This window comes from Aquabacterium lacunae (assembly GCF_004310865.1).
In the GTDB taxonomy this organism is placed as follows: Bacteria; Pseudomonadota; Gammaproteobacteria; order Burkholderiales; family Burkholderiaceae_C; genus Aquabacterium; species Aquabacterium lacunae.
Genome location: NZ_SIXI01000007.1, coordinates 113,772 through 169,718 on the forward strand (window position 1 = coordinate 113,772; position 55,947 = coordinate 169,718).

General features: G+C 64.6%; 53 protein-coding genes (2 of these 53 running past the window's edge). 23 read left to right on the forward strand and 30 right to left on the reverse strand.

The window, feature by feature from the left end; all coding sequences use genetic code 11:
- Both EYS42_RS15230 and EYS42_RS15235 read left to right on the forward strand, forming a co-directional pair.
- Nucleotides 1-545, forward strand: the 3' portion of a protein-coding gene (locus tag EYS42_RS15230) for a hypothetical protein (protein WP_130969054.1). The gene continues 421 nt to the left of window position 1, outside the view; only the last 545 of its 966 coding nucleotides appear in the window; its start codon lies beyond the left edge, outside the window; the stop codon is at nt 543-545.
- A gap of 46 nt (nt 546-591) precedes the next feature.
- Nucleotides 592-2,469 carry a hypothetical protein gene (locus EYS42_RS15235; RefSeq protein ID WP_130969055.1) on the forward strand — a complete coding sequence of 626 codons (1,878 nt, stop codon included), beginning with the start codon at nt 592-594 and terminating at the stop codon, nt 2,467-2,469.
- Here the strand turns inward: EYS42_RS15235 and EYS42_RS15240 are convergent.
- Nucleotides 2,456-2,902 carry a YchJ family protein gene (locus tag EYS42_RS15240; protein ID WP_130969056.1) on the reverse strand — a complete coding sequence of 149 codons (447 nt, stop codon included), beginning with the start codon at nt 2,900-2,902 and terminating at the stop codon, nt 2,456-2,458. The two genes, EYS42_RS15235 and EYS42_RS15240, sit on opposite strands and share 14 nt — an antisense overlap.
- A 98-nt stretch (nt 2,903-3,000) precedes the next feature.
- On the opposite strand from EYS42_RS15240, the gene EYS42_RS15245 reads away from it, so the two are divergent.
- The gene (locus EYS42_RS15245) at nt 3,001-4,605 is read left to right on the forward strand and encodes a hypothetical protein (RefSeq protein ID WP_130969057.1); all 1,605 of its coding nucleotides are present in this window, start codon (nt 3,001-3,003) and stop codon (nt 4,603-4,605) included.
- A 14-nt stretch (nt 4,606-4,619) separates the two neighbouring features.
- Here the strand turns inward: EYS42_RS15245 and EYS42_RS15250 are convergent, their stop codons facing one another.
- A complete protein-coding gene (locus EYS42_RS15250; RefSeq protein ID WP_130969058.1) occupies nt 4,620-5,621 on the reverse strand; it encodes a hypothetical protein in 1,002 nt (333 codons plus the stop codon).
- 236 nt (nt 5,622-5,857) lie between these two features.
- Here EYS42_RS15250 and rbp point away from each other — a divergent pair, with 236 nt between their 5' ends.
- Both rbp and EYS42_RS15260 read left to right on the forward strand, forming a co-directional pair.
- Nucleotides 5,858-6,295, forward strand: coding sequence for an RNA-binding regulator (gene rbp, locus EYS42_RS15255; protein ID WP_130969059.1), 438 nt, complete (start codon nt 5,858-5,860; stop codon nt 6,293-6,295).
- A gap of 144 nt (nt 6,296-6,439) precedes the next feature.
- Entirely contained in the window at nt 6,440-6,925 is a 486-nt protein-coding gene (locus tag EYS42_RS15260) for a hypothetical protein (RefSeq protein WP_130969060.1), read from the forward strand.
- Here the strand turns inward: EYS42_RS15260 and EYS42_RS15265 are convergent.
- Genes EYS42_RS15265 through EYS42_RS15280 form a run of 4 tightly spaced genes read right to left on the reverse strand, consistent with a single transcriptional unit; the run spans nt 6,919 to nt 9,952 of the window.
- Nucleotides 6,919-7,713 (reverse strand): SDR family oxidoreductase, encoded by a 795-nt coding sequence (locus EYS42_RS15265; RefSeq protein WP_130969061.1) that lies wholly within the window; start codon nt 7,711-7,713, stop codon nt 6,919-6,921. The genes EYS42_RS15260 and EYS42_RS15265 overlap by 7 nt on opposite strands.
- Nucleotides 7,710-8,360: an LPS export ABC transporter periplasmic protein LptC gene (gene lptC / locus EYS42_RS15270; RefSeq protein WP_130969062.1), complete on the reverse strand. Its 651-nt coding sequence runs from the start codon at nt 8,358-8,360 to the stop codon at nt 7,710-7,712. Before lptC ends, EYS42_RS15265 begins: the two co-directional genes overlap by 4 nt.
- On the reverse strand, nt 8,357-8,947 hold the full coding sequence (locus EYS42_RS15275) for a KdsC family phosphatase (protein ID WP_130969063.1): 591 nt from the start codon (nt 8,945-8,947) through the stop codon (nt 8,357-8,359). The genes lptC and EYS42_RS15275 overlap by 4 nt, the downstream gene beginning before the upstream one ends.
- A gap of 3 nt (nt 8,948-8,950) precedes the next feature.
- Nucleotides 8,951-9,952, reverse strand: coding sequence for a KpsF/GutQ family sugar-phosphate isomerase (locus tag EYS42_RS15280; protein ID WP_130969064.1), 1,002 nt, complete (start codon nt 9,950-9,952; stop codon nt 8,951-8,953).
- A 44-nt stretch (nt 9,953-9,996) separates the two neighbouring features.
- Here EYS42_RS15280 and EYS42_RS15285 point away from each other — a divergent pair, with 44 nt between their 5' ends.
- Nucleotides 9,997-12,021 (forward strand): monovalent cation:proton antiporter family protein, encoded by a 2,025-nt coding sequence (locus tag EYS42_RS15285; RefSeq protein ID WP_130969065.1) that lies wholly within the window; start codon nt 9,997-9,999, stop codon nt 12,019-12,021.
- 74 nt (nt 12,022-12,095) lie between these two features.
- On the forward strand, nt 12,096-16,094 hold the full coding sequence (locus EYS42_RS15290; RefSeq protein WP_130969066.1) for a response regulator: 3,999 nt from the start codon (nt 12,096-12,098) through the stop codon (nt 16,092-16,094).
- A gap of 21 nt (nt 16,095-16,115) precedes the next feature.
- On the opposite strand, the gene EYS42_RS15295 is transcribed toward EYS42_RS15290, so the two are convergent.
- From EYS42_RS15295 to EYS42_RS15310, 4 genes are all read right to left on the reverse strand, one after another.
- Nucleotides 16,116-17,171 (reverse strand): HD-GYP domain-containing protein, encoded by a 1,056-nt coding sequence (locus EYS42_RS15295; protein ID WP_130969067.1) that lies wholly within the window; start codon nt 17,169-17,171, stop codon nt 16,116-16,118.
- A 58-nt stretch (nt 17,172-17,229) separates the two neighbouring features.
- Nucleotides 17,230-17,697, reverse strand: a complete 468-nt coding sequence (locus tag EYS42_RS15300; RefSeq protein ID WP_130969068.1) for a cyclic nucleotide-binding domain-containing protein — start codon at nt 17,695-17,697, stop codon at nt 17,230-17,232.
- 95 nt (nt 17,698-17,792) lie between these two features.
- Nucleotides 17,793-19,244 (reverse strand): tRNA uridine-5-carboxymethylaminomethyl(34) synthesis GTPase MnmE, encoded by a 1,452-nt coding sequence (gene mnmE / locus EYS42_RS15305; RefSeq protein WP_130969069.1) that lies wholly within the window; start codon nt 19,242-19,244, stop codon nt 17,793-17,795.
- Entirely contained in the window at nt 19,231-20,166 is a 936-nt protein-coding gene (locus EYS42_RS15310) for a LysR substrate-binding domain-containing protein (protein ID WP_130969070.1), read from the reverse strand. Before EYS42_RS15310 ends, mnmE begins: the two co-directional genes overlap by 14 nt.
- Before the next feature lie 180 nt (nt 20,167-20,346).
- Here EYS42_RS15310 and EYS42_RS15315 point away from each other — a divergent pair, with 180 nt between their 5' ends.
- Together EYS42_RS15315 and EYS42_RS15320 are read left to right on the forward strand one after the other, a co-directional pair.
- Nucleotides 20,347-21,237 (forward strand): metal-dependent hydrolase, encoded by an 891-nt coding sequence (locus EYS42_RS15315; protein WP_130969071.1) that lies wholly within the window; start codon nt 20,347-20,349, stop codon nt 21,235-21,237.
- A gap of 20 nt (nt 21,238-21,257) precedes the next feature.
- The gene (locus EYS42_RS15320; protein ID WP_130969072.1) at nt 21,258-22,412 is read left to right on the forward strand and encodes an AraC family transcriptional regulator; all 1,155 of its coding nucleotides are present in this window, start codon (nt 21,258-21,260) and stop codon (nt 22,410-22,412) included.
- On the opposite strand, the gene EYS42_RS15325 is transcribed toward EYS42_RS15320, so the two are convergent.
- The 8 genes from EYS42_RS15325 to EYS42_RS15360 all read right to left on the reverse strand — a co-directional run bounded on the left by EYS42_RS15325 (nt 22,325) and on the right by EYS42_RS15360 (nt 30,542).
- Entirely contained in the window at nt 22,325-23,281 is a 957-nt protein-coding gene (locus tag EYS42_RS15325; RefSeq protein ID WP_130969073.1) for a sterol desaturase family protein, read from the reverse strand. The two genes, EYS42_RS15320 and EYS42_RS15325, sit on opposite strands and share 88 nt — an antisense overlap.
- Nucleotides 23,282-23,521: 240 nt before the next feature.
- Nucleotides 23,522-24,232 (reverse strand): aspartate/glutamate racemase family protein, encoded by a 711-nt coding sequence (locus tag EYS42_RS15330; RefSeq protein ID WP_130969074.1) that lies wholly within the window; start codon nt 24,230-24,232, stop codon nt 23,522-23,524.
- A gap of 16 nt (nt 24,233-24,248) precedes the next feature.
- Nucleotides 24,249-25,136 (reverse strand): GntR family transcriptional regulator, encoded by an 888-nt coding sequence (locus EYS42_RS15335; RefSeq protein WP_130969075.1) that lies wholly within the window; start codon nt 25,134-25,136, stop codon nt 24,249-24,251.
- A 51-nt stretch (nt 25,137-25,187) separates the two neighbouring features.
- Entirely contained in the window at nt 25,188-26,069 is an 882-nt protein-coding gene (locus EYS42_RS15340) for an ABC transporter permease (protein WP_130969076.1), read from the reverse strand.
- Nucleotides 26,070-26,082: 13 nt separating this feature from the next.
- Nucleotides 26,083-26,970, reverse strand: coding sequence for an ABC transporter permease (locus EYS42_RS15345; protein ID WP_130969077.1), 888 nt, complete (start codon nt 26,968-26,970; stop codon nt 26,083-26,085).
- Between the two features lie 45 nt (nt 26,971-27,015).
- Nucleotides 27,016-28,062: a porin gene (locus tag EYS42_RS15350; protein ID WP_165456820.1), complete on the reverse strand. Its 1,047-nt coding sequence runs from the start codon at nt 28,060-28,062 to the stop codon at nt 27,016-27,018.
- 67 nt (nt 28,063-28,129) lie between these two features.
- Nucleotides 28,130-29,431 (reverse strand): ABC transporter substrate-binding protein, encoded by a 1,302-nt coding sequence (locus EYS42_RS15355; protein WP_130969079.1) that lies wholly within the window; start codon nt 29,429-29,431, stop codon nt 28,130-28,132.
- A 64-nt stretch (nt 29,432-29,495) separates the two neighbouring features.
- Nucleotides 29,496-30,542 carry an ABC transporter ATP-binding protein gene (locus EYS42_RS15360; RefSeq protein ID WP_245503664.1) on the reverse strand — a complete coding sequence of 349 codons (1,047 nt, stop codon included), beginning with the start codon at nt 30,540-30,542 and terminating at the stop codon, nt 29,496-29,498.
- A gap of 384 nt (nt 30,543-30,926) precedes the next feature.
- On the opposite strand from EYS42_RS15360, the gene EYS42_RS15365 reads away from it, so the two are divergent.
- Nucleotides 30,927-31,601 carry a DVUA0089 family protein gene (locus tag EYS42_RS15365; RefSeq protein WP_165456821.1) on the forward strand — a complete coding sequence of 225 codons (675 nt, stop codon included), beginning with the start codon at nt 30,927-30,929 and terminating at the stop codon, nt 31,599-31,601.
- Between the two features lie 57 nt (nt 31,602-31,658).
- Here EYS42_RS15365 and EYS42_RS17190 read toward each other — a convergent pair whose 3' ends face one another.
- The 5 genes from EYS42_RS17190 to rpmH form a co-directional block, all read right to left on the reverse strand.
- The gene (locus EYS42_RS17190; protein ID WP_207301171.1) at nt 31,659-32,819 is read right to left on the reverse strand and encodes a PEP-CTERM sorting domain-containing protein; all 1,161 of its coding nucleotides are present in this window, start codon (nt 32,817-32,819) and stop codon (nt 31,659-31,661) included.
- A 49-nt stretch (nt 32,820-32,868) separates the two neighbouring features.
- Entirely contained in the window at nt 32,869-34,548 is a 1,680-nt protein-coding gene (yidC, locus tag EYS42_RS15375; protein WP_130969081.1) for a membrane protein insertase YidC, read from the reverse strand.
- Complete coding sequence (gene yidD, locus EYS42_RS15380; RefSeq protein ID WP_245503665.1) at nt 34,545-34,850, reverse strand: membrane protein insertion efficiency factor YidD; 306 nt, start codon at nt 34,848-34,850, stop codon at nt 34,545-34,547. The genes yidC and yidD overlap by 4 nt, the downstream gene beginning before the upstream one ends.
- Entirely contained in the window at nt 34,847-35,377 is a 531-nt protein-coding gene (locus EYS42_RS15385; protein ID WP_165456822.1) for a ribonuclease P protein component, read from the reverse strand. The genes yidD and EYS42_RS15385 overlap by 4 nt, the downstream gene beginning before the upstream one ends.
- A gap of 164 nt (nt 35,378-35,541) precedes the next feature.
- The gene (gene rpmH / locus EYS42_RS15390; RefSeq protein ID WP_058086564.1) at nt 35,542-35,676 is read right to left on the reverse strand and encodes a 50S ribosomal protein L34; all 135 of its coding nucleotides are present in this window, start codon (nt 35,674-35,676) and stop codon (nt 35,542-35,544) included.
- Between the two features lie 278 nt (nt 35,677-35,954).
- Here rpmH and dnaA point away from each other — a divergent pair, with 278 nt between their 5' ends.
- From dnaA to EYS42_RS15430, 8 genes are all read left to right on the forward strand, one after another.
- Nucleotides 35,955-37,658 carry a chromosomal replication initiator protein DnaA gene (dnaA, locus tag EYS42_RS15395; RefSeq protein WP_130969083.1) on the forward strand — a complete coding sequence of 568 codons (1,704 nt, stop codon included), beginning with the start codon at nt 35,955-35,957 and terminating at the stop codon, nt 37,656-37,658.
- 303 nt (nt 37,659-37,961) lie between these two features.
- Nucleotides 37,962-39,083 carry a DNA polymerase III subunit beta gene (dnaN, locus tag EYS42_RS15400; RefSeq protein ID WP_130969084.1) on the forward strand — a complete coding sequence of 374 codons (1,122 nt, stop codon included), beginning with the start codon at nt 37,962-37,964 and terminating at the stop codon, nt 39,081-39,083.
- A 399-nt stretch (nt 39,084-39,482) separates the two neighbouring features.
- On the forward strand, nt 39,483-40,184 hold the full coding sequence (locus tag EYS42_RS15405) for a PEP-CTERM sorting domain-containing protein (RefSeq protein ID WP_165456823.1): 702 nt from the start codon (nt 39,483-39,485) through the stop codon (nt 40,182-40,184).
- Between the two features lie 123 nt (nt 40,185-40,307).
- Nucleotides 40,308-41,204, forward strand: a complete 897-nt coding sequence (locus EYS42_RS15410) for a hypothetical protein (RefSeq protein WP_130969086.1) — start codon at nt 40,308-40,310, stop codon at nt 41,202-41,204.
- 121 nt (nt 41,205-41,325) lie between these two features.
- The gene (gene gyrB / locus EYS42_RS15415) at nt 41,326-43,845 is read left to right on the forward strand and encodes a DNA topoisomerase (ATP-hydrolyzing) subunit B (RefSeq protein WP_130969087.1); all 2,520 of its coding nucleotides are present in this window, start codon (nt 41,326-41,328) and stop codon (nt 43,843-43,845) included.
- A 547-nt stretch (nt 43,846-44,392) separates the two neighbouring features.
- Nucleotides 44,393-45,607, forward strand: coding sequence for a hypothetical protein (locus EYS42_RS15420; RefSeq protein WP_130969088.1), 1,215 nt, complete (start codon nt 44,393-44,395; stop codon nt 45,605-45,607).
- Nucleotides 45,604-46,053, forward strand: coding sequence for a three component ABC system middle component (locus tag EYS42_RS15425; protein ID WP_130969089.1), 450 nt, complete (start codon nt 45,604-45,606; stop codon nt 46,051-46,053). The genes EYS42_RS15420 and EYS42_RS15425 overlap by 4 nt, the downstream gene beginning before the upstream one ends.
- Nucleotides 46,050-47,903 carry a DUF3732 domain-containing protein gene (locus tag EYS42_RS15430; protein ID WP_130969090.1) on the forward strand — a complete coding sequence of 618 codons (1,854 nt, stop codon included), beginning with the start codon at nt 46,050-46,052 and terminating at the stop codon, nt 47,901-47,903. The genes EYS42_RS15425 and EYS42_RS15430 overlap by 4 nt, the downstream gene beginning before the upstream one ends.
- Before the next feature lie 139 nt (nt 47,904-48,042).
- Here EYS42_RS15430 and EYS42_RS15435 read toward each other — a convergent pair whose 3' ends face one another.
- Nucleotides 48,043-48,417 (reverse strand): lecithin retinol acyltransferase family protein, encoded by a 375-nt coding sequence (locus tag EYS42_RS15435; RefSeq protein ID WP_130969091.1) that lies wholly within the window; start codon nt 48,415-48,417, stop codon nt 48,043-48,045.
- A gap of 6 nt (nt 48,418-48,423) precedes the next feature.
- Nucleotides 48,424-48,690, reverse strand: a complete 267-nt coding sequence (locus EYS42_RS15440) for a helix-turn-helix domain-containing protein (RefSeq protein ID WP_130969092.1) — start codon at nt 48,688-48,690, stop codon at nt 48,424-48,426.
- Nucleotides 48,691-48,853: 163 nt separating this feature from the next.
- On the opposite strand from EYS42_RS15440, the gene EYS42_RS15445 reads away from it, so the two are divergent.
- Entirely contained in the window at nt 48,854-49,084 is a 231-nt protein-coding gene (locus tag EYS42_RS15445; RefSeq protein ID WP_130969093.1) for a type II toxin-antitoxin system Phd/YefM family antitoxin, read from the forward strand.
- Nucleotides 49,085-49,171: 87 nt separating this feature from the next.
- On the opposite strand, the gene EYS42_RS15450 is transcribed toward EYS42_RS15445, so the two are convergent.
- Complete coding sequence (locus tag EYS42_RS15450; protein WP_130969094.1) at nt 49,172-49,519, reverse strand: cupin domain-containing protein; 348 nt, start codon at nt 49,517-49,519, stop codon at nt 49,172-49,174.
- Between the two features lie 111 nt (nt 49,520-49,630).
- Here EYS42_RS15450 and EYS42_RS15455 point away from each other — a divergent pair, with 111 nt between their 5' ends.
- The gene (locus tag EYS42_RS15455; RefSeq protein ID WP_130969095.1) at nt 49,631-50,032 is read left to right on the forward strand and encodes a VOC family protein; all 402 of its coding nucleotides are present in this window, start codon (nt 49,631-49,633) and stop codon (nt 50,030-50,032) included.
- A gap of 43 nt (nt 50,033-50,075) precedes the next feature.
- Here EYS42_RS15455 and EYS42_RS15460 read toward each other — a convergent pair whose 3' ends face one another.
- From EYS42_RS15460 to EYS42_RS15475, 4 genes are all read right to left on the reverse strand, one after another.
- On the reverse strand, nt 50,076-50,492 hold the full coding sequence (locus EYS42_RS15460) for a YidB family protein (RefSeq protein WP_130969096.1): 417 nt from the start codon (nt 50,490-50,492) through the stop codon (nt 50,076-50,078).
- 96 nt (nt 50,493-50,588) lie between these two features.
- Nucleotides 50,589-51,425: an N-acetylmuramidase domain-containing protein gene (locus EYS42_RS15465; RefSeq protein WP_245503666.1), complete on the reverse strand. Its 837-nt coding sequence runs from the start codon at nt 51,423-51,425 to the stop codon at nt 50,589-50,591.
- Nucleotides 51,426-51,530: 105 nt separating this feature from the next.
- On the reverse strand, nt 51,531-53,192 hold the full coding sequence (locus tag EYS42_RS15470) for a GMC oxidoreductase (RefSeq protein WP_130969097.1): 1,662 nt from the start codon (nt 53,190-53,192) through the stop codon (nt 51,531-51,533).
- 121 nt (nt 53,193-53,313) lie between these two features.
- Nucleotides 53,314-53,742, reverse strand: a complete 429-nt coding sequence (locus EYS42_RS15475) for an Lrp/AsnC family transcriptional regulator (RefSeq protein ID WP_130969098.1) — start codon at nt 53,740-53,742, stop codon at nt 53,314-53,316.
- Nucleotides 53,743-53,902: 160 nt separating this feature from the next.
- On the opposite strand from EYS42_RS15475, the gene ocd reads away from it, so the two are divergent.
- The 3 genes in view from ocd to EYS42_RS15490 are tightly spaced (at most 3 nt apart) and all read left to right on the forward strand, a layout consistent with a single transcriptional unit that may run on beyond the window.
- Nucleotides 53,903-54,976: an ornithine cyclodeaminase gene (gene ocd / locus EYS42_RS15480; RefSeq protein WP_130969099.1), complete on the forward strand. Its 1,074-nt coding sequence runs from the start codon at nt 53,903-53,905 to the stop codon at nt 54,974-54,976.
- Nucleotides 54,973-55,914: an arginase gene (gene rocF / locus EYS42_RS15485; protein WP_130969100.1), complete on the forward strand. Its 942-nt coding sequence runs from the start codon at nt 54,973-54,975 to the stop codon at nt 55,912-55,914. The genes ocd and rocF overlap by 4 nt, the downstream gene beginning before the upstream one ends.
- Nucleotides 55,915-55,917: 3 nt before the next feature.
- On the forward strand, nt 55,918-55,947 hold the start of the coding sequence (locus tag EYS42_RS15490) for a MarC family protein (protein WP_130969101.1). Its footprint extends 591 nt past the window's final position; the window shows 30 of its 621 coding nt (coding positions 1-30); it begins with the start codon at nt 55,918-55,920; its stop codon lies beyond the right edge, outside the window.

Sequence of the window (55,947 nt, forward strand, 5' to 3'; positions counted from 1 at the left end):
ATGTCATCGTGAACACCAGCACGGTGCAGGACACCTGCTCAAGCTCGCCGCAAGTGCCCACCGTGCTCAACATCTCGGTGGCATTGAACGACGCCATCGTGGCCCGCAAGCTGAGCTCGGCCGTGCGCTCCACCGGCGCCGACCCCGCCACCGGCAGCCTCAGCCAGGACGAGACCATCTCCACGCTGGATGCGGCCACCAGCACACAGGTGACCTATCGGGTACGCCGCAGCGTGTCGGCCACCGGTGTCATCAGCCACCAGATCGACAACAACGCCCCTGTGGTGTGGACCAACTGGATCACCGCCCTGCAAGCCAGCAACGGCACCCGCGGTTACTACTCCGAAGTCTGGGACACGTTCACGGGCACCAGCAGCAGCGCGGCCAACGCGTCAGGCACGCCCGCCAACCCGCGGATCTCGGTCGAACTGGCCCACCCCACGCTGCGCCTGTGGCCCGGCAGCGGCAACGCCTTCGTGATGCTCCAGCGCGACACCGCGTCACAGGCCAACGGCCAGGCATTCATGGTCTCGCTGCCCCAGTGACCGAGCGCCCTCGAACCACGGACTGAACTTCCACAGGCCAACGCCCATGCCCCACACCCACCACGCCCACCACGCCCACTCGGCCCACCCTCGCCGCACCCCTTTGGCCCTTGCCACGGCCAGTTTCCTGGGCACCCTGCTGCTGGCCGCCTGCGGCGGCGGCAGTGGCAACGACACGCCTGCCAGCAGTGGCGACACCGTCTCGGCACGCGAAAGCCGCGCCACCGCCAGCGCAGGCTATTTCGTGCCTGACAACCAATCCCAACTGGTCGTCAACCTGAGCAACTGCACCCAGTCCACCCGAACCAACAGTGCCACCACGCCAGTGTCATCGGCCACCCTGACCATCACCGCGACGGGCAATGTGGTGTTCCGTGGGGCCGTGGGTTCTGCCACCAGTGCCACCGACCTGGCGCAGGTCAGCAGCGCAGAACCCGGAGAGCGCCTGCTCAGCTTCGAGGCCAGCAACCGAGCCAACAACGCGGGTGTGGACGTGCGCTACGACATGGGCGTATCCAATGAAAACGGCGTGCAGATCGACGCCTACACCACCACCAGCGCAGCAGGCGAGCTGCAGGTCACGGCGGGTTCGCTGTTCTACGAATGCGCCATCCAAGCCAACGCCTTCAGCCTGCCCGCCAGCCTCACCGCCACCCGCCTCGCACTGTTCACCGCTGGCGCGACGAATGCGGTGGCAGACAACCTGACCAGCGAGGTCAGCCTGATCGCCACCAGCACCTCGGCCACCTGGGATGGATCGTTTGGAACGCCCTGGGACGCGCTGGACGGCAATGACATCCAGTACGCCAGCAACCGACATGCGCGGCTGGACTGGTCAGGCAGCACGGCCACCCTGGCCACCAGCGACCGCCGCAACGGCAGCTTCACCCCCCGCGCCCTGCCGCCCAGCACACCGGACGCGCGTGAGTACACCGCCAGCTACCAGGAGGTCTACAGCAACGGAGGCCGCTACGCAGGCAACCCGTTCAGCACCCTCAGCGCCCAGGTTCTGTACCCGACCGACGCAGCAGCGTCCTACAACCTGCGTGTGCGTCGAATCGGCAATGTGATCTACCCGCAAAGGGTGCTTGGCTCGGTCAACTTCACGTACACCAGCGTGCGCAGCCGGTTGGGCGGCGGTGACCTCAACGGACTGCCCAACGCCTTTTACGCCAGCAGCAACACACCCATCACCCTGAGCACTTGTCAGCGGGGCATTCAATCGGTGCAGCGCCGCATCGCGTTCTTGCCGGACCAGCGCATCATCTGGCTGGACGGCCAGAACAACGAGCTGGCGCGCTTCACGCCCGATGACAACACGCATCAGCGCCGCGAGTTCTCTCTGCTGGGCGGCAACAACACCACGCTGCGAGCCACGTTCAAGGTGTACGCCGACGGTGTGGCGGCGGTGCAAGACATGCCCAGCCAACGCCTGGAGATCGGCGCCACACAGGGTCTGATCGAGGTCACGTACCCGGAGGGCAATGTCACGGTCACCGACGTGTGCACGGCGCCGGCCCTGCTGCCCCAACCTGAACTGACGCTCAACAGCCGCATCACCTCGGTGCTGGACTTTGGCGGCAATGCCAACCTCACCACCAACACCAGCGGCTACACCTGCCCGAACGACAGCGCCAACACCAGCTGGCGCCACCGCATCGGCACCGACGGGCAGTTTGCGACGGACACCACGTTGCCGGGCAATGCCGCGTCGGGCTTCGTCGGCTGGTCGGGCGGCACCAACTGGATCGGCCAGAGCAATGCGCGTTACGAGGAAAGCTACGACGCGCAACCGGGCGCAAGCTCCGGAAGCGCGGGGATGGCCCACCCGGCCACCACCGTGCGCGCCAACTGCGCCAGCGTGCTGCAGATTCAGGGTAGCGCCAACGCGCCGAGCGGCATGACCCTCGTCAGCGCCCCTTGATCGCCCTTGACGGGCTGATGTCACCCGCGCCGGTGTCGGTGCCGGTGAGGGCCGCCGCGTATAGCCAGCGCCCCGCTTCGCGCACGAAGCGGCTGCGCTCGGCAATGCGCTGCGCGCGCCCGCCCACCTTGCACCGCGCCACGAACTCCACCCACCCTTCATCGGGCCCCAGCAGCCCATGCCCCTTGACCGTCAGGCCCAGCCACTTCAAACCGGGCTCGGGCGGCTCGATCTGCGCCGGTCGGTGGGGCTCGGCCCAAGTCGCCAGCAGGTAATCGCGGCGATCCAGCACAAAGGCCGTGTAACGCGAGCGCATGAGCGCTTCGGGTGTGGGTGCGGCCAGGTGTTCGGGGCCCGTGTGGTAGCGGCCACAACAGGCTTGCAGGGTGGCGCCAGAGCCGCAAGGGCAGGCGCGGGTGTCCAGGTCGGTCATGTGGGCAAGACAGGGCGCAAGGCCCCCGGAAACAGCCCCCTATTCTGACGCCTGCACCGGGCGCCAGCGCAGTGCACGGGCCCCTACACTGCAGGCCCATGATCCGTCCCACCCTGCCCCGCCGTCCGGCTGCCGCCCCCCTGAGCTGGGGCTGGCTGATGCTGCTCGGGCTGGGCGGCTTGCTGGTGGCGGTGGTGGTGCTGACCTCGGCCCTGGCCCTGGCACCCCGGCCTGACTGGGTGTGGGTGGCCGGCCAGGGGCCCCATGTCGAGACACCGAACGGCCGGCTGCGCATCGCAGCACTGGACGTCGGCGGCAAGCGCCACCCCACGCACGCCGGATGGCACCCCCCTTCCCTGGACACGCAGCGCACGCCACAGGCCCGGCAGCTGTCGGTCGAGGTGGAGCAGCTGCTCGCCCGCGTGGAAGGCCGCCCGGACCTGGCCTTCATCGACGACGACGGCGCCCGCTGGCCTTTGCGATGGGAAGCCCAGGGCCTGCCCGGGCTGCCGTGGCAAATGGGACTGATGCTGCTGACCGCCCTGATGGTCTGGCAGGTGGCCGTGCGGCACTGGCAGGCCCGCGCTGAGCACCCCCAACACCGCCTACACGGGCTGATCGGCCTGGCTCTGTCGCTGGACCTGATCGTGCGGGCCTGGCCCCTGGCACGCCCATGGGCCTGGCCGTCCGGCGGGCTGGAGCTGTCGCTGCTGGCCAGCCAGGCCTTCACCACGGCCTACCTGGGCGGCACCCTGCTGTGGTTCATGCGCTGGTTGAACCCCCGCGTGCCAGGTTGGGCGACCGTGGCATTGCTGGGCGTGGTCGGTGTGCTCGGGCTCTCTGTCATGCTGCAGCTCAGCCCCAGCTACCACTGGTGGATCTTGACCATGCCACTGGGCACCGTGGGCCTGCTGGTGGGCATCGGCACACTGATGGCCTGGGCACGTGCCTCCGAAGACAGCTCCATGCGACAAGGGCTGCGCTGGTTCTTTGCCAGCCTGGCGCTGGCGGCCATCGTGCCTGGCACCATCCTGGCCCTGCAGCCCGCCGAACTGGCCGGGGCGGGCTTCGACAACCTGATCCGCTGCGCCGTCGCACTGCCCTATGTGGGCATGATGGCCCTGCTCGACACCCAGCGTTTGCGCCACCTCGAAGTGCTGTCATGGCGCGCCTGGACGTGGCTGCTGGCGCTGCTGGGCTCGTTCTGCTTCGTGGTCAGCCTGTTGTGGCTGGGGGGGCCCTGGAGCAGCCCGGTGCTGGTGGCCAGCAGCCTGTCCTTGCCATGGTTCTACCTGCTGGCGCGCAGCTGGCTGATGCCGACAGAACAGCGCGACCCGGGCGAACGCCTGGAATCATTGCTGCCTGGCCTGCTCGACCTGGGCAAGCTGGGTCGCGGGCCCGACGGGCAGGAGCGGTGGTTGATGGCCCTGGACCGCGCCTTTCACCCCCGCCACCTGATCGTCGAAGGCCGCGACGAAGGGCCCGAGCGACGTGTGCAGATGGAGCGAGGCGGACGCACCTTGCGCGTGCCAGCGCTGGGCCAAGGCTGGGTGAGGCTGGAAGGCGCCCAAGGCGGCAGCCGGCTGTTCAACGACCACGACAAGCTGTTGGCCCAGACCCTGTGGCAGCTGGCCAGTCAAAGCGCCGATTTCGGCAGCGGACGCATGGGGCTGACCGACAGCGAGGGCCGCTTCGTGCCCTGAGGCCCACTGAAGCGTCAGGCCCCCGAACGGCCATGGCGCTGCTCATTGCGCAGCAGTGTGAGGTACACCTCGCACACACCTCGCAAATACACCGCAGTGGGCAGCACCAGGGCCACAGCAAACACCACCCCGCCACCAATGGCCGCGGCCGCGGTGTGGGCCACGGCCTCCTTGGGCACAGCCGCCGCGTTGATGGACTGCAGACCGCCGCCAAACAACCCCACCATGAGCACCTCGGGAGGCAGGTCGATGCCCAGCATCCACACCGACGCCTCAGCCATGACCCGGCCGCCCAGCATGACGACCAAGCTGGTGCCCGCACCCACCAGACCCGTGAGGCCACTGAGCGCCACGGCCATCACCGCGGCCTGCAGCAACTGATGACGGATCAAGCCCAGCAACGTGCGAAAACTCTGCCAGGAGGACGCGCCCAGCCACACACTGGGCCCGGTCAGCGGGCCTGCAACAGCCGCACCGGCCACCGCCACCACGCCCACCACGCCCACCGTGAGCGGAACCACCCCAGCGAACAGCCAGGGCCCCAGCTTGGGCAGACCCGACAGCCACAACAGACCCAACAGCCCCCCGGCCAGCGCAGCCGCCACCAGCACCATGCCGGCCAAAGCCACGAGCACCCGGTGGGCAATGCCCAGGGCGTCTTCCAGGGCGTCGAACACATCACGCGGTGGGCGGCCGAGTGCCCGGTCCATCATCAGCAGACCCGCGGCGTTGCTGCCGTAGAAGGCGATGAACAGCCCGACTGCGGCCTGAAACACCGCCCAACTGGTCTCACCTCGCGCCAGCGAAGCACGGGCCGTGGCCAACGCCAGCCCGCCGCCTGACAGAGCGCTCAGCAGCACATACAGGGCCCGCCCCTCCCGCACGGCATCGATGCTGGACAACACCCTCGCCAGAGCCTGCCACCAGTCGAAACCGCCCCCGTGCCGCACCATGGCGGCACCGCCTTCAGGTGGAAACGGCGGCGAAACGACCGGCGAAAAACGGGATTCGGACATGGCGGCAATTATTGGTGCTCACCCTAATCAAAATTGAGGAAAGATCACAACACCGCGGCTGGGCACTTGACTTTCTGAAACAAAGGGCGGTTGACAGACGCAAAATCCTCTGGCCCAAAGCGAATCAAACACCTATGATGGCTGCACTGTGTCTGGAAGCGGCGCCGTCGATGGAATGGGTCCCGATAGGTTGGAAGCTCCACATGGATTTTTGATTGAGATAGGAGCTCCCCTCCATGAGCAACAACAAGCTTTACGTGGGCAACCTGGCCTACAGCGTGCGTGATCAGGATCTGCAGGACGCCTTCGGCGCCCACGGCCTGGTTCAATCGGCCAAGGTCATGATGGACCGTGAGACGGGTCGCTCCAAGGGTTTCGGTTTCGTGGAAATGGGCAGCGATGCCGAGGCACAAGCCGCCATCAACGCCCTGAACGGTCAGCCCCTGTCGGGCCGCTCGATCGTGGTGAACGTCGCCCGCCCGCGCGAAGAGCGTCCGGCCGGCTTCCGCAGCCCCTACGGCGGTGGCCGTGAAGGTGGCGGCGGCGGTGGTGGCTTCGGTGGCGGCCGTCGCGAAGGCGGCGGTGGCGGCTACGGTGGCGGCCGTCGCGAAGGCGGCGGCGGTGGCTACGGTGGTGGCCGCCGCGAAGGCGGCGGTGGCTACGGCAACTACTGATCAGCCCACGCTGTGAATCAAAAGCACCCCGCGGGGTGCTTTTTTCATGGCCGAAGCAAACTCTTACAGGCCTCGGTGTCGACGCAGGCAAGCTGGCAGGCGTTGAACACACAGCCGCCTCCCGGTGGCGCAAGAGGAGTCAAGATGAATGCAAGCACCCTGGCCCGCCGCCTGCTGGCCACCCTGGCCATCGCCAGCCCCCTGTGGCTGGCCGCCCCGGCGCACGCCACCAATGTCGGCGTGTCGGTGTCGGTGAACCAGCCCGGCGTCTACGGCCGCATCGAGATCGGCCAGCAGCAGCCCCCGGTCGTCTACCAGCAGCCGGTGGTGATCCAGCAGCCGGTGTATGGCGCGGTGCAACGCCCCATCTACCTGCGCGTGCCCCCCGGCCACCACAAGCACTGGGCCAAGTACTGCAGTCGCTGGCGCGCCTGCAACCAGCCGGTGTACTTTGTGCCAGAAGGCTGGGGCGCCAAGGCCCGAGCCTACGACAAGGGTTACCGCGACGGCCGCCGCGACGAGCGCCGTGACGACTGGCGAGAAGAACGCCGCGAAGAGTGGCGCGAACACCGCCGCGACCACCGGCATGACCACCACGACGACCACGGCCACGGCCGCGGTCGTCACTGAGCGGCAGGGCGGCGCCGCTTCTTGCGGTGCTGCTGCGCGCCGACCACGCGGTCGAACAGCGCCACCGGCATGGCCTTGAGCAGCCGGTACACCACCCCCATGGGCCAGGGGATCACCACAAATCGGCGCCGGGCCTCGATGGCCCGCACCGCCTTGGCGGCAAAGGCCTCAGGCTGCATCAGGAAGGGCATGGGGTAATCGTTCTCGGCCGTCAGTGGTGTGGCCACGTAGCCTGGCGTGAGAGTGAGCACTTGCACACCTTTGCCTTGCAGCTCGCCCCGCAAGGTTTCGCACATGGCCACCACGGCCGCCTTGCTGCCGCAATAGCCGGCATGCCCGGGCAGGCCGCGGGCGGCCGCCACGCTGGCCACGCCCACCAGCACCCCGCTGCCGCGGAGCACCATGGGCGTGATGAAGGGCTGGAAGGTGGCGGCCACGGCCAGCACATTGGTCTCGTACAGATCCCGCAGCACAGGCAGGTCTTCGGCGAGCGACAGGTCCACCCCGATGCTGATGCCGGCATTGGCCACCACCACATCGGGCAGGCCCTGCCGGTCGATGCAGGCCTGGGCCGCGGCCAGCAACTGCGCGGTGTCGCGCACGTCGGCCTCGTACACCTGGGCCTGCTCGGTGGTCCAGCCCTGCGCCAGCACCCACTGGCGCAGCACCTCGCCACGCCGGGCCACCAGGGCCACGCGCCAACCTTGACCGCGCCACTGCCGTGCCAGAGCCTGGCCGATGCCACTCGAAGCGCCTGTGATGAAGACCAGCGGGGTCACCCCGCTCATGGCGACACCCCGGCCTTGAACTGACCGCTCACACGGCCACCCACCTCGGTGATGCCCGCCCGGGCTTCGTGCCGGAAGCTGCTGCCCCGGACCACGCCCTGGGCGTTGCGCAAGACCACCGGCTGGTCGCTGGTGACGATGCGCTGGCGGGTGTCGACATCGATGGCTTCGCTGTGGAAAGTGGACGGGCCACGCCCGGCTGAGCGCCCCTGCGGCGCCAGGGCCAGCAGTTCGACCTGGGCGTTGCCGCGCAAGTGCACGGCTTCTGTGTCGCCAAAGTAGTCGCCCCGGTCGGCCGTGGCCTGCAGGCGCTGCCCCTTGGGGTCGAGCGCAAAAAACTCGGGCGCCACGACGGTGAGTTGGTCCCGCTCGGGCACATGGCTCATGGTGTGGCCGCGCAACACGCTCTGGCGCACACCCGCCGCATCCAGGCGCTCGACCTCGGCGCCGCGCATCACGTAGTCGGGCACCGTGCTGCCCGCGGCACGCCGGGCCCCGTCATCGCCCTTGGGCGTGGCCTGCACCAGCCACCAGGTGTAAGCGGCCAGCGCAGCCACCACCACCAGCGGCAAGGCCCGCTGTGCCGTGCCGTACAGCCGCTGGAACAGGGCCCGAGGGCTGAGCGAAGCACCCAAGGAGGCACTCACCGGCGGGCTCCGTCGGCGTTGGTGTCCAGCGTGGTCAGGTGCCCGTTGAGCAGGCGAGCGTACGCACCCGTGGCCTGCAGCAGCAGGTCACAGGCCTCACGCGCGGCGCCCTGGCCGCCCTGGGCCTCGGTGGTGTGGTGGGCCACGGCGCGCACTTCGGCGTGCGCATTGCGCGGGGCCAGCGCACAACCCGCACGCAGCAGCAGCGGCAGGTCGGGCCAGTCGTCGCCCATGGCAGCCACCTGGTGCCACTGCAGGCCCAGCTCGGCCAGCAACGGCTCGGCCACGGCCAGCTTGTCGTGGGCACCGAACACGGCATGCTGCAGGCCCAGGTCTTTCAGGCGACGGCGCACGGCCGGAGAATCGCGTCCCGTGATCACGATGGGCGTGATGCCGCCCTGGGCCAGCAGCTTCAGGCCATGCCCATCCAGGGCGTTGAAAGCCTTGAGCGTTTCACCGGCTTCGCTGATGTAGATGGTGGCATCGGTCAGCACCCCATCGACGTCGAAGATGCAGGCGCGGATGCCTTGGGCGGCCTTCAGGCTGGTCTCGGCAAAGCGCAAGGCGGGGGTCAGGGTGGTGGCCATGGTTCAGATCACCTTCGCGCGCATCAGGTCGTTGGTGTTCAGGGCGCCCACCAGCACGCCCTGGGCATCGACCACCAGCACGGTGGTGATGCGGCGCGCTTCCATCAGGGCCACGGCCTCGGCGGCCAGCAGCTGGTCACCGATGGTGGCGGGCGAAGGGGTCATCACGGCCTCGGCCGTGAGCGCGCGCAAGTCGATGCCCGCCTCGATCTTGCGGCGCAGATCGCCGTCGGTGAAGATGCCCAGCACGCGACGTTGCGCATCGACGATGGCGGCAGCGCCCAGGCCCTTGGCGCTCATTTCGCGCATCAGGTCGCTGAACGACGTGGCCGGGCCCACGGCAGGCACGGCATCGCCCGAGCGCATCACGTCGCGCACATGGGTCAGCAGGCGGCGGCCCAGCGAACCGCCGGGGTGCGAACGGGCGAAGTCTTCCGGCTTGAAGCCACGGGCTTCCAGCAACACCACGGCCAGGGCATCGCCCAAGGCCAACTGCGCGGTGGTGGACGCCGTGGGCGCCAGGTTCAGCGGGCAGGCTTCCACGGCCACGGCGCTGTCGAGCACCACGTCGGCGTGGCGTCCCAGGCTGGAATCGGCCTTGCCCGTGATGGCCAGCAGGGGCACGCCCTGGCGCTTGAGCACGGCCAGCAGGCCGGTCAGCTCTTCGCTTTCGCCCGAATTCGACAAGGCCAGCACCACGTCTTGCGGCGTGACCATGCCCAGGTCGCCGTGGTGGGCCTCGGCGGGGTGCACGAACATGGCGGGCGTGCCGGTGGACGCCAACGTGGCCGCCAGCTTGCGGCCCACGTGGCCGCTCTTGCCCATGCCCATGACCACCACGCGGCCCGTGCAGGCCAGGATCACGTGCACGGCACGCGCGAACGACTGGCCCGAGGGGCCACTGAGCCGCTCGCGCATGTCCAGCAGGGCCTGGGCCTCGATCTGCAATGCCTGCCGCGCTTGCGACAGCAGGATGTCCGTGCCGGGCACGTCGAATGTCGCCATGAAGAAGGGTCCACCTTGTACGATCGGGGAATTCTAGGGACAACATGGCATCCACGCTCGATCTCACCCTCCTTTACCTGCTTGCCGCCGTCTTCGGCGTGGTCATTTGCCGCTTCCTGAAACTGCCGCCCATGCTGGGCTACCTGGGGGTGGGCGTGCTGATCGGGCCCAACGCGCTGGCCCTGGCCAAAGATTCGGCCGGCGTGAACCACCTGGCCGAGTTCGGGGTGGTGTTCCTGATGTTCGTGATCGGGCTGGAGTTCAACCTGCCCAAGCTCAAGAGCATGAAGTCGCTGGTGTTCGGCCTGGGCTCCAGCCAGGTGCTGCTGACCATGGTGGCCACCGTGGGCGGCTTCTTCGCGCTGGCCGCCGGCATGGACTGGCTGGGCATGGGCGCCGACCACCCGAACGGCCTGCTGGGCTGGGGCCTGAGCTGGCAAAGCGCGCTGGCACTGGGCGGGGCGCTGGCCATGAGCTCGACAGCCATCGTCGTGAAAATGATGGCCGAGCGGCTGGAACTCGACAGCGAGCATGGCCGCCGGGTGATGGGCATCCTGCTGTTCCAGGACCTGGCCGTGGTGCCGCTGCTGGTGCTGATCCCCACGCTGGGCCAGAGCGCCGGTGACCTGACCGAAGCGCTGCTGTGGGCCACGCTCAAGGCCACGGTGCTGCTGGGCCTGCTGCTGGCCGGCGGCCAGAAGGTGATGCACTTCTGGCTGACGCTGGTGGCCCGGCGCAAGAGCGAAGAGCTGTTCATGCTCAACCTGCTGCTGGTCACGCTGGGCCTGGCCTGGCTGACCGAGCACTTCGGCCTGTCGCTGGCCCTGGGCGCCTTCGTGGCCGGCATGCTGGTGGCCGAGACCGAATACAAGCACCAGGTGGAAACCGACATCCGCCCCTTCCACGACGTGCTGCTGGGGCTGTTCTTCATCACCATCGGCATGAAGCTGAACTGGCACAGCGTGGTCGACCAGTGGAAGCTGGTGCTGGTGCTGACCACCCTGCCCGTGCTGTTCAAGCTGGCGCTGGTGACCGGCCTGGCCAAGGCTTTTGGCGCCAGCTCGGGCGTGGCCCTGCGCACCGGCCTGTACCTGGCCCAGGCGGGCGAATTCGGCTTCGTGCTGCTGAGCCTGGCGGTGGACCACCAGCTGCTGGCGCACAAGGTGCACAGCCCGCTGCTGGCCTCAATGGTGATCTCGATGATGGTCACGCCCTTGATGATCCAGCAGAGCAACCGCATCGTGAACCGCCTGGTGGCCACCGACTGGCTGATGCAGTCGCTGGCCATGACCAAGATCGCCAGCAAGGCCATCAACACCGAACACCATGTGCTGATCTGCGGCTATGGCCGTTCGGGCCAGAACCTGGCGCGCCTGCTGGAGGTCGAAGGCATTCCCTACATGGCGCTTGACCTCGACCCCGACCGCGTGCAGCAGGCTGCTGCGGCCGGGCAGAACGTGGTGTTCGGCGACGCCACCCGGCTGCAGAGCCTGCAGGCCGCCGGCCTGACCCGCGCGGCGGCCGTGGTCGTGACCTGGCCGCAGGTGGCGGCCGCCAAGAAGATCCTGGCCATCGTGCAGGGCCATGCGCCCAAGGTGCCCGTGGTGGTGCGCACCATCGACGAAGCCGGCCTGGACAGCCTGCAGGCCGCCGGCGCCACCGCCGTGGTGCCCGAGGCCATCGAAGGCTCGCTGATGCTGGCCTCTCAGGCCCTGGTGCTGGTGGGGGTGCCCATGCGCCGGGTGATCCGGCTGGTGCAGGAGCAGCGGGTGGCGCGCTATGGCCTGCTGCGCGGTTACTTCCACGGTGCCGACGACGACACGGTCGACGAGCTCGAGCTGCAAAGGCTGCAATCTTTCACGCTGACGCGTGATTCAGCCGCCGTGGGCCGCAAGGTCGGCGAAATTCAGGCGATGCTGTCCGACGTCGTGCTGGTCTCGCTCAAGCGCCACAGCGGGGCCGTCACCGTGCCAGCCGCCGACCAGCAACTGCAAGCCGGGGACACCCTGGTGTTGTCCGGCCGCCCCAATGACCTGGGCCGAGCCGAGCACGTGCTGCTCGACAGCTAGCCCCAAACCCCTTGCGGCGCGCTACATTGCTGACAGTAACAACAGAAGCAGTGGACTCCGAGGAGCGCGCAGGCATGAACCTGAGACGCAGACTGTGGCTCGCCGCCACCTTGTGGACCGTGGTCGTGGTGGTGGGCACCGGTGTGGCCTATCGCGTGGACCAGCAGCATGCCCGCCACCAGGCGCTTGAAGTGGGTGGGCATCGGCTCGACAGCCTGCGCGACAGCCTGAACGTGACGTTCCAGCAGCTGTCGGCCCTGCCGCGCGCCCTGGGCCGGGAAGAAAGCATCCGGCACTTCCTCAAAGAGGTGCCGGTGCCCGATTCGGCCTCGATCACCGAGGCCGACCGACCGCGCATGCGCGACTTGCTGATGGCCCGCGCCGATGTGCTGGCCATGAGCCGCCAACTCAAGGCCACCTGCAAGGACTTCAACCTCACCGAGGTGCTGATGCTCGACAGCTTCGGCACCGGCGTGGCCGACAGCAACTTCGAGCTGCCGATCAACCCCATTGGTGGCAACTACAAGACCCGCAGCTACTTCACCGACGCGCTGGACCACGGCGTGGGCGTGCAGTTTGCCGTGGGGCGGGTGTCGCACATCCCTGGCTTTTACTTCGCTGGCCGCATCGACGACAACGGCAAGACCGTGGGGGTTCTGGTCATCAAGCAGGAGCCCACAGCCATGGCGCGCCTGTTCGACGACGAGAAGCGACCCATTTTCGTGACCGATGCCAGTGGCGTGGTGATCATGGGCAACCGCCCGGAATGGATCCTCAAGCACGCGCCCATGCGTGGCCAGATGGCCCTGAGCGAAGCGGCACAGGTCAAGACCTACCATGCCAAGGTCGACTCCCTGCCCTGGCACCTCGACCTGCTCAAGGTCAAGGAACGCGACGTCACGGTGGTCACCGTCGACCGCGTGGCCTACATGGCCCAGCCCACGGCCTTGCTGAACGACACCCACCTGGCCTGGGTGCTGACCCCGCTGGGCTCGGAAAGCGGCCTGCTGATGCGCTGGGCCAGCATCGGCGGCCTGGCGCTCGTGCTGGGCTACTGGACCCTGGCCATGATGGCCCAGCGCCAGCGGCGCATGCACACGCTGCAACAGGCCCGCCAGGACCTGCACGACATGGCCCATGCCCTGCCGCTGTCGGTGTTCCGCTACCAGGTCAGCGCGGAAGGCCAAGGGCGCTTTTCATTCCTGAGCCAGACCGCCGCCAAACTGCTGGGTGAACCGCTGCAGGCCATCGAGGCCGACCCGGCCCGCATCTGGGGCCTGTGCGGTGGGGCCGATGGCAAGCCTCCGATCGAGCCCACCGAGCGGGCACTGGAGGCCGGTGGCAAGCCCCGCTGGGTGCGCACCCTCAGCCAGCCCACCCTGCACCCCGACGGCAGCACCACCTACAACGGCTGCTGGCTGGACATCACCGAGCAGAAAGAGCAGATCACCCGCTCGATGGCCGTGTTCAGCAGCGCGCCCAACGCCTACCTGTTCTTCGACCGCGACCTGGGTGTGCTGCGCGCCAACCCGGCTGCCATCCGCATGTTCAACGCCGGCAGTGAAAAAGCACTGCAAGGCCTCAAGCCCTGGCTGCCCCCGATGTCGGCCCCCACCCAAAGCCAGGACCGATCAGCCCAGGAACTGGCTGAACACTTGCTGGACGAGGTCACCCGCACGGGACAGCCCATCACCTTCGAGTGGCTGCACAGCACCATCGACGGCAAACAGTTTGCAGCCGAGGCAGTGCTGATCCCCTTCATGAACGACGGGGTCCAGCAGTACTGCGTGGTGATCCAGGACATCTCCACGCGCAAACAGACCGAGGCTTTCATGCAGGCGGCACAGCAAGCCGCAGAAGCCGCCACCCAGGCCAAGAGCCGCTTCCTGGCCAACATGAGCCACGAGATCCGCACGCCCATGAACGCCATCCTGGGCATGACCCACCTGGCCCTGATGGACGACATGCCCGCGCGGGCGCGCAACTACGTCGACAAGGCCCACCGGGCAGCCGGCAGCCTGCTGCAGATCCTCAACGACATCCTGGACGTCTCCAAGATCGAGTCAGGCAAGCTCACGCTGGAGGCCACAGAGTTCCAGCTGGAAAGCGTGGTCAGCCAGATGGCCGAGGTGCTGGGTGTCCGGGCCGAAGAAAAGCGCCTGGAGCTGCTGTTCACGGCCGAGCCCGACATCCCCACCGCGCTGGTGGGTGACCCGGTGCGCCTGGGCCAGGTGCTGATCAACCTGGGCACCAACGCCATCAAGTTCACCGCCAAGGGCGAGGTGATCATCGGCTGCGAGGTGCACTCGCAAAGCACCGAACACGCCACCCTGCATTTCTGGGTGCGCGACACCGGCATCGGCATGAACGCCGACCAGCTCAGCCGCCTGTTCGAGCCCTTCACCCAAGGTGACACCTCGACCACGCGCCAGTACGGTGGCACGGGCCTGGGCCTGGCCATCTGCAAGCAGCTGGTGCAGCTGATGGGCGGCAACATCTGGGCCGAAAGCCGCGAAGGCCACGGCACCACCCTGCACTTCACCGCCACCTTCGGCGTGCAGCACAACGGCCAGACACGCCGTGCGCTGCTGGCCCAGGAGCTGCGGCACAAGCGCCTGCTGCTGGTGGACGACAACCCCTCGGCCCGCGAAGTGCTTGGCGACATGGCACGCCGCCTGGGCCTCGATGTGGAGGTGGCCGACAGCGGCACGCAGGCACTGCGGCGAATGGAACAGGCTGCCTTCGATGGACGCCCCCACCACCTGCTGCTGACCGACTGGCAAATGCCCGGCATGGACGGCATCGAATTCGCGCGCCGCGCCCTGGCCCTGCCCCCCGAGCAACGCCCCTGCGTGCTGCTGGTCACGGCCTACGCCCGCGATGAAGCCCTCAAAGCCGCCGAAGGTGTGCCGCTGGCCGGCGTGCTGAACAAACCAGTCACGCCCTCGACCCTGCTGGACACCATCGGCCGGGCGCTGGGCCAGGACACGCCTGCACTGGGGGTGGTGCGCCAAAGCGCACAGGTGCTGGAAAGCGCCCAACGCCACCTGGCAGGTGCCCGGGTGCTGCTGGTGGAAGACCAGCCCATGAACATGGAGCTGGCCTGTGACCTTCTGCAACGCGCAGGCCTGCAGGTGGTCACGGCCCAGCACGGCAAAGAAGCCCTGGAGATCCTGGCGCGCGACCGGGACTTCGACGGCGTGCTCATGGACTGCCAGATGCCCGTGCTGGACGGCTACGACACCGCCCGGCGCATGCGCGCCGACGACAGGCTCAAGCACCTGCCCATCGTGGCCATGACGGCCAGCGCCATGGCCAGCGACCGCGAGCGCGTGCTCGACGCCGGCATGAATGACCACATCACCAAGCCGCTGGACCTGCCGCAGATGTTCACCATCATGGCGCGCTGGATCACACCTCGCAGCCCGGCATTGCCGCAGGCGACCAGCCCCGTGCCCACCCCGACCCTGAGCAACGCCACCACGCTGAACACCGTGGATGGCCTGAACCGCTGCATGGGCAACCTCGACCTGTACCGCCGCCTGCTCAAAGGCTTTGCCAAGACCCAGGCCGGGATGCAGGCCCAGCTGCAAGAGGCGCTGGAGAAGGGGGATTGGGCCACGTTGCACGGCCACGCCCACGCCCTCAAGGGACTGGCGGGCAACATCGGGGCCGAAGCCCTGGCCGATGCCGCCGAAGCCCTCGAAACCGAAGCGCGCCTGCCCCAGATCGACGGCACCCTCGACGCCATCGGCCAGCGGGTCCGGCAGCTCATCGAACAGCTGCGCCTGACTCTGGCCGACGTTCAGCTCCTGATGCAGGTGCAAGGCACCACCGCGCCCCAGGAACCGCCGCCCGACGCCAACACCCTGCGACCACGGTTGGCCGAACTGCGCCGCCTGATGGCCCAGCACGAAGCCCAGGCGCGCCACGTCATGGACGAGCTGCGGCAGGACATGCCAGGCGTTGTTCATTGGCCGGCCGCAGCCGACGTGGCGCACGCGCTGCAGCACTACGATTTCGACGAGGCCCTGCAGGCGCTGGCCCGCTGGGAGGCCGAAATAGAGGGCTAAGCCGGGGTGTCAGGCTGGGGCTCAGTCGCCCTGCGGGCCCCGCTCGTCGGCGTACTGCGCCATGATCTGCAAGATCTCGTGCTGCGCAGCCAGGAAGGCGTCCAGCAGCGTGGGGTCGAAATGGCGCCCACGCTCTTCCAGCATGATCTCCATCGAGCGCGCCACCGAATAGGCCGGCTTGTAGGGCCGCACGCTCATCAGCGCGTCGAACACATCGGCAATGGCCACAATGCGCGCCATCAGCGGGATCTGCTCGCCCTGCAGGCCATAGGGGTAGCCCGTGCCATCCCAGCGCTCGTGGTGCGCCAGCGCGATGGTGCGCGCCGTGGTCAGCAGCTCGTTGTCATGGTGACCAATGATCTCGGCGCCGATCAGGGGGTGCTGGCGCACCAGGGCGCGCTCTTCGTCGTCCAGCGGGCCGGGCTTGAGCAGGATGCGATCAGGCACGCCGATCTTGCCCACGTCATGCAGGGCCGCGGCCTGGAACAGCAACTGCAGCGAATCGGGGCCCATGCCCGCGTGCAGGCCGATCAGGCGCGATACGTGCGACATGCGGATCACGTGGTTGCCGGTCTCGTTGTCCTTGAACTCGCCCGCACGACCCAGGCGGCGGATGAGTTGCTGGCGCGTGGCCACCAGCTCGGCCGTGCGCTGCGCCACCATGCGCTCCAGCTCGCGCGACTGGTCGTACAGGGCCAGGTGCGTGCGCACGCGGGCCTGCACCAGCGGCGGGCTGATGGGCTTGGTGATGTAGTCGACTGCGCCGAGCGACAGGCCCAGGCTTTCGTCTTCGATGCTGCTCATGGCCGTCACAAAGATGACGGGGATGCGGCGGCGGTCGGGGTTGGCCTTGATGCGGCGGCACACCTCGTGGCCCGACAGGTCGGGCATCATGATGTCGAGCAGGATCAGGTCAGGGGGCTCGTCGGAATAGACGATCTGCAGGGCCTTGTCGCCGGACGTGGCCACCTTGATGCGGTAGTCGTGCCCCAGCACGCGCGACAGCAGTTCGATGTTCTGCGGTGAGTCGTCGGCCACCAGCACGGTGGGACGGCTCAAGCCCTGTACCCCTGACATGTTTTGTACTCCTGCAAGGGCCTGCACCTGAGGGCCCGGGTTCTCTCGACCACACAGGTCAGGCGCTGGGAATCTGCCGCTGCAAGTTGGCGCGCATGCGGTGGGCCATCATGGCCCCGGCGGCACGCACCACCTCCACGGCCACCTGCGGCACACGGGCGGCCAGTTCTTCGAAACGGGGCAGGCGCAAGGCCCACACCACACACGGGGTCATGGCCTCGACATTGGCCATGCGCGGGCCGTCGGCGAACAGGCCAGGCTCACCCAGCACGGCACCCGACCGCAAGATGGCAATGCGCGAGGCCCCGGGCGCACCGCCCGTCACGAACACCTGCAGCGAGCCTTGCTCCAGCAGGTAGAGGGTGCGGTCGTGGTCGCCCTGCTTGACGAGCAGGTCGCCCATGCGAAGTTCGTGGCGCGTGAGGTACTGCGTGAACACGCGCCATTGCTGTGCGTCCAGCCGCGGCCGGAACGCATCGTCCGTGTTCAGCGTCTGGATGGCTTGCACAAGTGCCGTGGCGTCCATGGGGTCCTCGAATGAAACAAAGGCCGACTCGCCGGTCGACCCGACCCTCTAATCTAGCCGAAGCAGGCCCAACGTGCACGCAACGGTTTGCATCTTCATTTCCCGATACAAAACCGGCTGAAGATTTCGCCCAACAGATCATCGGCCGAGAAGGCCCCGGTGATGCGGCCCAGCGCATCGTGGGAAAGCCGCAGCTCTTCGGCCAGCAGGTCGAGCGCGCCGTCTTGCTGAGCGGCATGCGCCTGGGCCAGGGCCAGGTGCTCGGCCGCTTCGCCCAGGGCCTGCACGTGGCGCTGCCGGGCCATGAACAGGCCTTCGGTCTGGTGCTGCCAGCCCGCCATGTCGAGCAGGCGCTGGCGCAGGCTGTCCAGGCCTTCGCCCGTGCGGGCCGACAAGGCCACGGCCTGGCCGGCGGGTGCAGGAGGCGCGGCCAGGTGAGTCGCCACCGCCTCGGTGGCCACCGCGTCGGCCTTGTTGAACACGTGGATCACGGTAGACGCACCGGCCAGGGCCTCGCCCAGGCGCTGGGCGATCTCGGCGTCGGCCGCGGCGTAGGCCGGCTCGGCCATGCGCGACAGGTCATGCAGGAACAGTACCGCATCGGCCTGCCCGATGGCTTCCCAGCTGCGCGCCATGCCGATGCGCTCGACCTCGTCGCTGGTTTCGTGGTCGGCCCGCAAGCCGGCCGTGTCGATCACCTTCAGAGGCACGCCTTCGATCTGGATGGTTTCGCTGACCTTGTCGCGCGTGGTGCCCGCAATGGGCGTGACGATGGCCAGCTCGGCCCCGGCCAGCGCATTGAGCAGCGAGCTCTTGCCGGCATTGGGCTGGCCGGCCAGCACCACCTGCAGGCCTTCTCGCAGCAGCGCGCCCTGGCGCGCCTGGCGCATCACGCCTTGCAAAGCGGCCTGCAGGCCGTCGAGCTTGCCGCGGGCATTGGCCTTTTCCAGGAAGTCGATCTCTTCTTCGGGGAAGTCGAGCGTGGCCTCGACCAGCATGCGCAGGTGGATCAGGCCGTCGCGCAGGGCATTGACCTCGTGGGAAAACGCCCCGCCCAGCGAGCGGGTGGCCGAGCGGGCCGCGGCCTCGGTGCTGGCGTCGATCAGGTCGGCAATGGCCTCGGCCTGGGCCAGGTCGATCTTGTCGTTCAGGAAGGCGCGTTCGGTGAACTCGCCGGGCTGGGCCAGGCGCAGGCCCGGCAGCACCGGCCGGCCGGTGGCGGCATCGGGTGCGGCTGCGGCGGTCAGGCAGCGGGCCACCAGCAGCTGCAACACCACCGGGCCGCCGTGGCCCTGCAGCTCCAGCACGTCTTCGCCGGTGTAGCTGTGCGGGCCGGGGAAGTAGAGCGCCAGGCCATGGTCGATGGCCTGGCCGTCAGCGTCCAGGAAGGGGCCGTAGGTGGCCACACGCGGCAGCAGGGTGCGGCCTGTCAGGGCCTGGGCCAGCGGTGCCACACCGCGCCCGGACACCCGCACGATGCCCACGGCACCACGGCCCGGGGCAGTGGCCACGGCCACGATGGGACTTTGACGATCAGACCAGCTCATGGGTGGCATTGTCGCGCGGGTGGGGCCGGCCCTGCGCCCACCGCTGCATCTGACCCAGCAGCCAGCCGTGCAGGGTCTTGAGCAGGTCGCTGCGGGGGTGCTGCGCCTTGAACACGAAGTGATAGCCGCGCCCCAGGGGCATGGGCGGGGCCACGGCCTGCAGCAAGCCCTCGTCCAGCCAGCGCTGGCAGGCCGGCAGGATGCAGATGACCAGGCCCAGGCCCTGCTCGGCGGCGCGCATGGCCGACAGCTCGGAGTCGAGGTACAGGTTGCCCTGGTGCGGCAAGGCCTCGACGCCCAGGGCTCGCGCCACCAGATCCCAGTCATTGACCCCCTTTCGGAAGTGGATCAGGGTGTGGTGCCGCAGGTCGGCCACGCCCCGCACGGGGTGCGCCTGCAGCACCCGCGGGTGCCCGGCCACCGTGCCCAGGCAGTCGATGAGGGGCCAGGCGGTCAGGCCCCGCCAGCGCCCCGCACCGAACCGGATGGCCGCGTCCACCTGCCCGGCGTCGAAATCGGCCAGTGCCAGGTCCAGGTCGAGCGACAGGTCCAGGCCCGGGTGCTGGGCCTGGAACTCGCCCAGGGCCGGCAGCAGCAGTTCGTGGCCCACCAGCGGGGCGGCGCTCAGGCGCAGGCGGGGCCGGGCATGGGCCCACAGCCACTCGGCGTGACCCTCCTGGTAGCGCTGCAGCACCTCACGGGCCAGCGCGGCGAACTGCACCCCTGCCTCGGTCAGGCGCACCTGGCGGGTCAGGCGGTGGAACAGGGGCACGCCCAGCCAGTCTTCCAGCTGCCGGATCTGCTGGCTGATGGCCGGGGCCGTGACGTGCAGCTCCTGGGCCGCCTTGGCAAAGCTCTGCCAGCGGGCGGCCGCATCGAGGGCGGGCAGCAGGTGCAGGGGCGGCGGGCGGTGGTGCGGCATGACGGATAAGTCTGCCTTATCTGTCGAACAGCCGATGTGATTTGTCACCGCCAGACCACGTCCTTACAGTGCCGCTGCGGCTTGGCGGATGCAGCACAGCAATGGCGTCACAAGACAAGGCGATGCCGGCTCAATGGCCTGACCGCGCGCCCCGTGGCCGCCCCCACCGAGGAGAGACCCATGACCCAGCCCCATGCCGCCAAGCCCATCCAGCCCCGCGAACAGCTGGACTTCCAGCTCGATTCGGGGGTGCCCCGCTTCTGGAACGGCGGTGACCCGTACAAGACCCGTTTCTTCGACGCCATGTCGCTGACCTTCCCGATCGGCGAACGCTACTTCATCAGCTCGGTGCGGGCCTACCGCGACCAGATCACCGACCCCCAGTTGCTGGAGGAGGTCAAGCACTTCACCCGCCAGGAAGCCCAGCACGGCATGGTGCACACCCAGTTCAACACGCTGCTGGAAAAGCAGGGCCTGAATGTGGGCTGGACCCAGACCTTCCTGGACCGCAAGTTCAAATGGCAACTGAAGTACTGGCCCAAGGCCTTCAACCTCTCGTACACGGCCGCGGCCGAGCACCTGACCGCCCTCATGTGCACCACCTTCATGGAGCGCGCCGACGTGATCGGCGACTTCGACCCGCGCATGCGGGCCATCTACGCCTGGCACTCCATCGAAGAGGTCGAACACAAGGCCGTGTGCTACGACGTGCTGACCCAGGTGGCCAAGGTGGGCTACTTCACGCGCATCGCCGGCCTCATTTACTTCAGCATCGAGTACCCCATCGGCAACTGGTTCATGGTGAACCGCCTGCTCAAGGACGATGGCTTCGGCTTCATCAAGCGCATGGGCATGCTGCTCAAGGGGGCCTGGTGGCTGTACAAACCCGGCGGCGTGTTCCTGCCCGCCCTGGGCTATTACCTGAGCTACTTCAAGCCCGGTTTTCACCCCTGGCAGCACCAGGAGATGGGCCACTACAAGGCCTGGCTGCAAGTGTTCGAGCGCACGGGTGACCCCATCGCGGCCAGCGAGCATTGCGCCGAACTGGTGGCGCAGGGCGCAGCGGCCTGACACGGCAAAAGCGCAGCGGCATGGCCTCGTCCGAACGCGCCCTGCAGGGCCTGACCTTTCCCCTGCAGTACCTGGAGATCGGCGAGTCGCTGGCCCGGGCCCTGGGCCACGACGTGCACAGCCTGGACCGCCACTGCGGGCTGACGCTGCCCCGCCCCTTCCTGCCCTGGCAGACCATGGACGGCCGCCACCTGCAGCGCTCGCTGGGCTACTTCCTGATGCACTGCCCGCCAGGCGAGCCGCCGCTGGTCACCTTCATGGCGCATTTCCCGGTGACGGTGCACGGCCCGGTGGGCATGCTGGCCATCACCTCGGCCACCCTGGACGAGGCCCTGCAGGGCGCCCTGACCTACGCGCCTTTGGTGATGCCCGCCTTCGGCATGCGTCGGCAGGACTTCGGTGACGAGGTGCACATCCTGTTCGAGCGCCTGCACGACTTCGGCGAGGTCAACGACTTCTTCACGGAAACGGTGGTCGCCTCTTTCCTGAAGATCATGCCCTTCCTGACCCGCCCCCTGCAGGGCGCCGAGGTGCACCTGCAGCATGCGCCCCAGGGGCCGAAGGCGGCCTACGAACAGGCCTTCGGGTGCAGCTTCCATTTCGGGGCGCGGCAGAACAAGATCGTGCTGGCCCGACAGGACCTGGGCATCGCGCTGATGGCGCCCAGCCGTGCCTCTCACCTGCTGATGAAGGCCACCCTGGAGCACCAGCTCAAGGCCCGCCTGGATGTGCGGCCCGTGACGCAGGAGGTCAAGCGGCTGCTGCACGCCGCCATGCGCCAGCGCCAGCAACTCGATGCCGATGGGCTGGCCCAGTGCATGGCCATGTCGGCACGCACGCTCAGCCGGCGCTTGAAGGACGAAGGCAGCACCCTGCCCCAGCTGCGCTGCCAGGTGGGCGTGGAACATGCCGAAGTGCTGCTGATCGAAACCCGCAAGCCCATGGCCCAGGTGGCGCGCGCGGCCGGCTTTGCCGACACCGCCTCGTTCAGCCGCGCATTCAAACGGCTGACCGGCCAGACCCCCACCGCCTTGCGCGAGGGCTCAGGCCCGGCCGCCTTGCACCCTGCAGCCGCACCGGCCCAGTATCAGACCGCGGCCTTGCGCGAAGGCTCCGACTCGGCCGGCGCAGGGCTGGCAGCCCCCGGCACGGCCGTGCCCTGGGCAGCGGCCTGACGGGCCTTCCACTGCTTCCAGGTGAAAGGAATGAGCAGCTGGCCCCAGAAGTTGTGACGGGGGTAGAACAGCTCGTTGAACAGGCCCATCTTTTCCGGGCGACGTTGTGTGGGCGGGTTCACGTAGGTGCCGAACAGGTGGTCCCAGAACAGCAGCACCGAGTAGTTCTTGGCCTCTTCGATCTTGTTCGAGTGGTGCCAGCGGTGCATTTCGTTGGTGCCGATCACGTAGTTGACCGGGCCGAAACGGAAATCCACGTTCATGTGGGTGATGACGGCCAGCACGGCACCGATGGTGTTGGCCATGATCATGGCTTCGACGGACACACCGGTCTGGTAGGCCACGAACATGGGCACCAGGCGACGCCAGATGATGTCAATCGGGTGCACGCGGCTGGCGTTCATGAAGCTCAGGCGATGGGCGCAGTGGTGCACGCTGTGGAAGCGCCAGAAGAAATCGACCTCGTGCGCCATGCGGTGCGTGACATAGAACATGAAGTCGAACACGAACCAGGCCACCAGCACCTGGGCCCACATGGGCAGGTTGCCGGCCGAATAAGCCGGGTCGACCCAGCCACTGGTGAACACCAGGCCCACACCGGCGGTCGACATCCACTTGACGATGCCGCCTTGCGCCCAGGTCAGGCCGATCAGGGCCGCGTTGTTCAGGATGTCGGTCCAGACCTCGCCCTTCTCGAACTGGTTGGGCTGTTCCGGCCAGAGGTATTGCATCGCCGTGGTGAGGGCGAAGTACGGCAGGAAGAAATACAGCACGACCTTGTTCTGGTCGTAGTCCAGGGCCAGGGTGGCGTAAATGCCAGTGGCCAGGGCCACGCCCATGAACAGCCAGCTCCACAACATCTTGCGCATGACGGTTCTTTCGACAGCAATTCAGACCGGGCCGCCGCACCATGCGCAGCTCACGGTGTGCACGCACAGGTGCACCGGTTGGAATTGTCCGGGCGGCATGCAACGCGCACCCGCGGGTTTTCACCGGAAGCGTGCCCATTGCGCCCAGCCGAAGGCCCCTGATTTGAGGGAAGCCTGTCCGAAATCAAGGAAACGTCCACCCTGCCGCGAACAGGGGCTTGCGCACCGGGCAGCGTGAGGTCAGGGCTGCACGCGGCCCACCTGGGGCCCCGACAGGGGGGACGACAGGTGGCCCGCCAGCCAGCGCCCACCCGCGGCCACGTTGTCGACCACGGGCAACCCCAGGGTGTCGGCCAGGGGCTCGGCCAAACCGCCCAGGGTGGCGCCGCCCAGCACCAGGGCCCGCACGCCCGGGTGCTGGGCCAGGCAAGCCTGCGCCGCCTCATGCAGCAAGGCCTGGGCCGCGTGCAGGTCGGCCGCCATCTGCCCACCGGTGGCCTCCACGGTGTGAACCGCCACCAGGCCCTGCGGGCCGGCCAGGCCGCGGTCGGCGGCCAGCTGGCGCAGCAGGGGCTGCCAGGCGTGGCCGCCGGTGACCACGGCAAAAGGCCCATGGGCGGCGGCTTCCCGCATGCCGGCTTCGGCCAGGCCCATGGCCGGCAGCTGCGGGTGCAGGCTGCGCAGGGCCCACACGGCCGGGTCACCGAAACAGCCCACCAGCACGGCACCGGGCAGGCCATGCTCGGCCACATGCAGCGCAAAAGCATCGAGCACGGCACGGGCACCCACCTGGTAGGTGGCCGCATCGGCGATGTAGGGTGCGCCAAAACGGGCCGTGCAGGCGTGCAGCCGGGCCGGGCCCGACATGCCCAGCTGCGCCACAAGCTGCCGCCGCAGCCGGTCGGTCACCGCCTGCGTGGTGTTGGGGTTGATCAGCAGCAAGGAGGCCATGGCCACTGGGCGCGGTTCACACCGACACGATGCGCTGGCGCTTGCGGCCAGGCCCTTCGGCCGGCGCGAGGAACACGTCGTGCAGGTCGTTGCCCGAAGCCTCGGGCTGGTTGAAACACAGGCCCGATTCGATCTCGTGCAGGTGCACGCGCATGCGGCGGGTGGCCTCGTCCATCCAGGCGCTGCCCACGCGCGTGGCCACCACCCGAGGCTGCCCGGGTTCGGGCCACCCGCCCGCCTGCCGCAGGGCAGACAGCACGTTGCGGTGCGCGTCGCACCGGCAGGCGTCCACCCAGCGCACCGGCGCATCACCCAGCACCGGGCGCGCGCGCTCGGTGGGGGCATAGCTCATGAGGATCAGCGAGGTGCGCGAAATCAGCTTGCGCAGCATGCGCTCGTAGGTCTGGTGCTGGGCCACCTCGGCGATCATCAGGTGGAAGCGCCCGGACAGGCGCAGGGCCGCGGCCTGATCGCCTTCGCGGCGGGCCTCTTCCTCGGCCTCGATGCATTCGGCCAGGCGCTGCACATCGGCCGGCGTGGCGCGCTCCAGAAAGCGCTGCACCAGCACGCCTTCGATCAAGGCCCGGGCTTCGAACACTTCGCGCGCGTCGTCCACCGAAGGCTGTGCCACGGTGGCGCCCTTGTTGGGCTCGAGCGTGACCACCTGCTCGTGTGCCAGCCGGATCAGCACCTGGCGGATGCGGGTGCGCGACACGCCGAAGGCCTGACCCAGCTTGTCTTCCACCAGCTTGGTGCCGGGCAGCAGGCGCTGGTCGATCACGGCGTCGATGATGCGTTCATGGATGTCGTCGTCGCTGAGCACCACGGGGCCTTCGAACCCGTCAAGGTTCAGGTCGGCATCGGCGGGGGCTGACGCGGCTTCAGGCACAGAACGGCGGGGCATGGAGGTCTCCGAAAAATGCGTGACACAGAGAAAGGGCTGAACCGGGGCCACTCAGCGGCGTGCGCCGCGACGCGACCACGCCACACCCAGCAGCGCCAGGCCGATCACGGCCAGCGACACCACGGTGGTGAGCGTGCCCAGGGCATAGATGGACGGGGTGGTGACGGTGGTGGTCAGCCCCTGCAGCTCCAGCGGCAAGGTGTTGACGTCACCGATGGCCTGCGATGAGCGTGCGATTTCGTCCCAGCTCAGGGTGAAGCCGAACATGCCCACCCCCACCAGCGACGGCAGGATCAAGGGCAGCACCACGTGCCGGAAGCTCTGCCAGGGCGTGGCGCCCAGGTCGCGCGCAGCCTCTTCATACGCCGGGTTGAAGCGGTTGAACACCGCGAACATGATCAGCATGCCGAAGGGCAGGGTCCAGGTCAGGTGCGCGCCCAGGCCCGAGGTGTACAGGCCCATCAGCGTGGTGTAGGACTCCAGCGTGTCGGTCCATTCCCATTGCGTGAGCAGCGCCTTGATGCCTTCGTCGAACAGGCGGAACTGCAGGCCGATGCCCAGCGAGATGATGATGCTGGGCATGATCAGGCTGGCCACCGAGCTGTAGAACAGCAGGCCGGCACCCTTGAAGCCCTTGCGGAAGGCCAGCCCGGCCATGAGCGACAGCAGCACCGTCAGCGCCATCACCACAAAGCCCAGCCCGAACGAGCGCTTCAGGGCCGCCGAGATGTCGACCACGCCCAGGCCCGCGAACAGCTCGCGGTACCAGTGCAGCGACGTGCCCTGCATGGGAAAGGTCAGCCCGCCGTCAGGCCCCTGAAAGCTCAGGGCAAAGATGGTGAACACCGGGCCGTACAGGAACAGCACATACAGTCCGAAGATGGCCGCCAGGGGCCAGAAAGAACGCGAACGGCGTCGCACGGTGCCAGCCATGGGGAGTGTCCTTTCAGAGCTCTTTGCGCAGGTCGACCAGGCGGTTCAGCCCGGCAATGATCATCAGCACCACCGCCAGCAGCACCACCGCGTTGGCCGCGGCCAGCGGGAACTGCAGGTAGGAGGTCTGCACCTGGATGGTCTTGCCGACCGAGGCGATCTGCTGACCGCCCATCACGCCCACGGTGACGAAGTCGCCCATCACCAGCGTGATCACGAAGATGGAGCCAATCAGGATGCCGGTGCGGCACAGCGGCACCACCACGTTCCACAGGGTCTGCCAACCATTGGCGCCACAGTCGTCTGCCGCCTCCAGCAGCGAGCGGTCGATCTTCATCATCGAGTTGAAGATGGGCACCATCATGAAGGTGGTGAACAGGTGCACGAAGGCCAGCACCACCGAGAAATCGGAATACAGCAGCCAGTCGATGGGCTCGTTGATCAGGCCCAGGTCGAGCAGCGTCTGATTGACCAGGCCATTGCGGCCCAGCAGCGGGATCCACGAAATCATGCGGATGACGTTGCTGGTCCAGAACGGGATGGTCAGCAGCGTGAACAGCACCGTCTGCATGGCCACGCTCTGCACGTGAAAGGCCATGAAGTAGGCCAGCGTGAAGCCCAGCACCAGCGTCAGGGCCCACACCAGCACGCAGAACTTCAGCGTGGACAGGTAGGTCTTGAGCGTCACGCACAACTCGCTGGTCGAGCCACAGCCATTGAACAGCGTGAGGTAGTTGTCCCAGGTGAAACCGGGCTCCAGCGTGTATTCGTTCTGGGGCCAGAAGCTCACCGCCACCACCAGCAGCAGCGGCAGCGCAAAGAACAGGAAGAAGACCCCGCCCATGGGCAAGGCCTGCACCCAGGCGGGCAGCGCCATCTGGCGCAAGGACAGGGTCTTCATCTCAAGCTCCTGGCAAACAGAACATCAGGCTCGACGCGTCAACACTCAGAACGCGTGCGTCACGCCCACGGTCAGCACGGTCTGCTTCTGGCCAGCCTGGCCCGTGAAGTTGGTGCCCGTGTTGCTGTAGAAGGCGAAGTTGGCGTTGCCCGAGTTTTTCAGGAAGATCAGGTTGCTGTTCAGGCTGGTGCGCTTGCTCAGGGCGTAGCTGCCGCGCAGGCGCAGGAAGGAGGTGTCGTCCTTGCTGGCCTTCTTGTCGTTGAGCACGTAGTCGGCCGACACGGCGGCTTCGGCCGACACGGGCACGTCCACACCCACGTCGATCAGCTTGCCTTCATACACGGTGCCGTACTTCACCTCGGCCGAGGCCAGACCCAGGCGCGCCTTGGCCACACCGAAGTCATACGACAAGCCGCCGGCGTACAGGGTGTTGGTCAGGCCGGTGCCGGCCTTGTCCTTCTCGGAAAAGCCCATCACGGCCGCAGCAAAGGGGCCCGCGGCATGGTTCAGGGCGATCTGGGTTTTCTGGCCCGCACTGCGCTTGCCAGACACCTCACCCAGCGAATACATCACAGCGCCCTCGAAGCCACCGATGTTGGGCGAGGTGTACTTGATGACGTTGTCGTAGTAGTCGCTGATCGCGTAGTAGCCATTCATCAGGAAGGGCGAGTAATAGGCGCACACGAAGTAGCCGCACAGGTAGTCGTCGGCCACGTTCCACTGGTGGCCCAGCTTCAGGGTGCCCAGGTCACCGCTCAGGCCCACGAAGGCGTTGCGGTTCCAGAAGGCATTCGGGTTGGTCTTGCCCGTGTCCGGCGAGATGGACGACTCCAGGCCGAAGATGCCCTTGAGACCGCCGCCCAGGTCTTCGGTGCCTTTGAAACCGATGCGCGAGTTGACGATGCCGTTGTCGTCGAGCTTGAGCAGCGACTTGCTGGTGGCGCCGTCGTACACCTTGCTGGCCGAGACCACATCCAGGCCGACCGCGCCATACAGGGTGACCGACGATTGCGCCAGGGCTGGCAGGCAGGCCAAAGCCGAAGCCAGGGACACGGTGCTGAGCGCCACGCGGCGCAGAGATGACAGGTTCATGGGAATGCTCCGAGGGGTTGGATGATTGAGCTGGGGTGGGGAGAAATTGCGGGTGTGGGGAAGCGGCTCAGGCGGCCACGAACTCGTTCCACTTCTGGACCATGTAGGTGTTCTCGTCCATGATCGCGTTCCAGCAGGCGATGCCGCCCATGCGCTGCTCGTAGCTGCCGCCATCGCGCGTTTCGCCCTTCTTGGCCAGCACCTGGCCGGTGGGCGACTTGATGTCCTGGGTGGCCGGCTTGCCTTCCATCCAGTAGGCCCATTCGTAGGCTTCCATCTGGGCCTTGGCGGTGTCCAGCACGGCGCTGTAATAGCCCTGGCGGTTCAGGTAGGCACCGGCCCAGCCGTCGAGGAACCAGTTGATGAACTCGTAGGCCGCGTCCAGCTTCTTGCCGCTCAGGGTGCTGGGCACACCAAAGCCGGCGGCCCAGGCGCGGTAGCCTTCCTTCAGGGGCTGGAAGGTGCAGGCAATGCCCTTGGTGCGCACGGCGGTCACGGCGGGGCTCCACATCGACTGGATCACCACCTCGCCCGAGGCCATCAGGTTCACGCTCTCGTTGAAGTCCTTCCACAGGCTGCGGAACTGGCCGGCCTTCTTGGCTTCGATCAGGGTCTTGATCGTCAGGTCGATCTCGGCCTTGGTCATGTTGCCCTTGTCGGGGTACTTGTACAGGCCCATGGCCTCGACCACCATGGCCGCGTCCATGATGCCGATGGACGGGATGTTCAGGATGGCCGCCTTGCCCTTGAACTCCGGGTTCAGCAGCTCTTTCCAGCTGCTGATGGGGCGCTTGATCAGGTCAGGCCGGATGCCCAGCGTGTCGGCGTTGTACACGGTGGGGATCAGGGTCATGAACTGCGTGGGGCTGCTCGCGAACTTCTTGCTCTTTTCGCCCTCCAGGTACATCACCTTCTTGGGCGCGGTGCCCTGGTCGCCCACCTTCTTGCCGGCCACTTCACCCTTGGTGAACAGGCTGGTGATCTTGTCGGCGTTCTTGATGCGCTTGCTGTCGATGCCCTTGAGGTTGCCCGTGGGGATGATCTTCTTGAGGCTGAAGTACTCGGTGTCGATCAGGTCGAAGCTGTTGGGCGCCGTCACGGCGCGCTTGGTCACGTCGTCGGTCGTGACCGGGATGTACTGGATCTTGATGCCGGTGTCGGCCTCGAACTTCTCGGCGATTTTCTTGTCCTGGTTCACCGCCGTGCCCAGGTAACGCAGCGTGACCTTCTCGCTGCTGTGCACGGCCGGGGCCAGGCCGCTGGCCAGGATGCCGGTGGCGCCCATCAGGCCGCCTTGCAGCACCTGCCGGCGCGAGGCGGTGCCGGTCAGCACGGGGGTGGGGGACACGAGATCGTCGTCTTGCTTCATGGTGCAGGCTCCAGTGAGATGAGGAAGGAACACAAAGGGGAACGAGAAGGGGAATGAAAAGGGTTCAGCCCACCAGGTGGTGGATGTCGGCCAGCGTCCATTGCGCGCTGCAGGCCTCGCCGGGCTGCCAGGCGTGCTGGTGCCACAGCGCTTCGGGCAGCATCACGGTCAGCTCGCCCAGCGGGCTGTCGAGGGTGATGAGCACGTGCGTGCCCTGGTACTCGGTGGCGCGCACCGTGGCGGGCGTGCTGAACGCCGAGGGCGTGGCCGGCTCCTTGAACAGGCGGACCTTGTCGGTGCGCACGGCCAGCTTCGCGCCCTCGTGTTCGAACACGTTGTGGCCGCCAATGAAGCGGGCCACGAACTCGGTGCGCGGGCTGTTGAAGATCTGGTGGGGCGGGCCGCTCTGCTCGATGCGGCCGGCGTTCATCACCACCACCTGGTCGGCCAGGGCCATGGCCTCTTCCTGCGAGTGGGTCACGTGGATGAAGGTCATACCCAGGCTCTTCTGCCAGCCCTTCAGCTCGGCGCGCATCTTGATGCGCAGGAAGGGGTCGAGCGCCGACAGCGGCTCGTCGAGCAGCAGCACACGCGGCTCGGTGATCAGCGCGCGGGCCAGGGCCACGCGCTGCTGTTGCCCACCCGACATCTCGGCCGGCTTGCGGTGGGCCAGGTGGCCCAGCGACACACGGGCCAGCAGGTCTTGCGCCCGCTGCAGGCGCTCGGACTTGCCCACGCCGCGCATCTTCAGGCTGAAGGCCACGTTCTCCAGCGCGCTCAGGTGCGGGAACAAGGCATAGCTCTGGAACATCATGGCCGTGCCGCGGGCCGAGGCCGGCAAGTGCGTGATGTTGCGACCACCGAGCACGATGTCGCCATCGCTCACGTCTTCGTGGCCCGCGATCATGCGCAAGGTGGTGGTCTTGCCACAACCCGACGGGCCCAGCAGGCAGCAGTAATGGCCCGAGGCGATCTGCAGGTCGATGTGGTCCACGGCCACCGGGGCGTCAGAGGCGGTGCCGTAACGCTTGACCAGCTTGACCAGCTCCAGATCTGGCTGGGCGGCCATGGTGGCCAGGCGTTGTTGTTCGACCGACAGGACAGCGTTCATGACTCAGGCTCCCTGCACCCGCCGTTGGGTGCTGCACCTGAGACAGCGCAAACGGCGTGCCAGCTTTTTCAGCCTGAAAAATGACCCGGCAACCGGGTTTTGCACCGTTTGTATACAATTTTTGTATGCAATCGGTGCGCTGCTTTGTATGCAATTGGTGCATGCACAGGGGCGGGGCGGAACCTGGACCCGCGTCGCGTTGTCGGCTTTTTTGACATGATCCGGACGTGTTTCCCCTGAGCGGTTTGGTAAGTGGTTGACCAAACTGAAAAAAATGCAATGGCACGGTGTTTGCTAAAGCACCGAAGACCATCACACAGGTGGTCAATCGGTACAGCCTGCGCTTCAGGCTTTGCCTCATCAACACACCCAGGAGAGTCAGACGTGAAATCAAAGCCTTCATTTCTTCAAGGCGCGGCGTTCGCGCTGTTCCTGATCCATGGCGCTTGCGCACACGCTTCGGTATGGACGGAGACAGGTGATGCGGTTGACATGCCAGCAGGTCAGTATGTCGGGGCAGGAATCGATCGAATCAATGGATCGATTCAGCCCTTGAATGACGTGGACATGTACCGACTGCAACTCGGTTCAGGCCTGTTCACCGCGAGCACGGTCGGCCTGTCCAGCGTCGACACCCAGTTGTACCTGTTTGACGCCAATGGCTTTGGCATCGTTGGCAACGATGATGCGTCTTCGGCCTCCCTGCAGTCGACCATTTCAGCCAATCTGACAGCCGGTGTGTATTTCCTGGCGATCTCGGCTTTCAACTCAGACCCGCTGAGCTTGGCAGGTCGAATTTTTCCGGACTCCACCGACTTCACAGGCGATCCAAACTGGAGTGCCACCGGCCCAGGCGGGGGCAGCGCACTGACCGGATGGACCTCTTCGGGCGGCGCCACCACCACGCAGGCAGGCAGCTACGGCATCCAGCTGAACACCGCGACGGTACCCGAACCCGCATCGATGGGCCTTGCCGGTCTGGCATTGACGGGCGTGCTGTGGAGCAGCACGCGCCGCAAGAAAAACACCACGATCCATCGCCCGTCAACAACGGTGTGAATCGATTGAAAGCAAAAGCCCCGCCTAGGCGGGGCTTTGTTTTGTGGCCAATGCCGGTCAATGCACACTGGAGCGCTGACGGCGCGCGGCAAAGACCAAGCCCAGCAATCCGGTCAATGCCAGCCCCCAGGTCTGGGGCTCAGGCACAGGCGTCAGCACAAAGTTGGCCTGGGCGCTGATGGAACCCCAGCTTTGCACCCCTGTCAGGGCCGACACCGCCAGCGACGTCAGGCCGAGCGAGCTGCTCAAGAACGAATGCGCCTGTTGCGACAACATCAACCCGTCGAACTGGTAGCTGGCTGAATACACCGCGTCGCTGAGCAGGTTGGGCTGCGTGACAGAAAAGCCCAAAGCCTGCATCTGAGCACCGAGTGAAGAGCGATCACCTCCGGCTGCCAACACCCCGGAAGGCAGTGAGGTCGGACCGGTGATGGTCTGGATGTTCCACAACACCAGGTCTTTGTTCGAAAAGCTGACCGGCCCGTTGGTTCGATCTGCATCCAGGACACCCTGCGCGTCGGCCAGCACCTGCTGGCTGACTGGATCGATGCGCAGATTGCTGAACGTGGCAGTGCCGCCTCTGGCGAATCCTGTGGCGCGGTTGGTGTCCAGCACGAAACCGCCAGACAGCGCCAGCTGCCCAAGGGTGGCAGTCGACGAGCCAATGAAGCCTGACACCGGATTACGGATGGACAGCGCCACAGCGTCCTGCCCTGTACCGTCCGGGTTCTGGTTCAGGTAGGTGATTCGGGTCTCAGTGGCTCCTGTGCCCTGGAACGTCAATCGGGGTGAGAACGAAGTCAGGAAAGCCACAGCGCCGGAATTGGTGTCGGCCAGCGAGCCGTCGAAATCCGGGTTGCTGAAATTCAGTGTGCTGCTTGACCCGCTTTGAACCAGCTGCGGCATCAAAGGGGCGCTGATGGCTGGGGTGGGAGGGCTGACCACCGGCGGAGAGGTGTAACCGCCCCCCCCGCCGTAATAACCGCCGTAGTAACCGCCAGAAGATCCACCGTAGTAGCTGCCACCACTGTAGGGGCCATACGACTGAGCCTGCGCGCCGCAGGCCATGCCGGCGCAAGCCGCCAAAGCCAGCAATTTGAATGCATTCATGAACATCTCCCTTTTGTAGACAAGGGATTCATTCTGCAAAACAAGCATGGCTGTCCGAAAGACCTGATCCCCGGGGACAAACCCCCGAAAACGACGAAGCCCCCACAAAGGGGGGCTTCGTCAATCAGGCATCAAACCGCTGGCGTACTCCAACCGCTCAATGCGCACCCTCGATGCTTCGGTTGATCATCCACTGCTGGGCGATCGACAGGATGTTGTTCGTCAGCCAGTACAGCACCAGGCCAGCCGGGAAGAAGAAGAACATCACCGAGAACACCAGCGGCATGATCCACATCATCTTGGCCTGCAGCGGGTCCGGAGGGGTCGGGTTCAGGGCCGTCTGCACCAGGGTCGACAGGGTCATCAGGGCCGGCAGCACGAAGTACGGGTCCTTGACCGACAGGTCGGTGATCCAGCCGATCCAGGGTGCCTGGCGGATCTCGACCGAGGCCAGCAGCACGGTGTACAGCGCAATGAACACCGGGATCTGGATCAGGATGGGCAGGCAGCCGCCGATCGGGTTGACCTTCTCTTCGCGGTAGATGCGCATCATCTCCTGCTGCATCTCCTGAGGCTTGTCTTTCAGGCGCTCACGCAGCTCCATGATGCGGGGGTTGATGGCCTTCATCTTGGCCATCGAGCGGTAGGCACTGGCGTTCAGGCCATAGAAGGCAGCCTTGAGCAGCACCACCAGCACGATGATGGCCCAGCCCCAGTTCTTGACCACGGCGTGGATCTGGTCGAGCAGCCAGAACAGCGGCTTGGCCAGGATGGTCACCCAACCGTAGTCCTTCACCAGCTCCAGGCCCGGGGCGATCTTTTCCAGCTTCTTTTCTTCCTGAGGGCCCACGTACAGCTGGGCGCTCACGGCCTTGCTCTGGCCCGGGGCCACCTGGCCCACCGGCAGCAGCATGCCCACGGTGAACAGGTCGGGGCCCACCTTGCGGGCGAAGAACTCGCGCGAACCTTGGGCCGTGTTCAGCCACGCGGCAGCGAAGTAATGCTGCACCGTGGCCACCCAGCCGTTGTCGGCGGTCTTGACGAACTCGGCCTTGTTGTCGGCAATGTGCGCGTAGTCCACCTTCTGGAACTTGGCGTCGGCCGTGTAGAAGGCGGCACCGGTGTACGAGGTGGGCGCACCGAAGAAGCCCGACATGGCCGGCACTTCGCCGTCGCGCTGCAGCTGCACGTACCACTGCGGATTCAGGGCCTGGGCACTGCCGTTGACCACTTCCTGCTTCACGTCGACCAGGTAGCCCCCACGCGGGAAGCTGTAGCTCAGCAGGCGCTTGACGCCACCCACTTCGGCCGATTCCAGCTTGACCACCAGGGCGTTCTGGCCTGTGGCCAGCTTGCGCTCGGTGCTCACCACCTTCATGGCGGTGGTGTGGTCAGGCAGGCTGGCGCCCGCAGCGATCAGGCCGTTCTGGGCCAATTCCACACGCTGGCCGGTCTGGTGCAGCAGGGTCACGGGCTTGCTGTGGTCGTCCTGGTCGGTGTGCTTGAGCAGCTCGAGCTTGACGATGTTGCCGCCCACGCTGTCGATCGAGGCGCGCACGGTGTCGGTCTCGACCACCACCACTTCACGCGGCAAGGCCACGGGGGCACTGGCACCCGAAGCCGCCACTGCCGCAGCGGCGGTGGCCGAGGGCACAGCGGCCGAACCCGCGGCCACCGCAGCCGAGGCCGCTGACGCGGCATCAGCGGCCACCGCCGAGGCGGCAGGTGCCGGGGCGAACATCGAAGGCTGGCCGGTGTGACGCAGGTAACCGTCCCACAGCATCAGCAGAGAAAAGCCAAACACCGACCACAGGACGGTCCGACGCATGTCATTCATGAGAGATCACGCTCACTGGATGGAAAGGAAAAGAATCGAGGCGGCTGAGCAGGCACCGGGTCATGCCCGCCGTCGCACCACGGGTGGCAGCGGGCCAAGCGCCGTGCGGCCAGGTAAGTGCCGGCGGCCGGGCCATGCTGCTCCAGGGCCTGCAGGGCATAGGCCGAGCAGGTGGGCGTGAAACGGCAGGCCGACCCCAGCCAGGGGCTCAGGAAAAACCGATAGGCCTTGACCAGCCCGACCAGCACCGCCAGGCTGCCTTGTCGCAGCCCCCGCAGCAGGGTCGAGCCGACGCGCATCATGCCTTGTTTCCCGGGCGGCGGGCGCCCTTGCCCCCGCGAATGCACTGCTCAAGCACGGCCAGCAGCTCATCGCGCACGGCGGTCTTCAACAGGTCAGAAGCGGCGCTGGGCCAGTCGGCCTTGGCATAGGGGGCTTTCAGGCGCACCACCCAGTCGCCCACCGGTTGCGCGTCATGCAACCAGCCCGCAGCTTCGAGGGCCGGGGCGTGCAGGCGAAACAGCTCACGCGCTTGCCGTTTGATGAGCTGGCGCGTGACCGAACGGCGGGCCATTTTCTTGGGCACCACCAGCCCCAGGCGCCAGACACGCAGGTGAGTGCGCACTTCGTCCACAGGCTCGACGGCCTCCCCCCCCTCGCCTGTTGACAACTGATCTTTGGCGGGGTGTTTGCGCTGCAGCGACGGCACAGCAAAATGCACCGCAAAGTGCGCAGTTCGGGCCACCGGCCGGGTGCCGAGGGCCTGCTGGAAATCAGGCGAAGCCAGCTTGGGCTTCAGGGCCAAAGGGCTCAGCAGGGAAGATGGCACGGTGTGGATGGGGGTTGCCAAGGCTGGCAATGCCAAAAACTTCAGGCTGCCGAGCGTGCGTCCGACCAGGTCGGACACCCTCGTGCAGCCTGCAGGCTGGGCAGCGCAAGCTGCCGGTTCAGCATGTGAACCTGGTGTGCAACCGGGCTTTCGCCCGGCTCACATCACAGGCCCAGACGCTTGCGGCCCTTGGCGCGACGGGCGTTGATGACCTTGCGGCCACCCTTGGTCTTCATGCGGACCAGGAAGCCGTGGGTGCGGGCGCGACGGGTTTTGGAAGGTTGATAAGTACGCTTCATGATGTTTCCTTCAGACCGCTTGGGTTCTCTGCCCGTTCATGGAGCAGGCCGATCTCTCGGACTTCAGCAGCCTACGTTGTCGTTGGGAATCTTGTCAGCCCGCGAAACGATTGCCGCAGGCCCATACAGGGTCGAACATGCGATTACAGCAGCATTCAGCCAATCCGTCAATGGGTCAGAAGCAGGATGGCCTTGAAAAAGTTCTGTGGATAACCTGTCGGCAACCCGGCAGATCGGGCTTAGAATCCGTCCCCCGCCCGAGCACTTGTCCACAATCCATGAGCGCCGTCGATCCCAGCATCGCCCACGACACCGACCCCGGCCTGGCCGCGTTGTGGATCCAGACGCTCGAGCGCCTGCAGGCCGAACTGCCCGAGCAGCAGTACAACACCTGGATCCGCCCCCTGCCGCCGGCCGAGGTCAGCCTGGACGACGAAGGCACGGTGCTGGTCACGCTCAAGGCGCCCAACCGCTTCATCCTCGACTGGGTGCGCACGCAATACAGCGCGCGCCTCGAAGCCCTGCTGTCCGACGTGATCGGCGGGCCTTTCCGGCTGGACATCAGCCAGGGTGCGCGTGCCGCTGCCACGCTGGCCCCCCCCGGTGCCATGTTGCCCCCGCAGTCGGCAGGCCGCGTCATGCCGGCCAACGCCGCAGGGCTGGTGCGGCCACCAGTGGGCAGTGCGGGCGGTGCAGGCGGCGCTGCCGCGGCCGGTGCCACTTCGCGGGGCATGGCGTTGCCCCCGAACTCGCTGGCCGCCCGGGCCATGGGCCAGGGCCCAGGCGCTCTGCAGCGCCCGGCCGACCACACCGAGCCCACGCCCAACCCGCTGCCGCCCAGCGCAGGCCCGCACACCATCACGCTGGCCGACCTGGCCCCGCACACTGGTCAGGCGCATGCGCCCCTGAATGGCGGCCAGGGCGGCAACGCCCAGCCGCGCCGCGGTGGCGACACCCCGCAGGTGATGGGCCTGAATTCGGCCCTGACCTTCGACAACCTGGTGCCGGGCCGCGCCAACCAGATGGCACGCACCGCCGCGCTGCACGTGGCCGGCACACCCGGCCACATGTACAACCCGCTGTTCATCTACGGCGGCGTGGGCCTGGGCAAGACCCACCTCATGAACGCGGTGGGCAACCAGCTGCTCAAAGACAAGCCCGACGCCCGCATCCTGTACCTGCACGCTGAAAAATTCATCAGCGACGTGGTCAAGAACTACCAGCGCAAGACCTTCGACGAGCTCAAGGCCAAGTACCACAGCCTCGACCTGCTGCTGATCGACGACGTGCAGTTCTTCGCCGGCAAAGACCGCACGCAAGAAGAATTCTTCAACGCCTTCGAAGCCCTGCTGGCCAAGAAGGCGCACATCATCATGACGTCGGACACCTACCCAAAAGGTCTGGCCAACATCGATGAACGCCTCACATCGCGCTTCGACTCCGGCCTGACAGTGGCCATCGAGCCGCCCGAGCTCGAAATGCGCGTGGCCATCCTGATCAAGAAGGCGGCGCAAGAAGGCATCGAGATGCCCGAAGACGTGGCCTTCTTCGTGGCCAAGAACGTGCGCGCCAACGTGCGCGAGCTCGAAGGCGCCCTGCGCAAGGTGCTGGCCTTTGCCAAGTTCAGCCACAAGGAAATCACCATCCACCTGGCGCGCGAAAGCCTGAAAGACCTGCTGTCCATCCAGAACCGGCAGATCTCGGTGGAAAACATCCAGAAAACGGTCGCCGACTTCTACAAGATCAAGGTGGCCGACATGTACAGCAAGAAGCGCCCGGCCAGCATCGCCCGCCCGCGTCAGATCGCCATGTACCTGGCCAAGGAACTGACGCAAAAAAGCCTGCCCGAGATCGGCGAGCTGTTCGGGGGCCGCGACCACACCACCGTGCTGCACGCCGTGCGCAAGATCATGGGCGAGCGCGGCAAGGACACCGAGCTGAACCAGCAGCTGCACGTGCTGGAGCAGACCCTCAAGGGCTGATCACAGGCCGATCCAGAGCCTTCCCAGGGCCTGTCAGGCCCCCTCCCACCCCACCAGAGGCCACCAGGCCTCTTTTTTTCGCCTGAACCTTCAGGACAACCCTGTGCATAAAAAAAGGACAAACACCCCCTTGTCCACAGCCCTCGGCGAAAATCCCAAGTTGTTGTCTGTTGTCCCCAATTGCCCGACCCCAGTGGTGCACAGGCTTGTCCAAGGCCTAAAGCATTGATAGAACAAGACAAAATAGCGTTGTTCACAGAAAAGTGCTGCCTTCTACTACAACGACCACCCTGAAAGACAGAAATGATTGTGTTGAAAGAAGCCCAGGAAAAAGTCCTTTCGGCCTTGCAATCGGTCAGTGGCATCGTTGAAAGACGCCATACCCTCCCCATCCTGGCCAATGTGCTGCTGCGCAAGAAAGGCCCGGCCCTGGAGCTGATTTCCAGCGATCTGGAGATCCAGATCCGCACCACGGCTCACCTGGGCGGCGACGAAGCCGACTACGCCACCACCGTGGGCGCCAAGAAGCTGGGCGACATCCTCAAGAGCCTGCCCAGCGACCAGGTCGTGTCACTGACGGCCAACCAGAACAAGGTGACCCTGCAGGGCGGCAAGTCGAAGTTCGTGCTGCAAACCCTGCCGGCCGAAGATTTCCCCCTGGTGCAGGAAGCGGCCGATTTCGGGCCCGCGTTCAGCGTGCCCCAGAAGACCCTCAAGAGCCTGATCGGGCAGGTGCACTTCGCCATGGCGGTGCACGACATCCGTTACTACCTCAACGGCATCCTGTTCGTGGCCGAGGGCAACAGCCTGACCCTGGTGGCCACCGATGGCCACCGCCTGGCGCTGGCCCAGGCCACGCTGGAAGTCGACATGCCCAAGCAGGAAGTCATCCTGCCGCGCAAGACCGTGCTGGAGCTGCAGCGCCTGCTCAAGGACGACGGCAAGGGCGAGGAAGAAAAGCTCATCGAGATGCAGTTCGCGGGCAACCAGGCCAAGTTCCGCTTCGGTGAGCTGGAGTTCGTGACCAAGCTGGTCGAGGGCAAGTTCCCCGACTACAACCGCGTCATCCCCAAGAACCACAAGCACCACATCACCCTGGGCCGCACCACCTTGCTGGCCAGCCTGCAGCGCGCAGCCATCCTGACCAGCGAAAAGTTCAAGGGCGTGCGCATGAACTTCGCGCCTGGCCTGCTGAGCATTGCCTCGAGCAACGCCGAGCAGGAAGAGGCCAAGGAAGAGCTCGAGATCGACTACGGTGGCGACACCTTCGAGATCGGCTTCAACGTGGGTTACGTGATGGACGTGCTGGCCAACATGAGCCAGGACATGGTGACCGTGTCCCTGCACGACGCCAACAGCTCGGCGCTGATCACCAACCCCGAGTTCGAGGGCTTCAAGTACGTGGTGATGCCAATGCGCATCTGAGCTTCGGTCAAGGGGTCCTCACCCATGGGTGACCCCTGATGGACACGTATCACATCACCATCGAACATGGCACGTTTGATGTAGAAAGTGGAGGTGGTGATGACCTGGCACATTGCATGCACCGCATGCGTGGTTTTTGCTTGTTCGATGGCGTCTGTGCAGGCCGCTGATGTCATCCGTGTCGGCACCACCATGTCCGACTTCACCTATCAGGTCCGTGACCTGTCAGAGGCGGATGGCAAGCCCGCAGGCATCAGCTTCTTGCCTGCCGCTGCAGATGGCCTGAAGTTTTACCTGGGTGACGTCCAAACCCCTGGAAGTGGTTACACCGTCACACCCAAGTTCAACGACTCGACAGTGGTTCAGTACGGCGCCTTGTTTGGCACAGGGCCCCAGACCGTGGCCCTGCCTGGGATCGATGCAGAAGTTGCCAAGGCCGGTGCCAACTTCACGGCGCGGGCCGCCTACAGCGCAGCGGAGCTCAGCGAGGTGTTGGCAACAGCCCAAGTGAGTTCAACCGCCAAGCTGAGCACTTCTGCCGACCAGTTGGGAGACATCTACCTCGACCTGGATCGCTACGCCAATGTTGGCGTGCACCAGCCGTCCGCCATCTTTCCTTCCGCTCAAGCGATGAAGTTCAGGATGGATCCCTTCACGGAGGTGACCTTTTCGGCTGTGATCAAGACCGAGTTCCTCACCAATCTCTTGCCCATGATCGGCACCGAGGGGCACACACGTGTCCTGAACCTGCCAGCAGGCGGTGATCTTTTTGCCCAAACGGTCTCTGCCGTGGTCCTTGACGCAGGCATCGTCGACCAGCAGCCGGTGAGGTTCAGTCACAACCAGTACCTGGAAAGCCGTCTGGACACGTTCGGCAATTTCACCAGTGCGGGGCGAGCGTCGCCAAGCGAGCAGACACTCAGCTTGACCATGACCAACAACCGTGCATTTGCTTACGAGGGCAGCTTGAAGTTTTCTCTGCGAAACGAGATTCATTTGCTGGTGCGTGCGGTGCCCGAACCCGCCACCTGGGCCACCTTTGCGCTGGGTTTGGCTGGGGTGGCCTGGGCCGTGCGCCGCCGCCGATTGCTTCATGCCTGACGGTTTACCCCCTTCCGAGGGGGATATGGGAATCACCGATTTGGCTTAAACGGGGGCTGTTTGACACTGGCCTTGTTCAGAGCTGGTCAAGCACTGTTGACCAAGGAAAAAGGGCAGGTTTCCATGAAAAATCGCTTCACACAACTTTCGATCGTTCTTGCTGCGTTCTTGCCTGCCTTGGCCACGGCTTCAGCCGAAGAGCCTGTGCTGGCCGCGGCGTCGGCCCAACTCCTTGGCCTTCAGTACCGGCTGGTCGATCTCGATCCAAATGACGGGATCGACCCGTCCATCACGTTTGCCTCCAACAATGAGGCCTACCTGATGGTTGACCAGTCTTTCGGTCGAACGATCAACAGAAGCAAGGCACGTTTCACCCCGCTGTTGCCAGCGGATGGAGAAAAATCCGTGGGTGACTACGGCGACATGGCCGTGTACAACAGCGAAGGCTTGAGCGCCTTTGCGAACGTGAAGGCCAGCGAAGCCGTTCAGTTGTATCCCGAGCGTTACCCAGTGGCCAGTGCCGATGGCCGCGCCACGATCGTGTCACGGGGCTACCCCAAGGGCTACCTGTCCATGAACCCGGCGCCTGTGCAAACCTGGACCATGTCGCCCCACACGGCCCTGATCGTGGAAGGGCGCGCCCTGCTGTCGGCGACCAACGATGCCGAGACATTGTTGCCGTCGACGAACACCCAGCAGGTCCAAGTGGGCAGCGGCGGGCGTGTCATGCTCAGCTTGGGCGTCGAGTGGGGCGATCCAGACCTCGACGTGGTGTTTGCACGCAGCACCTCTGGCATCGGCCTGATCGATGAAAGCTTTTCGCTGAGGCTGGACAATGCCGAGGGCAGTGTCATGAAGGGCTTGCTGGGTTTCGAAGTCACCGCATCGGCAGGCGTGGGCATCCGGACACTGGCTGGCGTGGTGCCAGAGCCCTCTCAGTGGGCCCTCTATCTGATGGGCCTTGCCCTGATGCCCCTGGCTGTGGCCCATCAGCGCAAAAAGCAACGCACCAACGGCTGAATCGAACCGGGTCTCACGCCCCGGGCAAGGGCGCAGTGCAACCGGGATAAAATGTCAGAGTCTTGAGGACTGTCCTCAGGACCCTTTCTTTTCCGGTTTTCGGTACACACCAGGGCCCTTCATGAGCGACACCTCTCCCGATCAGCAGCCAGTTCCACCTGCATCCGCAGCAGACACCGGCTACGGCGAAGGCTCCATCCAGATCCTGGAAGGCCTGGAGGCGGTGCGCAAGCGCCCGGGCATGTACATCGGTGACACGTCCGACGGCACGGGCCTGCACCACCTGGTGTTCGAGGTGGTCGACAACTCGATCGACGAAGCCCTGGCCGGCCACTGCGACGACATCGTCGTGACCATCCACACCGACAACTCCATCAGCGTGGTCGACAACGGCCGCGGCATCCCGACCGGGGTGAAGATGGACGACAAGCACGAGCCCAAGCGCTCGGCCGCTGAAATCGCCCTGACCGAGCTGCACGCCGGTGGCAAGTTCAACCAGAACAGCTACAAGGTGTCAGGCGGCCTGCACGGCGTGGGCGTGAGCTGCGTGAACGGCCTCTCCAAGTGGCTGCGCCTGACGGTGCGCCGTGATGGCAAGGTGCACTTCATCGAGTTCAAGCAGGGCATCCCGCAAGACCGCGTGCTGGAAATGCGCGACGGGGTCGAGGTCAGCCCCATGAAGATCATTGGCGACACCGACAAGCGCGGCACCGAGGTGCACTTCCTGCCCGACGTCGAGATCTTCAAAGAGAACAACGAGTACCACTACGAGATCCTGGCCAAGCGCCTGCGTGAACTCAGCTTCCTGAACAACGGCGTCAAGATCCGCCTGATCGACGAGCGCAACAACAAGGAAGACAACTTCGCCTACGCCGGTGGCGTCAAGGGCTTCGTCGAGTTCATCAACAAGGGCAAAAACACCCTGCACCCCAACATCTTCCACGCCACGGGCGACAAGATGTCGGAGCAGAACACCAACATCGGCGTGGAAGTGTCGATGCAGTGGAACGAGAGCTTCAACGAGTCGGTCCTCTGCTTCACCAACAACATCCCGCAGCGTGACGGCGGCACCCACCTGACCGGCCTGCGCGCCGCGATGACCCGCGTCATCAACAAGTACATCGAAGACAACGAGCTGGCCAAGAAGGCCAAGGTCGACATCGCCGGTGACGACATGCGCGAAGGCCTGGCCTGCGTGGTGTCGGTGAAGGTGCCCGAGCCCAAGTTCAGCAGCCAGACGAAAGACAAGCTGGTGTCCAGCGAAGTGCGCGGCCCGGTGGAAGAAATCGTGGCCAGCAAGCTGACCGACTGGCTGCTCGAGAACCCGACCGACGCCAAGATCATCTGCGGCAAGATCGTGGAAGCCGCCCGCGCGCGTGAAGCCGCCCGCAAGGCCCGCGAAATGACGCGCCGCAAGGGCGTGCTCGACGGCCTGGGCCTGCCCGGCAAACTGGCCGACTGCCAGGAAAAAGACCCGGCGCTGTGCGAGATCTACATCGTGGAGGGTGACTCCGCAGGCGGTTCGGCCAAGCAGGGCCGCGACCGGAAGTTCCAGGCCATCCTGCCGCTGCGCGGCAAGATCCTGAACGTCGAGAAAGCCCGCTACGAGAAGCTGCTGACCAGCAACGAAATCCTCACGCTGATCACGGCGCTGGGCACGGGCATCGGGCGAGGCGCCGGCAACGACGACTTCAACCCCGACAAGCTGCGCTACCACCGCATCATCATCATGACCGACGCGGACGTGGACGGCGCCCACATCCGCACCCTGCTGCTGACCTTCTTCTTCCGCCAGATGCCGGAGCTGGTCGAGCGCGGCCACATCTACATCGCGCAACCGCCGCTGTACAAGGTCAAGCACGGCAAACAAGAGCAGTACCTGAAAGACGCCCACGCGCTGGACGACTACCTGACCCGCGTGGCGCTGGATGGCGCCGTGGTCGAACCCGGCCAGGGCAAGCCCGCCATCACCGGCGAGCAGCTCAGCGAACTGGCCGCGGCCTACGTGAAGGCCAACAGCGTGGTCGAGCGCCTGGGCAACTGGATGGACATCGAGGCCCTGCGCGCCATTGCGAACGGCCTGACCCTGAACCTGGACAGCCTGGAAGCTGCCGAACAAAGCGCCGTGGCCTTGAAGGCCGCGCTGCACAATGCCGAAGTCACGGCCGAGTTCGACGCCCGCACCGACAAGCACATCCTGCGCATCAGCCGCATCTTCCACGGCAACACCAAGTACAGCATCCTCACGCCCGACTTTGTGCATGGGGCCGACTACGAAGCCCTGGCCACGGCCGGCATCACCTTCAAGGGCCTGCTGACCGAAGAGGCCGTGGTGCGCCGTGGTGAAGGCGAGAAGGCCAAGGAAGCCAAGGTGGCCGATTTCCGCGCCGCCATGGCCTGGTTGATCACCCAGGCTGAAAACAGCGTGGGCCGCCAGCGCTACAAGGGCCTGGGCGAAATGAACCCCGAGCAGCTGTGGGAGACCACGATGGACCCGAACGTGCGCCGCCTGCTGCGCGTGCAGATCGAAGACGCCATCGAAGCCGACCGCGTGTTCACCATGCTGATGGGTGACGAGGTGGAGCCACGCCGGGACTTCATCGAGAGCAATGCGTTGAGGGCGACGAACATTGACGCGTGATGCTGTCGGATGACACGACAAGTGAAAACTGTGCCAAGTTGGTGAAAAACTGCTGACACAGATAGTGAAAGGCTCCGACAAGTTCGGAACATGGAAACGCCCGGTTCGCCCGGGCGTTTTTGCTGGTGAGCGGAGTCTGTAAGCGGCCTCAGCAGAACTGGAACGACCTGCCCTGAATGGGCCGATGGCTGCCCAACTTTAGTTCCCACTCCTGGTTGTTCTAGGCTGACCGTTACCGATGCCAGCGTCTAGGATGCTCGCAAGCACTGTGGAATTCAATGCCGTGCAGAGTCGGTACGAATGTGTCTCTGCGCATTGCATCAAGTCCGACATGGCGCGGCTCAGAATTGACTTCGCTCCGACTCTTTGGCGATACGGACGTGGCAAGTTAACTCGGCTGAAAGCGAGCCATTACGAGTTATCGTTGGGCTTGTAAAGCTACCGTGGCTAAACGCTACTCGTAGAATGCGAATGAATCCGCCGAGGAAGTTCATCTCGCGCGGCAGAACGGGATGGGACCGGACTTTAGCCGTGGCACGTAAACGACATGAATCATTCAGAAAAGATAGCAGCGGACAAAACGTCGCTTGGTTTTGAATTCCAAGATTTCGTTTACATCGAAAAGCTGATCGAACTCAGACCGGGACAAACGTTAGGCCTTGAGCTCCACGACGACATCCATGTAGAAACTGTGGCAGAGGATGCATCGATCAAAGAACTTCTGCTCATACAGGTGAAGCACTCAGTTGATCCCGGCAACGTCACCGACCGAGACATTGACCTTTGGAAGACCATTTACAACTGGCTCAAGCTAGTTCCAGGTCTGCCGCCTTGCCAGACACTGACATTCCAGCTTTACACCAACAAGAGTCTCAATAACCAAAAGTTTGTGAGTTTGTTGAAAGCCCCGCGCGAGAACATTCAAGCGATCCTTGATCACATAAGAACGACGGATAAAGAAATTTCCGAAGTGGAATCGAAAAAGAGGGTTGATGAATCCCCTAATCCACTTGCGAAATACGTTAACTATGTCTCACAGTCCACCGATGAAGAGCTCGAATTTGTATTTAAACGATTTGAGTTTCACCCCAATAATGCCTCCATCATCACAAAAATCTCTTCCGAACTGAGACGGCTATCGATCCCACCATCACGCATAGAAGACACCAGGAAACATGTCATCGGCGCATTTAAGGAATCGAAATTCTCAAAAATAATAGAAGGCAAAAAGGTTGTCATCACGTTTGATGATTTCCACACTGAAATGGGCTTTGACAGAATAGTGAGATCCGCTCGAGCTGAACCGGCTGACTTCGACAGATTCGTGGATATCTACTACAGCTATCAACGGCCGGATGAACTCTCCTTTAGTACAAGCAATTTTCATCACCAGCTCAAAGATATTGGCATTAGCGATGATGAAATCGTTGACCGGGGAGTTGAAATGATGTTGGCAGAGCAGTTTATGGAATCGCTCCGGGATGCTGGCTCATTCAGTGCGACTGAGAACACTAGACTGGAAAATAGAGCTTTTTCAGACTGGCAACTGCTACACAACCAATCGCACCGAAATACAAAAGAAGATGATGAGGCCGCGCATCAGCAAGCATCACAGGGTTGCTATGACCAAACGATGCGCAGTCCCTTGAAGGCAGGTGATATAGAGCTTCCGAGAAATTTGAGTTGTGGAAAGTACATCAAGTTATCCAACCTTCCGCGCATTGGGTGGCGAAAAAACTGGCAAAGTAGGTTTAAAAAATGAATCGCGTGTCCCAAAACGAATTAATCGGCACGGTCGCGATCCAAAGCGCGTTAGTAAACTCAGATGGGAGAAGTTTGACCCTGGCCAAAGCGATGCTGATCTTGCCCTTGGTTTTTGATAGAGCCGTGCGCTCAGTCCTGAAAAGAAAGACCAGTGTCGTGTTGAGCAGTAAGGATCTCCTCATTTCCAACCCAGCTGCGTATATCACCGTACGTGCACGATACGAGGACCTGACTGTTACTTCCCTAAACACCATAATTCTCGCCCAGGAACTAGGGATGGTGTCACTGGAGGACGGTTGCCTTGTGCTAAAGAATCAGATATTTCCTGATAGCCCCGATATTGGGAAAATCGCATCAGATATTTTTGCAGCAGGCCCCAAGCTCGGGCTCATCCTCCGTGAATCCACCGAGGACCTATATCAAACTTTCAGGATTGAGTTATGAGTAAAATTCAGATTTCAAGTGTTATCCTTTGGCAAAAAAATGGTATCAAACGGACGCTTGATTTTCTGCAAAATCGGGTGAATGTCATCACAGGCGATTCAGGCAAAGGTAAGTCATCAATTCTATACATTATTGATTACTGCTTGTTGGCAAGTGAAACAACTGGTATATCGAAGACAAACATTGACTCAAAAGTGGACTGGTATGGGATAAAAATATCCGTAGATGGCAAGGAAATTGCCATCGCGCGTCCTTCCGAAGGCAACGGTGCGACTGACCAGGCGTATTTCAGCGAGGATGGCATCATCCCGCCTTTGCCCGTACTAAATGTGCGAATCGATAATCTCAAAAAGGTTCTGAGCGGTGCATTTGGCATCGATACCGAATTGCGGGTTCCTTACGGCGGTAAATATATACAGGCAGGATCGAAGGTTTCTTTCCGAAACTTCCTCGCATATAGCTATCAAGACCAAAGTGCCATCGTTGCGCCAGACCACCTTTACATCCGTCCGACTGTGGGCCGCTATCAGGAAGCTATTGAACGCACGTTTCGAATGGCCATCGGGGCTGAAAATGTGGACACGGCACTGTCACGAAGTCGGCTTGCTGAACTGGAACGCAAGAAAGCCATTCAGGCTAGAAAAAATGATTCGTACGCTAGATCTGTAAATGCCTTTGCCGAGGAGGTAGCAGAGCTGACGAGCGAGGCCCATTCTTTGGGTGTGATTGAACGCATTCCGGAATCTTATGAAGACAGAATAGTGGCACTCCGCGAATTGGTTCAAGCACCGACAATCCCAAACGATCACAAGCAGGAGGTTGAGCGGATCGAAAGTGAAATATTCAGGTTGACAGCAAAAAATCGTCAGTTGCAGGCGTTCATCGACGGCAAGCCAGCATACTCTAGTGCGTTGAAGGATACAGAGGACGCCCTTAAGCCCGTCAACGTATTCAATTCGCAGTCTGAGAATATATTTCCATCCAGGCTCGCCAACGAAGTCATTGCCCGTTTACAGCGCGAGCTCTCTGAAATAAAATCGGCATTGCGTAGTCGCAAGAGTTTTCCGTTCCTTGACGAAGTAAAAGACATTCATACACAGAACGAAAATAAGATTCAAACTCTTAGAGAAGAGTTGGCCTCAATGGAGACAAGGCGGCCTATTCGATACAATCCTAACGTTTACTATAGATATTTAGGGCGACTTGAAGCGAAGCTCGATGTTTACCGTCAAGATGAGGCCCCACTAGTTCAGGCCACAAAGGACGACCTCGACGATTCGATTGCCGACCTTCAAAGAATAGTCGGTCAGAACGAGGAAAAGAGCGATTTAACGAAGCAGGAACTGAATCGTTTGATTAACAAGCGACTCGTAAAACTACCTCTGAAGGGCTATAACAATTTCTCTGCTTTCTTTAGTGAAAAAGAGAAATTGATACACCTGCATTCCCCTGATTTTGCTACGGTAGAAAAAATGCCGGACGTGGGAAGTGCATCAAACTACCTCTATCTCCACGTTTCATATTTTCTTGCAATACATGAGATCGCCAAGACAAGGCAAATCCCATGGGTTCCGTCTTTCTTGGTGCTCGACCAAGTCAGCACGCCCTACTTTGCAAGTGACGGCAAGCCCAACGATGACATTCGTAGCTTGGACAAAGTTTTAATGGAATTAAACCAGTTCGTGATTGACATGGACAAACACGGTGGATTTCAGATCATATTGTTAGAACATATCGGCAAGGAACACTGGACGTCGTTGAACTTGGACAGGTTCCATCTTGTCGATAGGGAGCTCCGCGACAGTTATGGACTAATTCTCGAGGGTGCAGGCGATATTTCCCCTGCTTAGTCGCGGCCTGAGGCCTTGCAAGGCTTACCTATAAGGGTGTCGTGTTGGGTGGGACTTTACCGAGCTTGTTCAAGAGATCTCTGGGTGGCTAGCGACTTGTCGCCTAGCTATCTTCCAAAACTAAGCTCAAACACGTATTTTAGCGAAATGCAGCGAGGCCGGCGAATATGATTCCAACAATCGCGAGGCTATTGATTTGTCGACTTTCCTTTTTCTCCCCAAGGATTTCGCTGACAAAATGTTCGCAGTTATTATCAAAGAGCCGGTAGGCCGGAGGGCGGCTTAGCGACGATTGGATTCGCTGGAAGATCTCCCATTGCTTGCTCCGATCCGTTGTCCGTACCACCTTGATAGGCCTGCCTTGGGAAAACGCTTCAAGTGTATCGATACGCGGCCCCCCCTGGCCATGGTGGACAACTTGTCCATTGGGCAAGAAGACACCTGCGTGTTCGCCGATGCCTGACAGTTTGGGCCTTGTGATCTCACAGATCACCCCTGGATTGATGAACGTCATTTGGTTTTACTTTCCTGCATTGAGAAGCCAAACCAGAGCTGCTACAACACCCGCTCCGATCAGCAGGTTCTTCAGTTCTTGCTTGGCCTTTTCTTCCTTCACATCAGCCGTACGCTTGAACTGTTGGAGCAGAGCGTGCTGATATGCGCTGGGGACAAGTACACCCCTCTCCCACTTGCTCACTGTCATGGAATGAGCGTCAAACAGTTGTCCGAACTCTGCTTGTGAAAGCCCGAGAGACTTGCGAAGTGCGGCGATTTGTTCCTTGTCCATTAGAAGATTATAAGCCAAAAGGTAAGCCTACGCTTAATCATCGGCGCAGTACTTGTAGCTCATGGACTGAGCTGTGCTGGGCAAGCAATCGGATTGACGGGGCGATTCACCCTGCAGCTTGTTTGTCGTAACGTACCTCCAAACCATCTCGGGAGATGCCACCATGGCCATCACCACCCTCAGCAGCCGTGAGTTCAACCAAGACGCCAGCAAGGCCAGGAAAGCCGCGCAACACGGCCCCGTGTTCATCACGGACCGCGGGCGTCCGGCGCACGTCTTGCTGACCATCGAGCAGTACCACGCGCTCACGGGGGTACACACCAGCATCGTTGACTTGCTAGCCCAACCCGATGCGGCGTTTGATTTTGAAGCGCCCAAGGCTTCCAGCTTGTGAATCGCCCCAGCTTGCCTGGACACCCTGGAGTTGCTTGACGTCCGCCAAACCAGCTCGCATCAGCAGGCGGCAGGTACCCCACGCCACTCAAAGCGGCTCAAAGCCCGCCAGTTCGGGGCACACCACCGAGACGAACACGAAGTCCTGAGCCCCGGTGTTCAGCAGGCCATGCACCGCCCCGGTGGGCGCGATGGCGATGTCTCCGGCCGAGATCGTCACCGTCTGGCCCGAGGCATCGACCTGGTACTCGCCAGTGCCCGAGATCACCGTCCAGGTGTCCTGCCCTTCCGGGTGCACATGCGGGTGGATGCGCTGCCCTGGCTTGACCGTCCATGCGACGACCACCGCGTCACCTGTTTGATGCACCACCGAGCGAATGGGTTCGCCATCGCTGGGCTGGAGGTGATCGGCCACTCGGAAAACGCGTTGAGACATGGGGCTGCTCCAAGGATGTGGTGCAGTGCGTGCAAGCTCAATGCCAACCCTTCAACGCAGGCGCGTGCGTTAGAGTCAACTTCCTTTTGGCTTTGCACAGGAGACACACCGATGTTCAGTCACATCATGGTGGGCACCAACGACATCGAGCGTTCGAAGCGCTTTTACGACGCGGTGCTGGCCGTGCTGGGTGCCCCGGCGGGCATGCCCAACCAGAACGCCACGGGCCACACCCGCATCTTCTACCGCCATGAGGGCAACACCTTCAGCGTGGTCGAGCCCATCAATGGCGAGCCGGCCACCGTGGCCAATGGCGCCACGATCGGCTTCAAGTGCGCGTCGCCCGAGCAGGTGCGTGCCTTCCACGACACGGCCGTGGCCCACGGTGGCACCTCCATCGAAGAGCCGCCTGGGCTGCGTGAGGGCGCGCTGGGCGCCATGTACCTGGCCTATGTCCGTGACCCGGACGGCCACAAGCTGTGCGCCCTGCACCGAGTGAAGTCAGGCGGCTGAGCGAGTGGGCACGGGGCGTGAGACCCTTGTGCCAGTCAGCGTGTCAGCCTTTCAGGCCACCGAGCAGCCCGCCCAGCACGCTGGCCACATCCACGCCACCGCCTTGCGGTAACTGGCCAGTGGGGGTGAGCTTGTCCACCACCTGAGGCAGGAACTCGGCCAGCTTGGCCGAGGCTTCCTGCGGTGAAAAGCCCAGGCTCTGGGCGATGGCGGCCACCTGCTGGTTGCCCAGCACGGCCTGGATCTGCTCGCCCGAGATCGGCAGGTTCTGGCCGGTGCCCACCCAAGAGGCCACCACACCGCCCAGGCCTTGTTGTTCAAAGGCCTGCACCAGCCCCTGCAGGCCCCCAGGGTGGTTGTTGATCAGGCCACCGACAGCCTGCATGAATCCGCCCACGCCTTCATTGCCCTGGGTGAGTTGGCCCAGCACCTGGCCGGCGATCGAGTCGAAAAGTCCCATGGTGTTCCCTTTCATCACTGTGATGCCGCCACACGATACGCGCGCGCATGGGCTTTGGCGACTGTTCGGTTGAGGGTGCCCACTTGGGCGAGGCCCTCAGCCGCTCACCAGCCCCTGGTAGGCGCGTGCCAGCTTCTGGTCGTACTTGTTCACCTTGTATGCGGGGCCGTTGTAGCCCTCTGCGAAGCTGGCCCAGTCTTTGGCGCGCAGCCATTCGGTCAGGGTGCGGCCTCTCAGGCGTCGGCGGTCGATGAAGCGGCCGAAGGCTTCCAGCTGTTCGGCTTCCGATGCCTGCATGCTGTGAACGAAGGCATGCACATCGGCATAGCCTAGCCACTCGGCGTTCTGTCCCATCACTTGGAACAGCCCCCACGAGGCCGATCGCAGGGCCGCGCTGTCGTGGATCTGGCGAGCTCGCGCCAGGCGGGCATGTTCGCCCAGTCCGCCCACGTAGTGGCTGCGTGTCCAACGGGGGTAGACGATGTCGGGGTGCGCGGCACTCAAGGTTTGCGGGTTCAGGCCGGCCTTGGCCAGCTCCTGCCAGAACACATGGCCTTCAAACAGGATTTTGGGTTGGTCGCCCAGGAAGCCCGAGCCTGCGGCTTCCACGGCATACACGGCCCGCACAGCGGCCGGTTCCAGTTGTCGCCCTTGCGCAAACCGGTCGATGTCGGCTTGCGAAAGCCATTTGCTGGCCACCTGGGCCACGGTTTGCGGTTGACATGCGAACAGGGCGGTCCATGTCTTGGGTCCTGCCACCCCGTCGACCACCAGGCCCTGGCTGCGCTGAAAGGCCTTGAGTGCTTCCAGGGTGGCGTCGTTGAACTGGCCGTTCGCCGTGATGGGGTGTCCCGCGCTGGCCAGGTAGGCTTGCAGCAGGTGCACGTCGCTGTGCGGAGAGATTCCCTTTTTGACGGTGGGCATGTCAGGCATGAGGCACCCCTTTGTGTGTGCTTCATTTGTACAGGCCGGCATGCCGACATGCCAGTGTTCTCAGGGCAAGGCCCCTAAGCCTAGGGGCCTCTGTCGTTCGGTGGTTCAGCCCAGCCGCCCGCTGGCCAGCACGCCCGCCACATTGCGTTCGGCCAGGGCCGTGATGGTCACGAAGGGGTTCACGCCCACGCTGCCCGGGATCAGGCTGCTGTCGTTCACGTACAGGCCCGGGCAGCCTTTGAGCTGGCCGATGAGGTCGGTGGCACGGCCCAGCAGGCAGCCGCCCAGCGGGTGGTAGGTGAAATCATCGGCAAAGGCCCGGCCACCGCCGAACAGGTCGGTGCGGTAGCGGGTGCCCTCTTGGGTGTTGATGACATCGAGCAGGGCTTTGAGGGTGGCCACGCTGGTGGCGTTCTGCTCGCGGCGCCAGTCGAGCGCCACCTGCCCGGTGCTGGCGTTGTAGCGGAAGGTGGCGCGTTCGGGGTTGCGTGTCACGCCCAGGTACATGCTCACCCAGTTCTCGATGCCGGTCGGCAGGGGCGTGATCTCGACAAAGGCCGGCCGCGTGGGGTGAGCCCAGTCGTCAATGCCCATGAAGGGCATGGTGCTCTGCAAGGTGCCGGTGGGCAGCCACACGGGGTTGGTGCGAGCGGCCATCACGTTGCCGTTGTGGCCCCAGCCCCGGCCCACTTCATCGCTCAGTTGCGGCAGGTCACCGCTGTCCCGTGCCTTGACCAGCAGCTCGCTGGTGCCCACGCTGCCGGCGCACATGAACAGGGTGCCGCAGCGCACTTGCACCTCGGCCAGCACGGTGCCGTGTTCGTCGATCTGTCGCACGTCGAGCAGGTAATCACCTGTGGCTTCGCGCCGAATGCGCAGCACCTGGTGCAGGCTGTACAGGCTGACCCGGCCCGTGGCCATGGCATCGGCCAGGTAGGTCTTGTCCAGGCTGCGCTTGCCGTGGTTGTTGCCGTAGATCACCTCCTGGGCCAGGGCCGAGCGCGGTTGCTGGCTGGCTTCTTCGCGCTGCAGCCAGGCCGTGTCGTACACGGTGGGCACGAAGGTGGTCTTGAAGCCCGAGCGATGCGCGGCGTCGCGGGCCACGCGGGCATACCGCTGGCTGCGCGCGGTTTCGAACCAGCTGGCACTGACCACTTCCACCCCCAGGGTGCGATTGGCCAGCGGGAACCAGCGGCTGTACATCTCGTCGGCGTTCACCTCGGGCAGCACGGTTTCGAAGTAGCTGCGCTTGGGGGTGACCGCCATGCTGCCGTTGACCAGCGAGCCACCGCCCACGCCACGCCCCAGGTACACGCTGATGCCGGGGTAGTTGATGCGGTCGAGCACACCCGCATAGCGCGGGATCTTGCGGTTGATCACGTCCAGGCCCAGGAAGGTCTGCAGTGGCGCTTCGGTGCGGTCCTTGAACCACATGGCCCGGCCGTCGGGGGACAGGGTCTTGCAGAAGATGCGACCGTCGGCCGCGGGCTGCGACCACAGGCGGCCCATCTCCAGCATCACCACGGGCACCCCGGCTTCGGCCAGGCGCAGGGCCGTCACGGCAGCGCCATAGCCCGAGCCCACCACCACGGCGGGCACACGGCCCAGTTGCCCCAGGGGCCGCGCGGGTGTCACTGCACCGGGGTCCAGCCGGGTGCTGCCGTCGGCGGCACGGGCGGTGGCGGTGAAGGTGGACAGGCCCGCCAGTGCGGCCGACTGCAGCAGCGCGGTTCCCAGAAAACGGCGACGGGAATGTGAAGCGGACATGGCATCTACAAAAAGGAAGTGATCACTTCCATTGCATCCGGCATCTGCCATGCGCGCCATTCGGATTTGCGTGCTTCGGGCAGACCCCACCGCTCAAAGGCGGGGTGTGGGCCTGGGGGGCTCAGTCGGCCACGCGGTAGGTTTCGAGGTGGATGCTGGTTTCCGTGCTGCTGATGCCCTTGATCAGGCGGATGCGTTCGAGCACCTGCGACAGGCCGGCCAGGTGCTCGGCGCGCAACTCGGCCAGCAGGTCCCAACGGCCGTTGGTGTCGTGCAGCGCGGCCACGCCGGGCTCGCCCAGCAGCTTGGCGATCACGGTGCGCATGTCGTTGCCTTCCACGGCGATGCTCATCCAGGCCCGGATCTCCTGTGGTCGGCTGTCGGGCCGCAGCCGCACTGTGTAGCCCGTGATCACGCCGCTGTCTTCCAGCTTGCGGATGCGGTTGGTGACGGTGCCGCGTGACACGCCCAGCTTGTCGGCCAGGGTGGCCACGCTCAGGCGCGCGTCTTGCCGCAGCAGGGCGATCAGGTCATGGTCGAGCGGGTCCATGGGCGGTGGGGGCAAGGGCCGGTTGTGGCAGGGCGGCGGCTGAGCCTTTTGTCAGTGTGACCTGTCATTGTGGCAATGCGTTGCCGAAACTGAAGCACTTTTGCCCATTTGCTTTGCCGCCCCACCCTGCCACACTGGGGGCACGGAAGGAGGGCTTGCCATGCTGCACCACCGAGTTCCCACCCGCTTTCTCAGCGTGGACGACGTGGCCACCCTGGTGCGTCGCCAGGGCCTGGTCACCACCTTGCAGGGCCTGATGGCCTGCCTTCAGGCCGATTTCCTGCGCTGGGGGGCCTTCGACAAATGCCCCCGCCTGGCCAGCCACACCGCCGAGGGCGTGATCGAGCTGATGCCCATTTCCGACGGGCGAACCTACAGCTTCAAGTACGTGAACGGCCACCCCCACAACGGCCGCCTGGGCCTGCCCACCGTGATGGCTTTCGGGGTGCTGGCCGACGTGCACACCGGCACGCCCCAGCTGCTCAGCGAGCTCACCTTGACCACGGCCTTGCGCACCGCCGCCACCTCGGTGCTGGCGGCCCGGGTGCTGGCCCGCCCCGACAGCGCCGTGATGGCCCTGATCGGCAACGGCGCACAGAGCGAGTTCCAGGCCCTGGCCTTTCACCACCTGATGGGCATCCACACCCTGCGGCTGTTCGATGTGGACCCCTCGGCCACGGCCCGCCTGGTCAGCCACCTGGCCGACCGCGGCCTGCGTTGCGTGGTGTGCCACAGCGCCGAAGAGGCCGCACAGGGTGCCGACATCGTGACCACCGCCACGGCCGACAAGCGCAACGCCACCATCGTGCACGACACCATGTTGCGCCCGGGCATGCACCTCAATGCCGTGGGTGGCGACTGCCCCGGCAAGACCGAGCTGGCACCCGGCGTGCTGCAGGCCGCCAGCGTGTTCGTGGAATACGAGCCGCAGACCCGTGTGGAAGGCGATGTGCAGCAGATGCCACCTGATTTCCCGGTGACCGAGTTGTGGCAGGTGCTGGCCGGGCTTGCGCCGGGCCGCACGACCGCCGACCAGGTCACGGTGTTCGATTCGGTGGGCTTTGCGCTGGAAGATTTTTCGGCCCTGCGCTACCTGCACGATGCCGCACAAAGGCTGGACCTGGGCCAGGCGCTGCCCCTGATCCCGGCCATGGTCGACCCCCGCAACCTGTACGGTGTGCTGAGCCGAACCCCGTCGCGGGCAGCCATCAGCCCTGTGGAGCATGTGTCATGAGTGGGAACGCACAGGTGCAGGGCCCCCAGGGCGTCAGCCTGATCGGCGCCCCCACCGACGTGGGTGCCAGCTGCATCGGTGCGCGCATGGGCCCCAGTGCCTTGCGGGTGGCCGGGCTGGCGCAGGCCATCGCGCGGTTCGGCCTGCCCGTGCATGACCTGGGTGACCTGCATGGCCCTGACAACCCCGCGCAGCCGGCCATCGACGGCCACCGCCACCTGGCCGAAGTGGCCCGGTGGAACGCCATGCTGCACGAGGCCACCCTGGGCGAGCTGCGCCGAGGCCGCCTGCCCATCGTGCTGGGGGGCGATCACTGCCTGGCCATGGGCTCGGTCAGTGCGGTGGCGCGGCATTGCCGCGAACAGGGCAAGCCGTTGCGCGTGCTGTGGCTCGATGCCCATGCCGACTTCAACACCGCCGCCCTCACCCCCTCGGGCAACTTGCACGGCATGCCCATGGCCTGCCTGTGTGGCCATGGGCCCGAGGTGCTCACGCAACTGGGTGGGCAGGTGCCTGCGCTGCACCCGGGGCAGATCCGCCAGATCGGCATCCGCAGCGTGGACGAAGGCGAAAAGCGCTTCGTGCACACCCTGGGCATTGAGGTGTACGACATGCGCTTCATCGACGAAATGGGCATGCGCCACACCATGCAGCAGGCCCTCGAGGGCCTGGGCGCTGACACGCACCTTCACGTCAGCCTCGACGTCGACTTCCTCGACCCCGACATCGCGCCCGGCGTGGGCACCACGGTGCGCGGTGGGCCCAACTACCGCGAGGCCCAGCTGTGCATGGAGATGATCGCCGACACCGGCCGCCTCGGCTCGCTCGATGTGGTCGAGCTGAACCCGGCGCTCGATGTGCGCAACCAGACCGCCGAACTGGCCGTTGACCTGATCGAAAGCCTGTTCGGCAAGAGCACCCTGATGCGCCGGGGCTGAGCCATGCAGCACGACCTGCTGTCGGCCTTCATT

What these genes read in the sequence shown, in the direction of transcription:
- EYS42_RS15275 (WP_130969063.1), bottom strand. Translation starts at nt 8,947, where the DNA reads ATGGCCACCACCCTGACCCCCGCCTTGCGCTTTGCCGAGACCAGCCTG.
- yidC (WP_130969081.1), bottom strand. Translation starts at nt 34,548, where the DNA reads ATGAATGACATGCGTCGGACCGTCCTGTGGTCGGTGTTTGGCTTTTCT.
- EYS42_RS15340 (WP_130969076.1), bottom strand. Translation starts at nt 26,069, where the DNA reads ATGGCTGGCACCGTGCGACGCCGTTCGCGTTCTTTCTGGCCCCTGGCG.
- rpmH (WP_058086564.1), bottom strand. Translation starts at nt 35,676, where the DNA reads ATGAAGCGTACTTATCAACCTTCCAAAACCCGTCGCGCCCGCACCCAC.
- EYS42_RS15295 (WP_130969067.1), bottom strand. Translation starts at nt 17,171, where the DNA reads ATGTCAGGGGTACAGGGCTTGAGCCGTCCCACCGTGCTGGTGGCCGAC.
- yidD (WP_245503665.1), bottom strand. Translation starts at nt 34,850, where the DNA reads ATGATGCGCGTCGGCTCGACCCTGCTGCGGGGGCTGCGACAAGGCAGC.
- dnaN (WP_130969084.1), top strand. Translation starts at nt 37,962, where the DNA reads ATGATTGTGTTGAAAGAAGCCCAGGAAAAAGTCCTTTCGGCCTTGCAA.
- EYS42_RS15450 (WP_130969094.1), bottom strand. Translation starts at nt 49,519, where the DNA reads ATGTCTCAACGCGTTTTCCGAGTGGCCGATCACCTCCAGCCCAGCGAT.
- mnmE (WP_130969069.1), bottom strand. Translation starts at nt 19,244, where the DNA reads ATGAGCTGGTCTGATCGTCAAAGTCCCATCGTGGCCGTGGCCACTGCC.
- EYS42_RS15235 (WP_130969055.1), top strand. Translation starts at nt 592, where the DNA reads ATGCCCCACACCCACCACGCCCACCACGCCCACTCGGCCCACCCTCGC.
- EYS42_RS15265 (WP_130969061.1), bottom strand. Translation starts at nt 7,713, where the DNA reads ATGAGCGGGGTGACCCCGCTGGTCTTCATCACAGGCGCTTCGAGTGGC.
- EYS42_RS15475 (WP_130969098.1), bottom strand. Translation starts at nt 53,742, where the DNA reads ATGGACCCGCTCGACCATGACCTGATCGCCCTGCTGCGGCAAGACGCG.
- gyrB (WP_130969087.1), top strand. Translation starts at nt 41,326, where the DNA reads ATGAGCGACACCTCTCCCGATCAGCAGCCAGTTCCACCTGCATCCGCA.
- EYS42_RS15425 (WP_130969089.1), top strand. Translation starts at nt 45,604, where the DNA reads ATGAATCGCGTGTCCCAAAACGAATTAATCGGCACGGTCGCGATCCAA.
- EYS42_RS15260 (WP_130969060.1), top strand. Translation starts at nt 6,440, where the DNA reads ATGAATGCAAGCACCCTGGCCCGCCGCCTGCTGGCCACCCTGGCCATC.
- EYS42_RS15335 (WP_130969075.1), bottom strand. Translation starts at nt 25,136, where the DNA reads ATGCCCCGCCGTTCTGTGCCTGAAGCCGCGTCAGCCCCCGCCGATGCC.
- EYS42_RS15290 (WP_130969066.1), top strand. Translation starts at nt 12,096, where the DNA reads ATGAACCTGAGACGCAGACTGTGGCTCGCCGCCACCTTGTGGACCGTG.
- EYS42_RS15440 (WP_130969092.1), bottom strand. Translation starts at nt 48,690, where the DNA reads ATGGACAAGGAACAAATCGCCGCACTTCGCAAGTCTCTCGGGCTTTCA.
- EYS42_RS15445 (WP_130969093.1), top strand. Translation starts at nt 48,854, where the DNA reads ATGGCCATCACCACCCTCAGCAGCCGTGAGTTCAACCAAGACGCCAGC.
- EYS42_RS15355 (WP_130969079.1), bottom strand. Translation starts at nt 29,431, where the DNA reads ATGAAGCAAGACGACGATCTCGTGTCCCCCACCCCCGTGCTGACCGGC.
- ocd (WP_130969099.1), top strand. Translation starts at nt 53,903, where the DNA reads ATGCTGCACCACCGAGTTCCCACCCGCTTTCTCAGCGTGGACGACGTG.
- EYS42_RS15430 (WP_130969090.1), top strand. Translation starts at nt 46,050, where the DNA reads ATGAGTAAAATTCAGATTTCAAGTGTTATCCTTTGGCAAAAAAATGGT.
- EYS42_RS15280 (WP_130969064.1), bottom strand. Translation starts at nt 9,952, where the DNA reads ATGGCGACATTCGACGTGCCCGGCACGGACATCCTGCTGTCGCAAGCG.
- EYS42_RS15460 (WP_130969096.1), bottom strand. Translation starts at nt 50,492, where the DNA reads ATGGGACTTTTCGACTCGATCGCCGGCCAGGTGCTGGGCCAACTCACC.
- EYS42_RS15465 (WP_245503666.1), bottom strand. Translation starts at nt 51,425, where the DNA reads ATGCCTGACATGCCCACCGTCAAAAAGGGAATCTCTCCGCACAGCGAC.
- EYS42_RS15360 (WP_245503664.1), bottom strand. Translation starts at nt 30,542, where the DNA reads ATGAACGCTGTCCTGTCGGTCGAACAACAACGCCTGGCCACCATGGCC.
- EYS42_RS15320 (WP_130969072.1), top strand. Translation starts at nt 21,258, where the DNA reads ATGGCCTCGTCCGAACGCGCCCTGCAGGGCCTGACCTTTCCCCTGCAG.
- EYS42_RS15240 (WP_130969056.1), bottom strand. Translation starts at nt 2,902, where the DNA reads ATGACCGACCTGGACACCCGCGCCTGCCCTTGCGGCTCTGGCGCCACC.
- EYS42_RS15410 (WP_130969086.1), top strand. Translation starts at nt 40,308, where the DNA reads ATGAAAAATCGCTTCACACAACTTTCGATCGTTCTTGCTGCGTTCTTG.
- EYS42_RS15245 (WP_130969057.1), top strand. Translation starts at nt 3,001, where the DNA reads ATGATCCGTCCCACCCTGCCCCGCCGTCCGGCTGCCGCCCCCCTGAGC.
- EYS42_RS15420 (WP_130969088.1), top strand. Translation starts at nt 44,393, where the DNA reads ATGAATCATTCAGAAAAGATAGCAGCGGACAAAACGTCGCTTGGTTTT.
- dnaA (WP_130969083.1), top strand. Translation starts at nt 35,955, where the DNA reads ATGAGCGCCGTCGATCCCAGCATCGCCCACGACACCGACCCCGGCCTG.
- EYS42_RS15345 (WP_130969077.1), bottom strand. Translation starts at nt 26,970, where the DNA reads ATGAAGACCCTGTCCTTGCGCCAGATGGCGCTGCCCGCCTGGGTGCAG.
- EYS42_RS15350 (WP_165456820.1), bottom strand. Translation starts at nt 28,062, where the DNA reads ATGAACCTGTCATCTCTGCGCCGCGTGGCGCTCAGCACCGTGTCCCTG.
- EYS42_RS15315 (WP_130969071.1), top strand. Translation starts at nt 20,347, where the DNA reads ATGACCCAGCCCCATGCCGCCAAGCCCATCCAGCCCCGCGAACAGCTG.
- EYS42_RS15310 (WP_130969070.1), bottom strand. Translation starts at nt 20,166, where the DNA reads ATGCCGCACCACCGCCCGCCGCCCCTGCACCTGCTGCCCGCCCTCGAT.
- EYS42_RS15250 (WP_130969058.1), bottom strand. Translation starts at nt 5,621, where the DNA reads ATGTCCGAATCCCGTTTTTCGCCGGTCGTTTCGCCGCCGTTTCCACCT.
- EYS42_RS15435 (WP_130969091.1), bottom strand. Translation starts at nt 48,417, where the DNA reads ATGACGTTCATCAATCCAGGGGTGATCTGTGAGATCACAAGGCCCAAA.
- EYS42_RS15330 (WP_130969074.1), bottom strand. Translation starts at nt 24,232, where the DNA reads ATGGCCTCCTTGCTGCTGATCAACCCCAACACCACGCAGGCGGTGACC.
- EYS42_RS15285 (WP_130969065.1), top strand. Translation starts at nt 9,997, where the DNA reads ATGGCATCCACGCTCGATCTCACCCTCCTTTACCTGCTTGCCGCCGTC.
- EYS42_RS15455 (WP_130969095.1), top strand. Translation starts at nt 49,631, where the DNA reads ATGTTCAGTCACATCATGGTGGGCACCAACGACATCGAGCGTTCGAAG.
- EYS42_RS15300 (WP_130969068.1), bottom strand. Translation starts at nt 17,697, where the DNA reads ATGGACGCCACGGCACTTGTGCAAGCCATCCAGACGCTGAACACGGAC.
- rocF (WP_130969100.1), top strand. Translation starts at nt 54,973, where the DNA reads ATGAGTGGGAACGCACAGGTGCAGGGCCCCCAGGGCGTCAGCCTGATC.
- EYS42_RS15325 (WP_130969073.1), bottom strand. Translation starts at nt 23,281, where the DNA reads ATGCGCAAGATGTTGTGGAGCTGGCTGTTCATGGGCGTGGCCCTGGCC.
- EYS42_RS15470 (WP_130969097.1), bottom strand. Translation starts at nt 53,192, where the DNA reads ATGTCCGCTTCACATTCCCGTCGCCGTTTTCTGGGAACCGCGCTGCTG.
- rbp (WP_130969059.1), top strand. Translation starts at nt 5,858, where the DNA reads ATGAGCAACAACAAGCTTTACGTGGGCAACCTGGCCTACAGCGTGCGT.